The following is a 57671-nucleotide window of genomic DNA, read 5'->3' as shown; positions in this document are numbered from 1 at the left end:
GAACGCGGGGTGGGCCGTGACGTCCTCGACCTGCTCCCCGTTGAGATAGACGACTCGGGAGTCGCGCAGGCTCGCCAGATACTCGTCTCCGGTGTAGGGCCGCTGGTCGCGCCCGGTATCGGCGTTCTCGGCGGGTGGCTGCGTCGTAGTCATCAGTACTGCTCCTTAATAGTGTCTCGCTCGGTGCAGTTGCCAGCGCGCGGCTCGCCCGTGAACGGCCCGTTCCGGGAGGCTGAGTCCCGCAAGCGGCCCTTGACGGGCGTCCCGAGGCGAGCCTCGACCGCAGCCGGCTGCGGTCGAGGCTCAGAAGGTCGCGCTGAGGCATGCCAAGCGGTCGCCTGCCGTACCTGCCTTCCCCGCCGCGGTGCTGGTGTGATTCGCGTGCACGACGATGGCATTGGCCTCGTGCGGCCGGAAGGCCCAGTTCACCGTCGCGGACGCCGACGCGTTCCCCTGCCCGTCGGTCATGAAGTCCAGCCACACCTCGTTGGCGGCATTGGCATAAGCGGGATCCACGGACGGGCTGACCGGGTCTTTCTTGTTCTGGTAATGCGGGCCGCTGTCGGCCGGTTTCGCCCCGCATGCTTTGGTGTGCACATGCGCGCCGAACATATGGTTCGGGACCAGCCCCCGCACCTGGAGCGTCACCGTCGTTGTTCCATTGGCCGCGGCGGACGCGACCGAAGCTTCGGCGCCGACCGGAACCAGCGCCGGATTATAGGTGACCCCGGACGGCTGAGCTCCCGACGCAACCGGAGCGGCGAACTTCGCCGCGGCGAGCGGCGCGGCGGCGGCGCTGCTCGCAGTCGGGGTCGCCGGGGGCTCCGCCGAGCACGACGTCAGCAACGCGAGTACCAGTCCAGCACTGGCCGCGGCAGCGAACTTATTGCGCATTCTCTTCTCCGTAATCTGTCCAGCAGGCGAGGAAATCCGGCAGCTCGGTCTCGGAAGAACAGCCGATTCCCGCATCAGAGCAGGTCTCCGGCGGGGTGCCGAGGACGGCAGCGGACTGTCCGCGAAGGACCCCTTCCGGGACGTGGATTCCCGGAAGGAGCCCTTTACGGACGAGCCGCGCGGCAAAGGCAACCGCACCAAGCGAGATACCGGTTGAGCACTGCTCAACCGTCAAATCTGTAGTCAACTGTCGACCGGCGCAATTCTCACCGATGCCGCCTTGCCGGGAAGACGGCCGGATCCGACGGAGGCAGTTTCGGCCAACCACCCTGCCCTTGCGGCGTGGTCCCCGGCCCTCCCCGGGTCCGCGGTCGCAGCCGCTCCTCCATCATTGACATCTGCAGAAGCCACCGCCGGGCGAGATCCGGGTCCTGCGCGGCTTCCCCGAGCGAGTTCCGCGCCTGCCGTTCCCGGGGCAGTTCCGCTGCCCGCCGCGGGCAATTGAGGTCCGCCAGGACGCTGATCCGCGCGGTCGCCTGCGCACGCCGGACTTCGGAATACTCGGCGAGTGGAACATCCGTGCCCGAGCGGAGCGCTTCGTCCAGCGCCGTCGCGAGGAAGTGCGCGTCCCGAATTCCCTCATTCATGCCGAACCCGCCGACGGGATTGTGCACATGCGCGGCGTCCCCGGCCAGCAGCACCCGTCCGGACTGGAACCGGTCGGCCACACACTGCCGCGCGGTGTACACCGACGCGGTTCTGACCCCGAACGGCACCTCGAGGCCGAGGAACCGGGTTATCCGGGCCCGGACCGCCACGGGTGCCCGCACCGCGCGTTCGTCTTCCTCCGGGCCGAGCCGGAAAACCAACCGGACCCGGTCGGGCGAGCGTCCGAGGACTGCCCACTCCTCCGGATCGGACACGTACGCGACCGGTCCGGCGCCCGGCAGCAGCGCGTCCAGATCCAGTTCTATGCCGGAGAAGAGGAATCGGTCGGGATACGCGCGGCCGGCAAGCCGGATGCCTTGCGACTCTCGGACAACGCCGCCCACACCGTCTGCGCCCACGACGAAACGGCCGCGCAGCTCGCACCGACCGTCCGCGGTCCTCGCAGTGACCACCACGCTGTCTTCGTCCGCCTTGACTTCGTCTATGCGATGGCCGAACCGGAGAGAACCGCCCGACCGCAGCAACACGGGCTTCAGCAGCCGGGCAACTGTCTGCTGGGGACACTGCAACTGGAACGCACAATCGGTGTCGCCGGCGAGGAGCGCGAAAGGGAACTCGCCGATCAGTTCCCAGGTCCGCCGGTCCCAGTACTGCAGCCGGTCCACGACCTGACCGAGAGCCACCGCTTCGCCAAGAACGCCCCACTTGCTCAGCAGCTCCAGCGTCGGGGGATGAAAGGTGCTTGCCCGCTCCTCCTCGGCGAAGTCGGACCGAGCTTCGAGGACAATAGGCGCGTGCCCCTTCTCCGCCAGCGCGGCGCCCAGCGCCATCCCGGTCGGGCCGGCGCCGACCACGATCACTTCCGCGTCTAACTGTTTCATGCCCGGCTCGCTGCCGCAGTTCCGCGCAGCGGCCGCGGGTCTGCCCCGGTCATGCCGGATTCGCGACCAGCAAGCTGGTTTCAAACGGCAGCGGATGCGCCGACTCCAGCCGGAAGCCGCCGGCTTCGAGCAGGTCCGCGAACTCGCCCCGAGTCCGTTCGCGGCCTCCGGTCGCCGCCATCATCAGCAGGTCGAACGACGACGCCAGCGCGGGCCGGGCCTCGTCCGGGAGCTCGCGCTCCAGCACCAGCAGGACCGCGTCCGGCGGCGTCGCGTCGCGGCACACCCGGAGAATCCGCACGCAGTCTTCGTCCGGCCAGTCGTGCATGATCCGGGACAGGAGGTAGACGTCGCCGCCACCGGGCACCGCTTGGAAGAAGTCGCCGGCGACAGTGTCCAGCCGGTCGCCGATTTCCGTGCCGGCGAATCGTTTCCGGCAGGAGTCGACGACGTGGTCGCGGTCCAGCACGACACCGTGTGCGGCCGGTGCCGATCGCAGCACCGCCTCGATCAGCGAGCCGTTGCCGCCTCCGACGTCCACCACGCGCCGGGCCTCGGTGAAGTCAGCCGACCGCGCCAGCTGCTGGGCGATCAAGCCGGTGGTCGCTTCCATCGCCGTGTCGAACCGGCGGGCGCGTTCCGGGTCATGCGCCAGGTACTCGAATAACTCGGCGCCGAATTCCGAGCTGAACGCGGTCTTCCCGGTCCTGATCGTGCTCGAGAACCTGCCCCACGCGCGGTACAGTTCGTCGCCGAACATCAGCACCAGGTCCCGGAACGCACTGCCGGACCGAACGTGCGCCAGAACCGGGCTCGTGGCGAACTTGCCGTCCTCGATCGTCACGAAGCCGAGCCCGCCCAGGTACCGCAGCAGCCGCGCGACCGCGAACTCGGCGCACTCGACGGCTCGCGCGATCTCCGCGGCGGACGCCGGCGTTTCCGTCAGCACATCCGCGATTCCGGTCGTCACCAAGGCATAGACCGCTTGCGACTGCCAGTACGCGGCGGCCGCGCCGAGCAGCTTCCGATGGTCGGCGAGATCCGCAGCGGGTTCTGCGTCCGGTCGAATCGTGACTCCCACGGCACTGCCCTTTCCTGCGGCGGATCCGGCGAACGGCGGTACCAGCTAGACCGTTCGGCGGCGAACGTCACGCATTGTGCCGTGGCTCGGACGGCAAGATCCGAAACGGACGTACATCCGTGCAGAACGAAGTGACGTTCGGGCAGGGGCAGCCCGGCCCGCGCCGCACGCACCCCTTTCGTGGCGCGCACAGCGGCGGGACCGCCGAATGGCGGTCAGCGGCTACTCCCCTCCTTTCTGAACGTACTGTTCCACGATGACGGTGTCTTCGAGGATCAGATCGATGTCGTCGATCAAGGCATCCACATCGTCGGTCCGGTCCTTCGCTGAAGTCGCCGGGGCGTCGGACGGGGACGGCTGCTCGTCGTCCTCGTCGCGTTCGCGGTGAACGTGGCTCTGCGTCATGCCGTTTCCTCCACTGGTTCGGTCACTGAACATCGCCGCCTGGAGCACCGGGAACGAAATGCCCCGGATCGGCCGCGTCGACAAGCCCTTCGACGACTCCCGCGAGCCATGCCTGCAGCTTGCTCGCGGGTCCGGCACCCGCTTCCCCGGCCAGTGCGTGCGGCGCGGCGACGCCGAGCCGTACGACGACAGCGATGCGCAGGTCCTGCAGGGTCCAGATCCAAGCCATCCGGTCCGGTCCGTCTCGCACCTCGACCACGCCGCCGCGCTCGGGCAAGCTGTCGAGCAGCACCGAGGTCGACCTCCGGACCCGCAGGAGCCGGGACAACCGGCTCCCCGGAAGGCGTCCGGTGACCGCGTCGACGACCGGGTCGGCCCGGACTCCGGACAACGCCCGGTCGACGCGGTCGCGGTAGTCGGTCAGATGCCGGCGCAGCCAGCTGATCTGACGGGGGGTGAACACTGCGATGACGCGGTCGCCGCATCGGTCCCAGCTTATCATTCGCATCCTTGCCGTGCGTCAGGCACTGGACGGTGCCGTTGGGGAATATCGCGCCCGGCTTACGTTTCCGCGGTCAGCGCGCCGTTCATCTCGCTATTGGCGAGATGCTCCCGCAGCAGCTCCTCCCGCGCGTCGATGATCCGCCGGAAGATGTCCTCGGAGAAGATGACCATGATTGTCTCCTGCTCTTGCCGCGACGTCTGCTCCGTTGCCCTGCCCCACTTTCCGGCCCCGTTCTTCACGAAGCCTCTATCGCCTCGAGCACCCGCCTGATCAGCCGAAACGGGGTGCCTCGCCCCCGCGGTGCGGTCTTGCCCGCAATAGCCGAGCGCACCGGCGAGGGAAAACCCTGGCGGCCCGCCGAGATCCGCGCACCAGGATTGCCCGGCGGCGCGAGCGGGGGACACTGCCTGCGAGCGCCCGCCAGGAGGAGAACCGAAGGGGAATGCAGATGCGCTTCGCGGTCACGATTGTCGCGCCACCCGGCTTTCCGCACTGGCTGGTGTTCCAAGAAGCGGCCGAGGCCGTCAACGCCGGACTCAACAGGCTGGGGCACGAGAGCATCCTGACTCATGAGACCTGCATTCCCGGGCGACGGCACATCATTTTCGGCAGTAATCTGCTGCCCTGGCACCCGCGGCCGCTCGCCCCCGACGCGGTGCTCTACAACCTGGAGCAGATCTCGTCGGGAACCCCCTGGGTGAACGAGCCCATCCTCGCCCTCATGAGACGCCATCAAGTCTGGGACTACAGCATCAGGAACATCGCAGCCCTCCGCCGGCTCGGGGTGCACCGGATTTCCTTGGCCCCGATCGGTTACCTGTCCGATCACGAACGAATCCCGCCGGCCGCGACCGAGGACATCGACGTCCTGCTGCTCGGAACCTTCACCGAGCGGCGTCTCGAACCCATCCGCCGGCTACGCGAAATGGGTTTCAACGCGCAAGCGCACAAGTGGGTGTTCGGTGCGGAGCGCGACCAGTTGTACGCGCGCGCAAAAATAATCCTCAACATACACATGTTTCCCGCCCGAGTATTTGAAATAGTGCGCTGCTCCTATCTGATGACCAACCGCCAGTTCGTGATCTCCGAGCGCGGCGCCGATTCATCGATGGAATCCGTCTTCGAGAAAGGCGTCGTTTTCACCGACTACGACAAGATCGTGGAGACCTGCGTGGACTTCCTGGCCCGCGACGCCGACCGGGCGCGCCATGCCGCGACCGGCCAGGAACTCATGCGGATCCGCCCGATCGAAAACTGCCTTCGCCGTGCTGTCGCCGAACTCGTTCCCGAGCAGCTCGAAGCGTCGTGAACACCATCGCGCCCGGCTGGACGTCTGGAGCGCATCGCTCCAGAACCCACGACCGGTCGCGTCCAGGACCGTGGCGGCGGTGAACCGGCTCCGATGGCAGCTGCGTGGTTTAAGCACAGTCTCGGCGGCCGTTGCCGCCGACGGTCCAGAGGGGAGCCATCGTGCTGGTACCGGCAGCGACACGGGTCGACGCTGTACGAGTCCCCGACAACGCCAGCCTGGTCGCCGAGGCCGTCGCGATGGCCCGCTTGCTGCCCGAGCTTCGCGGCCGTGGGCGCGCAGCCGCAAACGATGTGCAACAGCTCCTGGCGACCCGGCCCGACGCATCGCCCGATTCTGAACTTGCCCGGCTGTTCGCGAACGCAGACCAGCTAAGACGCGTCACATCCACCGGTGCGGTAAGCGCTGCCGAACGCCGCGCAAAGGAAGAGGTTCGCGTCGCGCTCGCCGCGCTGCCTCGTGGCGCGCTGGCCGCTCGGGTCGCTGACAGGGCGGTTTCGGCAGCAGGTGCGGTCGCGCGATTGCGAGTGCTTGCCGACGCTCTGTCCGCTTCGAGACCAACGCGCTCCGCCTGGTTGAAATTCTCGCTCGACGCGGATACCGCGTCATGGATGCGCACCGCGGCGATCGTACGAGCCTCCGTGGCGGCGTTCGAGCAGCTCCGGCCCGAGTTGGACGCCGCTGTCGCCGCTTTGACCGCGCGCCTCGCCACAGCTGACGCAGGTGCCTCGAACGCGCTTCTGCGCGAACGGCTGGACAAGCTTGCCTCGGCGCGTGCGGCGCGCGCCGCACGGATCGCCGATCACCTCGCCGCCCGCCTGTCCCCGGCCGCGCCGCCGGTGCTGCTCGCGCGGCACCCGATCGAGCCGGAAACGATGGCCTGGCTTCGCTTGAAGACCGGGCGAGAACTGTACACAACGGAGTACGAAACGCGGATGGCGGTGTGGCTCGGCACCGATCCGTTCCGGCTTCGCGATCTCCCTCCCGCACCGGCCTTTCTGTCCGAAGTGGACCCGGCCGGACTGACGGCGAATCAGGTCGCGCCTTTTCTGCGCCGGATCAGCCTTGCCCGCCCGGCACCGGCCGCCGCGGAACTGGCCCCGGAGTCGCTCGCCCGGCAGCCGGGCGCGGTCAGCGTGGCGGTACGGACACCGGAAAGCCGGAGATGGGGGCAGCCGGTCGAGGACGGCCCGCCGATGCTGCCGGAACGGACCGAGATCCCGCGCGTCGTGCACGGCATCTGGCTGGGCAAGCCGATGCCGCCGGCCACCCGGTTCTGGGAAAACTACGCACGAGGCGCGCAGCGATACGCCGGCCGGCTCGATTTCGTTCTGTGGACCGACATTCCGCGTGCCCGTTTTGAGGCGGCGCGCGCAGCGCCGGCCGAGGACAACGCCGATCCCTACCCCTACGAACGGGCGCTGCTGCACTGGGCCGAGCACAACAACATCGCGCTGGTGAACGTCTTCGAGGTGTTCCACGCCGAGGCGCCGATGCGCCTGCACGCGCAGTACGTGCTGGAAATGGCCAAGCAGCTTCCGCGCGGGTACGCCGCGTGCAGCGACCATTTGCGGGTGGAGATCCAGCACCGGTTCGGCGGCGCCTACGTCGACGGCGACAACGCGTTCGTGCGGGACGAGGGAGAGGAACTCGCCGATCTGCCCGGTTTTCTCGATCAGGTGGCCGCCTCGACTGCCGGGTTCAGCCTGAACCCGGCGGAGAAACCCGGCTGGTGCAACAACGACGTGATCATCGGACCGGCCCGCCACCCAGCCTTCGCACTGTGGCTGGAGTGCACCCGGCTGAACTACTTCCGGACCGCGGCGAACCTTTTCGGCGGACCGGCCGAATTGGCGGAGAAGTTCGTCGGCGAGAGCCGGCAAGGACTCCGCTACGTGACCGCGTCCCGCACCGGCCGGGTCCATCACACGGTGCTGCGGCTGCTCGGAATCCGCAGCGAGGCCCTGCCGGTCACCCGCACCGCGATCGCACCCGGCAGCGAGGTGAGCTGGCTGCCGCCGGACTCCGGCGAGCCCGCCGAGGTGCGCGACCGGACCGACGAGGAAGTCTTGTCCGTGCTCGCCCGGTGTGCGACGTTCCTGCAGTGGCAGTTGATCGCCCGCACCGGAGACCTGTATCTGGCCGCGGCCGAACCGGTGATCCGGGGTCTGCCCGACCCGGACGCCGGGTGGGCGGCGGTGCTGTCCGTGCTGACCAGGATGGACGGAGTGACCGGCGGATCGGCCGCTTCGGCGGTCCGTTCCGTCACCGACTTCCGTCGCAACGACGACCGCTCGTTGTCCCAGACCGACCTCCCGCCGGAGGCCTCTGCCTTGCTCGACGGCGCCGGGCACGACGGAAACTGGCTGGGCACCGGGACCAGTACGGCCGGCGAGCCGGTCTGGTTGCTGGACGAACGGGTTGCCCAGGCGGTATTTCGCGAGCCGCACACGCCCGCACCGCAGTCGTTCGCCGATGTCGCGGTCGATCCGCTCGGCACCCCGGTCGGATTGCGCCTGCGCTCGCCCGGTTCCAGCGCGAGCCGGTTCGCGGTCCCGGTCCACGGGGTGGCACCGGGCGAGATATGGATCCGGATCGTCCAGCACGCGGACACGCCGATGAACCTGCGGGCCGAGTCGGTCGCCGGTCTGCTCGCCGAGCTCGGTGCACCCGGCGCACCGGCGGTGTTGCTGGTCAATCGCCGAACCGACCTGGAACAGTTCAGCGCAGAGCTGGCGGACCTGCTGGGCCGGCCGGTCCGCCGGGTCGAGACGAGGACGGCGATTCCCGGCGAACGGATGACGGAGTGCATGCCGTTCCCGGACTATCTGCGGCTGCGCGATTCCATGCGATGACGCACGGCTGCCGCACGAGCGATCGCGGCAGCCGGCGTACTTCAGCGTTTCCCATCGCGGGCAGCCTTTCGCGCGCCTGAGCTCGCCGCACGCCTCGTCCCCGCCGATCAGCCGAGCAGTCCGCCGATCAGCCCGTCGATGTCGAGCCAGGCGGTCTCTTCGCCCAACGGCACCAGGTCGTACGTTTCCGACAAGAACCCGGCGAGATCGGTGGTGTCGCAGTCGAACTCCCGTCGGCCTTGGCCGGTCGGGAGATCGAGCACCGTCCAGTCCGGGTCCGCCGACGGACGGACCCGGACCTCCCCAGCCCCGGCCGGCAGGAAAAGGCCGACCGAGAGAAGCTCCCTGCCGAATCGCTGCTGGGCCACGTCGATCCCGAAAGACACCGTGACCGCGTAGGGATCTCGGCTGTCGTAGGTCAGAGCGGCGTCCACCTCGCTCGATCCGAACAGGCGCCCGGCAACGCGGGCCGATGCCCGCCCTCGGCACACCGCGTGCCGCACCGCCGCCCGCGGCGCGCCTGCCGGGTCGTTCGTGTTTCGGTGCATTTCTGCTCCTTGCCGTCGCTGATGCTCTCCGGTTCTCACGTTCCGGCGCTGCCAGGGCGGTTCAACCAGGGCGTACGGCGAGGACGAAGCCGCCGGCGGTCCTGCCCTTTCGCTCCTCCGCCGCACCCGCGCGGCCCGCTGGCCGGCCAAAAAATAGCTTACCGGTCCGGCCGCCATTTATTTCATTTCCCGAGCACTCCCGGGCATTGCCGCTGTCCGATTACCTCCAGCTTCGGCAAATCGATCTTCCGGCCGACCGCACCGACGCAATCCACGATCCGCTGCGTTACGCCGCAGACCGCTTCGCGAACTGCCGCCGGCAACCTGGTACGGCACGATCGAAAAGGCAATTTCCGCAGGCCAAGAACCCAGAACCGGCATCCCGGCCGCACCGGGGCAGCACCCCGGCCGGCTGCTTTCCCGGCCGGCAACGGCACGGAAATTCGTTCACCTGGAGCGAAAAACGCTCGGCGAACTCAATGAACACAACGGTGACGCCGGTCATACTGCGCCGCATATTGACCGGAATTCCCCCCGCCGAACTGGAGGCAACGGTGCCGACACTGACCCCCGAGAACGCGACAGCGGTCGCGCCCAAGCGCGACCGCACGCGTTACCTGTACCTGGCCGTGATCGCCGCCGTCGTGCTCGGCGTCGCGGTCGGCCTGCTCTGGCCGTCCGTCGGCAAGAGCCTCGCCCCGCTGGGCACCGGCTTCGTCAACCTGATCAAGATGATGATCTCGCCGATCATCTTCTGCACCATCGTGCTGGGCATCGGCTCGGTCGCGAAAGCGGCGAAGGTCGGCAAGGTCGGCATCACCGCGCTGGTCTACTTCATCGTGATGTCGACGTTCGCGCTCGCGATCGGGCTCGTCGTCGGCAACCTGCTGCACCCGGGCACCGGCCTGCACCTCAACGCCAAAGATGTGGCCAGCGCGCACAAACAGGCGGCCGGCGGGACGGGCACCACCGACTTCCTGCTGAGCGTCATCCCGAAGACCTTCGTGTCCGCGTTCACCGAGGGCCAAGTGCTGCAGACCCTGCTGGTCGCCCTGCTGTGCGGGTTCGCACTGCAGAAGCTCGGCACCCGCGGCGCTCCCCTTCTCCGCGGGATCGGACGCATCCAGACTCTCGTCTTCCGCGTTCTCGCCATGATCATGTGGGCCGCCCCGGTCGGTGCGTTCGGCGCGATCGCCGCGGTGGTGGGCGCGACCGGCTGGGGCGCGCTGCGCAGCCTGCTGGTGATCATGCTCGGGTTCTACCTGACGTGCCTCGTGTTCGTGTTCGGCGTCCTCGGCGCGGTGCTGTGGCTCGGCGCGCGGGTCAACATCTTCAGCCTGCTGCGCTATCTCGGCCGCGAATTCCTGCTGATCCTCTCGACGTCCTCCTCGGAATCCGCACTGCCGCGGCTGATCGCGAAGATGGAGCACCTCGGCGTCAGCAAGCCGGTCGTCGGCATCACGGTGCCCACCGGGTACTCGTTCAACCTCGACGGCACCGCGATCTACCTGACGATGGCGACCATGTTCATCGCCACCGCGCAGGACCAGCCGCTCGCGCTCGGCGAGCAGATCACCTTGCTGCTGTTCATGATCATCGCCTCGAAGGGCGCGGCGGGCGTCAGCGGCGCCGGCATCGCGACCCTGGCCAGCGGCCTGCAGTCGCACCGGCCGGAACTCGTCGACGGCGTCGGCTTCATCCTCGGCATCGACCGGTTCATGTCGGAAGCCCGCGCACTGACGAACTTCGCCGGCAACGCGGTCGCGACCGTCCTCATCGGATCGTGGATGAAGGAATTCGACCGGGAGCGCTCGCAGCAGGTGTTCGCCGGCAACGCCCCGTTCGACGAAACCACCCTGCTCGACGACGAGGCCGCGCAGGCCAAGCCCGCACCCCGGATCCCCGCCCAGGTCTGACCCCCAGTTCGCACCCGCATCCCCGGGTACGAACTGCTTCCGCCTCGCGGCTGTGCACCCTCCGTGCACAGCCGCGAGGCATTTTCGCGGCGACAGCCGCTCAACTGGCCCGATGCTTCAGGCACGGCAACAGCACGTCGTCGACCAGGATCGTCGCGGTCTTCCGGTCGAGAGTTCCGCCGCGGGTGACGATGCGGCGGAAGACGAACGAGGGAACGACGTCGACGAGCACGTCGATCGGCACCGCCGGCTCGATTTCGCCGCGCTCGATCCAGCGGTCGAGCACTGATCGCAGCGCAGCGACCGGCGGACGGCCGATCGCGGCGGCAGCCGCCTCGCGCAGTTCGGAATCCCGCGACGCCTCGCTGAGAAGGTTGGCGAGCAGAAGCGCCGCGCGTTCGTCTCCGCTGACGTAGTGCTGCACCCAGGCGAGCAGATCCCCCCGGAGCGTGCCGACGTCCGGGACGCTCACCTCCTCTTGGAGCGCCCGGACCGCCGCGACGACCAGAGCCGCCTTGCTCGGCCAGCGCCGGTACACCGCCGCCTTCCCGGTGCCTGCCCGGCGGGCGACTTCCTCGACGGTCGCGCCGGCCAGGCCCCGGCGCACGACGACGTCCGCGGTCGCGTCCAGGATCGCCTGTTCGAGCGCGGGGTCCCGCGGCCGGCCGGCCGGCGCAGCGCTGATCGAAGCGGTGGATTTCATGATCGCCAGCTTACCGGACTCTTCGGTCTCGTATATTCCGAGACCATGTGGTACCGTTTTTTTCGAGACCAGCCAGTATCGAAACCAGGGCATCCGCCCGGACCGCAAGGAGATCCGTCATGTCGAACCACCCGCTGCAGCGCACCTCCGCCCCGGCACTCGGCCGCCGGCGATTCGGGCTCACCGCCGGGGTGCTGGCCGCCATCACGGTGGCCAGTGTCGCCGCCAACTCCCTGATCGCGCTGGCCGCGCACGCGCTGGGCGCGAACGCCGGCTTTACCCCGCTTTCCCTGCCCCAGTACGGCGGGCTTACGGTCGCGGGCGTTCTCCTCGGCTGGCTCGGCTGGCGCATTCTGCAGCGCCGGGGAGTGAGTCAGCACACGGTGCTGGCCGTCGTCGTCCCGCTGGCGACCGCCTTCTCGATGATTCCCGACCTGCTCCTGCTCGCGCTGCGGTTCATCCCCGGCGCGAACCCGATCGGCGTGGTGGCACTGATGGTGATGCACGTGAGCGTGGCGGCCCACGCGGTGCCCGGATTCCGGTTCCTCACCAGCAGGCTGGAGCGCGGCCGGAACGCCGCGAACACCGCGCCGGTGCCCGCGGTGGCCTGACCTGCCGCACGGATCACTGCCGCCGAGGGATCGATGACTACCTCGAGAATCGTCTTGCGCGAGACAGCCGAGTCGGCAGTCGTCGCCTTGGTAGAACGGCTCGAACTGGGCGAACCGGAGGCGAGCCCGCCGTGGGTCGACGCGCCGCAACCGCCTTCCGCCGTTCCGGTCCGCACCGCCGAGCAAGCACGGGCGCTGCCCGCGGCCATCGACCGAGTGCGGAGCTGGCGAGGCGACGCCGGCTTTCGCGGCGCGGTCGTGCTGGTCAGCCGGAACTTCAACCGCATCACCGTCTACAGCAACTTCGATTCCGGCACCGCGTCGGGCGATCGACCGGCGCCGCGCGTGCTCGATGCGATGTCCGCACAGGGAATCGAGGCGCGAACGCTGGACCGCCGCTACTACGACCTGGTCTGGCGGGTCGGCCATGCCGAGACCTCCACAGTCACCGCCGATCCGCCGACGTTGATCCACTTCGGACTGTTCACGGTTTTCGACGCGAGCGCGGAAACGTTGCTGGACAAGGTCAAAGCCAGCGCACCCAGGTCGCTTGCGACACCCGGACTGCGGACGGTCAATTTCCACCGCAGTCACGACCAGGCCCGAGTGCTCAATTTCGGAACGTGGTCCACGCTCGAACACCATCAAGCGCTGCTGAACCAGCCGGGATTCGCGACCGGCCAGAAGTACTGGCATGGCCTGGCGGCGTTCCAAGCCGACTACTTCGACGTCGCAGACGTGGTCGAAGACCCGCGGTCCGGGCAGCAGCAGAGGAACGACATTGTCGCGTGACGCCGGGACGGCCGCGATCAGCGCGGAGTCCGGTGCCGCCGGGGACGCCTGGCGGCCGGCGCAGTCGCCCCGGCGCTGTCGCGACATGACCGCAAGGCCGCGACAGCCGGTGCTCGCCTGATCCGACGGCACCTCACCTGGAACCGTACGGCGAGCCGCCGCGCACAATCACCAGATATTGTCCAGCGGCGCGATCAGCAGCCGCTGGCGCTGTCCCCGGCCGCCGATGGTGACGACTACACCGCGTTCGTCTTCGGCCTTCCCGCACAGTTATCCGCGCACCTGCTCCAGCAAGCCCAGGCTCTGCTGCGGCGCCTGCGTATCGACGAACCCGTCACCTGGGAACCCCCGTTCGACTGGATCGACACAATCGCCTGGCCCGGCCCCTCCCCCGACACGGTTCGGCCAGAACGACTCTGGGCCTTGGTCGCAGCAGGGCTGCCCCGCAGCACCATCGCCGCCCGATTGCACACGACACCCGAACACATCCACCTATCCGCACTACGTCACCCTCAGCCGTGGACACGGCGACGCCGTCACGACGCAGGCCCGGAAATCCCTGACGCGGCCCTACCCAGCGCGAACGAATTGCGCGCCTACGCCGAACAAGGACTCCGCCCCGGCCAGATCGGACAACTTACCGGCTGCCGACACCAACACATCAGCAAGCTCCTGGCCAGCAACCGAATCGGGCCACCGGGGCCCCGCGAGGTCCTCCGCACCCTCGACCCGCTCTGGCTACGCGACCAATACGAGCACAACCACCGCTCATTCGCCGACATCGCCACCGAGCTCGGCATCCCGGCATCGGACCTTGCTCGACACGCGCGTAAACTCGGACTCGCGATTCGCCACGGCGTCACCGCCCACAAGCACATCCTCGACGACTACGGCGGACCCAACGCGTTCTCCACCACAATCTGGACCGCCTTCGCCACCCGCGGAGCCGAACAACGCGTCAAACGGCTCCTCGCCATCCCAGGACACCCCGGTATCAACCAGGCCGCAAAACACCTCGACGTCAGAAAAGCCGTCCTCGCCAGCCAAATCGACCAACTCGAACACGCAGTCGGTGCCATGCTCCTGGAGACCACACCTGATGGCATTGGCCTGACTGCCGCCGGCGAGAAGTTCAGCCACGACATCCTCCCGATCTTGGCCATGCTTGACCAACAACGGCAACCGCCTCGTGATAACACAGGAATCAGCGGAACCGTCGATGAGTCGTCACGGAATGAAAACGACCCTTCATAACATCACCATCGGGCCAGCGCGAAATTCACCTACGGACGGCTCGCGAACCGCTGCAACGCGGCGTGCAGGTTTAGCCCGGATCTTTCGTGCGGGACTGTTCCAAGATCGGTGTTTCCGGCCCGACACGCCGGGCTGAGGTCCGGCGGGATGGGCACTGTGAGTGATGACATCGGACCTTGTGAGTGCACGCAAGAGCGAGTCCAAGCCGGCGCGGGAGCTGTCGCCGGAGCAGGCCGCCGCGGCGGCGATGGTGGCTGAGGCGAAGGCGCGAGGGTTGGCGTTGACCGGCCCGGGCGGCCTGCTGAAGCTGTTCACCAAGAATGTGCTGGAAACCGCGCTGAACGAGGAGATGACCGAGCACCTCGGGCATGAAAAGAACCAGGTCGAGCCGGGGCGAGAGTCGGCGAATGTCCGGAATGGCACTCGGCCTAAAACGGTGGTTTCGGATTCTGCGGGCGAGGTTGACATCAACGTGCCGAGGGATCGGGAAAGCACGTTCGAGCCGCAGATCGTGAAGAAGCGGCAACGTCGGCTTGCCGAGGTGGATGAGATCGTGTTGTCGTTGTGTGCGAAGGGAATGACGACCGGGGACATTTCGGCGCATTTTGCCGAGCTCTACGGATCTTCGGTCAGCAAAGAGACGATCTCGCGGATCACCGACAAGGTCGTGGCCGAGATGCAGGACTGGGCCGGCCGGCCGCTCGACGCGGTTTACGCGGCCGTGTTCATCGACGCGATCTACGTCAAGGTCCGTGACGGCCAGGTCTCCAACCGTCCGGTCTACGCCGCCATCGGCGTGACCGTCGACGGCCGCAAGGACGTCCTGGGCCTGTGGATGGGCGTCGGCGGCGAGGGCGCGAAGTTCTGGATGAGCGTCCTGATCGACCTGAAGAACCGCGGCGTCCGCGACGTGTTCTTCCTCGTCTGCGACGGTCTCAAAGGACTTCCGGAGGCCGTCGCGAACGTATGGCCGCACGCCATTGTTCAGAACTGCATCGTTCACCTGATCCGCAACACATTTCGCCTGGCGGCACGGCAGCACTGGAATGCGATCAAGCGCGATCTCAAACCCGTCTACACCGCACCCAATGCCGACGCGGCGCTCGCCGCACTGGACGAACTCGACGATAAATGGGGCAAGAAATACGGTGCCATGATACGACTCTGGCGCAATGCGCGGGAAGAGTTCGTGCCGTTCCTCGACTACGACGTCGAAATTCGACGCATGATCTGCTCGACGAACGCGATCGAATCGCTGAACGCCCGCTACCGGCGGGCGATCCGCGCACGTGGGCACTTCCCGACCGAGCAGGCAGCCATGAAGTGCCTGTATCTTGTGACCCGCAGCCTGGACCCGACCGGGGCCGGCCGCGCCCGATGGACGATGCGCTGTAAGTCCGTGATCAACGCGTTCGCCATCACGTTCGGTGACCGTTGGCCGGGAGCCGAAACCTACTAACCAAACCGCCGGAAACACCGATTACGGGATAGACCCCGTTTCTGTATTGCCCGGTCAGGCTGTCGGTTAGCTAGCCGCGCAGCGGGCGACGACGTGTTGCAACTGAGTCAGGGGGTGCTCGAGGTCTGGCTCGAGTTTTTTTTGGATTTCGATGATGAAGATCCAGTAGAGGTTGCGGACGAGGGCGGGGTTGGCGGTGGCGGCGAGGTGTTGGGCCGTGGTGTGGTCGTTGTGGAGGGCGTGGTGGAGTGAGACGAGCATCTTGCCTGCCGCTTGTTCGCTGGCGGCTTCGGCGCGGGACATCATGACGTAAGCGAGGTCTGTGAGTTCTGCGACCAGGGGCCGTTGATGTTCTTGGTCGTTTGTAAGGCTTGCGAGGTATTCGTAAAGGTCGTCGAGGCGGGCTCGGTGGCGAGTTTCGTTGAGATAGCGGAAGGCGAGTTCGCCATGTCCTTTCGCGAAGAGCCTGAGCAGGACGGTACCGACGATGATTTGATCGTCGCTGATGGCGTGGTGGTGGAGTGCGGGCAGCAGGACGGCGATTTCCGCCAGTATTGCTTCGGGGTGGTCGTGAAGGACTTGCCGTGCAGCGGTGAAGTCTGGTTTGCGCTGGTCGCGAGTGCGGAGAGCGTCGAACGGGTCGTGAGGGAGCGCTGTGAAGAACGTGATCGCTGCAGCGTGTATGGCTGGTCGGCTGATCGCCGTGTCGTCGATGGAGAAGAGTTCTGCCGGGGTGGGGAGGAGGATGGCGAGGACGGTTTCGAGTTCATGGTAGGTGTCGAGTACTGCTTGGAGGCCGGGCTCTTCCGGGGCGGTCAGGAGTGATTTCATCCGGGTGCCGAGTCGGTCCCAGATGCGGGGCAGGGTTTGCGGCCGGTTGGTCGCAGATTGACGGTCGACGTCCGTCTGGCGGATTGCTTGGTCGTGCTGCTGGTGCCAGGTCAGGGCGCGCAACGCAATCACTCGGATACGTCGGTGTTCAGTGTCGTTCGGCGCGGTGCTGGGCGGGATGCTGCCGGGGGCATCCGGAGAGGATGGGGCGGCGTGCCTGATTATCGGACTGCGCGCCGATGCCGGCTTCGGCAAACGTATTCCACCCGGGAAATGCCTTGCTTGAGAGCGCTCCGGGATCACCGGATCGAGTTCGGTACCGAAGTGTTTCCTTTGTGCGGAATTGCTTGGCGATAGGGCATCGGCGGCAGAGCCTTCCCCAGATCTGGGGTGCGGCGATGTACGACCGCTCGATTTTGTCCATGGGTTTTCGCCTGGCCGGAGGATAAGACTGGCCAGGTGGTCGGCCAGCTGGGTTTCCGTCAAGGCGAGCAAGGAGATCCCCGCCCGTCCGGCGTGGCAGTGAAGGTTCTCATACAGGTCGGGGACGCGATCCACATTGACGTCAGCGGCATTTTCGGCTGTCCCGCCAGCGTCGAGGATAGAATTCTTCACGACCCGAACCAGTTCTTCAGCAGGAATGAACGAGCCGTTGACCTGGATCTCTACCAGTGAACTCGGGGACAATCCCGGGTCCGACACGGCCGGTGCCGGCGTGTTGCGCTGCTGCGGGTCCAGCGCCGCGAAAGCGGTATTCATGCTCCGCATGATTTCAGGATCGCTATCGTACGTACCGCCTGATTCAGCCAGGGTCTCAAGTGCTTCCTGACCGACGTCAGCGGCAGCTAATTCGACCTCGATTGTCTTTGTTGCCGGCTCTTCATCGGAGACCGGAATAAGACGAACACGAAACAAGATATTGTGAATATCGACTGACAGATTGTATTGATTCGCTATCCGGGAAGCTTCCTTTTCCATTACTTTCCGCAGCCAATCAACTGCATCCAGGGCCGCCCGGGCGGTTCCGATCCCCGGCTGAGCATCGTCCGCAAGTCGGGGTGGCATCGTGGTAGCGACTGTGACCACTGCGGGCGGCGCCCCACGTAGATTCCGCCAGATGCTTGCCCGGGCAGCAGAGACAGCCAGCCGTGCAGCTTGAATTGCGAGCTTACCGAGGTCTTGTTGTTCGATGCCGTCGACGAATTGCACAGGGGCTATACGCTCCGCGGCCAGTTCATTCAAGGAAATAGGGTGCGGCGTTGCTTCACCGGCTTTAAGCGTGCGAGAGAATACGCCACCGTTCCGCACGGACAATGCACCGGTAGTCGAGTTATATTCAGTGGTATCAGTTGCGGCAAATATCTCAATGTTGGAGCCGGATAAATCTCGGAGCCGCTGCTCGAAAACAGCTGCCGCAGAATCCAGTTCTTGACCGTTGGCGTTGGCATGACATGTTAAACTTATTCGATAAGGCGACTTGCCTTGAAGGAGATCCTCACCTATCAGACGGGCACTTCTGGAGCCGCTCTCGATAAATCGATCACCTAGCTCCAAGGTTCCAGTAGCGACTGAAAATTGAAACTCTCCCGGTTCGCCATGGAAGAAGAAATGAGGGGGGAGTGGGTCAAGTCCCGCCCAGGGCGCAAGGTAAGCTCGCCACTTACCGTTTACCTTTCGCAAGTAGAAGCGCGGAACGGCGGAGTTCTGAAGTCTTCTATAGGCGTTGTAGATCAAATAGTCAAGCGGCTTGCTGGGGTATATCCAAGCGCGGGGCTGGCCGTCTGGGTCAAGTACCCGTTGCGAGAAGATTTTCGCCTTAGTCAGTGCCGGTTCGGGCATAATGTCGGGCACGCCGCCTCGGAGCGTAATTCCAGAGGAAGCGAAGGAGGCGGGTCCGGGCGCATAAATGAGTTTGCGAAGGTGACCGCCGTCGACGAGTTTGTCTCTGATTGGCTTGGGGTCGGGCGCACTGCCATTCAGGGGCAGAAGCATGATTGGTTGTCGGTCGTAGTCGAGGTCGGCGGCGTCGTCGGCGGCGTCGAGGATTGCGCGGAACCCCGGCTTGTCGGCTCTCAGGATGGCAAGTAGTCCGAGATGGTGCTGCAGGAGGCGTCCAAGTTCATGCGGCGTGCCACGCCCGGGTGCGAAATCTGTGAGAAGGTATTCAAAGTCGCCGTCGATCGTGGAGACGACGATGAATGCGGGCATTCTCGTTGCATTGCCACCCCAGAGCGAGTCGAACGGGACGGCGGTCCCGTCGACGGTTGCCTGGTAGGCGTGGGGTGTGTCGGGGTCGAAATTCCGGAACCACTCCTCCGCGTATTCGCGCTGTCGCGTGTCGCCGGGATGGCGGATGAACAGGCCAAGGGGGATTCCGTTCCGGCCCGTGAGGACGGTGGTGAGGATGGCACCGGAATGGAGCCGCGACATGTCGATGAACTGGTCTGGAGCCAGGGCGATTCCGTTGTCGCGGAACGACACGGTGCCGTTGACTGCGGAGACTGGGGGGAAGAGCCCTTTCTGCTGCAGTGCGCCGGCAAAGGAGGTCTCCAGCCCGCCTTCGTGATTCCAGACGCCAGTCCGGTTAGTGATGATCAGGACTGGCCGGCCGTAGCGGGCGGCGTCCCCGACGATATCGAGCCAGAGCTTGCCCAGCTGGTCGCCAGTGTATTCGATTGCCTGCCAGCTGTGATCCGCGGCGAGCACTGCGTAGGTCGGGTCCGGTGTGCGGACGACGACGACCAAGGGCGGTTTCCCACTGCCGAGGTGCTCCTGCAACTGGTGGATGTGTCGGTCCAGGTCTTGTGCCAGCTGGGCCGTCTCCCGCTCAACCTCCTCGATTGACTGGGCGGGATTGATCTGACCGAATACGGTCACTGACCCGTGCACGATATACTGGATCTGGCGCGGTGTCGGATCAGTGCCGGGAACCCATTCCAGTTTGTGCAGCGTCCTGCATACCTCGTCCTCAGGTGGGATCGGATCAGGGAGCGCGGTGACCACGTAGCCCCAGAATGGGCTGAGCTCTTGGATGCGCCCGAGCAGCCGGCCACCGAGCGCTGCAGCTCCGCGGGCGAGGCCGCCCGGCTGCAGCACCGCGATCACAAGGCCTGGTCGCCGCGGGAGCCTGGTAGCCAGGAAAGGAACCAGCTCGGCGTGGAAAAGATCGCCGAGTTCCTCCGGCGAGGCCGGTACGACGAGAGTCTCGTGCATCGGAATCAGAAACTTTCCGCGCCCGTCTATTTCCACACCGTCGAAGGTGAGAAGAAAATTCGGGACACGGCCTGAGGTAATTCCGGGAACCGCCGGTGGGTGCAGGCCTCGGGCGAGGGATAACATCAAACCGGGAAGTTTCTCATAAATGTTAACAGGAGCAGTTTCCCGGAATACTTCGCTTAGGAAGTGAACTTCGGGGCGGTCCGCGGCATTGCGATGGAGTCCCATCCCTACGAGGTCGCCGGCTGATTCGTACACTTCGAATGGTGCGTCTCCAGGCTCGAGTTTCGAGACGGTCAGGTATTTCCCATTGCCGGAAGGAATGGTCCGCGTCCCAGGGTGGATCGTGAGGGCCTGGACCAGACGGTATGGTCCTATTCCACGCAGGGCATCGGCGAACTCTTCGGCAAATGGATCGTCCTGCCTGGACTGTCCCGGTTGGCCGGGCCGATCGATGAGGAGTCGGATGGGGATGTTCTCGTCGGTTCCATGCTGCCTGTATTCAAGGGTGCTGCAGATGCGGTCGGCGACGTCTGTCGGGTTCAGCCATTGCCAGTCGATGAGGTAGTGCCCGTCTTCCCCCGTGACGCCGATATAGAGCGGGAGGGGGCCGTCGCCTGCCGGGAGGCTGTCGTAGAGACGGTCCCACTCATCGTGTGTTCTGTCGTCGGGACGGCCAGACGAGAAGCTGATAATTCCCCGTCCGGCAGAGCCCTTCCCGGGGTAGTACCGAGCACCGCTTGTACCGGGCAGGGCGAGGTGCGCGGTAACGGTGGCGGTATTGCCGAGCGCGGAGTTGCCGGAATGGACAATGATTTCCGGGTTGTTCTCGTCCTGGAGGAAGTCTTGCAGCTGCCCGGCTACTTTCCAGGCTGCGGCGGTCGGACCAAGGAGGACCGCCCGGGGCGCGGGCAGGCCAGCGGCGTCCTGGCTCTCCCGGGCGCTGGCGAACGCGTTGCCGAACGCGTCAATCCTGACAGCTGTTTCGCCGACCAACGCCCGAAGCTGGGGGTCGATCTCGAAAATCGCCGTGCCTTGTGGAAGATGGGGACCGGGCACGATGTCGATGTGGGCACGGACCGCCTCGCCCGGGTCGTCTTCGACGGTGATGCCAGGTGGGACGGTGCCACCGGCGGCGGCGAATTCGGCAATGCGCCGCCGCAGTGCCTCGGCAAGACGGCTGGCCTGCACGCGCGGGCCCGCGAGCCGCAGGATTGCATGAGGAGCAGTCGATCCAGCTGCACGTGCTGCGAGCCACGTCACCAGGCGCTGGTTAGCGCTATTGACTACTTGACCTCGCGCATCGGCCTTGAACCTTATCTCGATGTGCTGGCGGTCTTCGGCGCTCGTGGCGGGGGACGGCATCTGGACCGGCTCGGTCAATTGTCTACCTTCCAGCGGCTGTCTCGGTACGGCGTCCTTCTTGCTCGCCGATCGCCCTGCGCTCCTCGACTTTCGACGATACCTGCGAACGGACAGAGCTTGCAGCCGGAGACAACAGCTTAGGGAACACTGGCTAATGTTTCTTCCCAAAGTTATTTCCGGAACGCAGGCAGAGTGCCTGCCGGGCGCGGCCGGCCGCTAGCCCGGATCTTTCGTGTGTTTGACGGCCTGGCTTGATCGGGTTCGGGTTGGTTTTTCGTCTGGCTTTTTGGTCGGTGGGTGTGGTTGGTGGCCCGTTCAGCGGGTGGGCTGCCGGGTTCCACGGGCCCGGGCGGGTGTCCTTCGTTTGGTTGCCGGGGCGGGTTTCTGCTGGTCAGCCGGGGTGTAAGCGGGCCAGGGCGTGGGTGATCAACTCGGTGAAGGGCCAGCGGGTGGCGAAGCTGAGCCGGGTGTGTCGGGCGTGGCGGGCCAGGCGGGCGGCGGCGGAGAACAGGCGTAGCCGCAGCCGTTTTGGGTTCCCAGCGGCGCGCGTCGTGGTCGTGCAGGGCCAGCATCTGCAGCCAGCTGGCGAGTTCGGTGGCGAGACAGACGATGGCGAGCCAGATCCGGTTGGCGTCGAAGCTGTGCGGGGGCAGGTTGCGCAGCCCGGTGTCTTTGGCGACCCGGATGCGGTCTTCGCAGCGGGCGCGGCGTCGGTGCCGCAGTTCGAGATCCGGCAGCTGGCCGCGGGAGGCGTTGGTGGCGAACGCGGTCAGCCGCAGCCCATCGCGGTCGGTGAACCGCAGTTGCGCGCCGGGATGCGGGCGTTCCTTGCGCATGATCACCCGCGTGCCGGGTGGTCAGGAAGACAGGTCGAGCAGCCCGGTCAGCTCGGCCGCCCATGCTCCGTCCCGGACCCGGCCGCCGGCGTCATAGGCGGGTGTCCATACCTGATCAGGGATCTTCTCGACCGCGGCGGCGGTGACCGCGGTGAGAGCGAATCCGACCGAGTATTGCAGTCGACGGTTGTGGCAGTACCGCACGAACTCGTGCGTGCCGCCACCGGAATCGGTGCGCACCAGCACTTTCCGCCCCACCCGATAGCCTGGTCTCCAGGGCAGTTGATCGAGCGCGGCGGCCAGGACCTGCTGGTGATCGGCGGCGGTGTTGCTGCCGGCGTTGCCGGGCCGCAGCAGGATCGCCAACGGCTCGCCGGTCCCGTCGCTGCCATGGTCGGCCCAGGCGCCCAGCGGATGAAACCCGTAGCCCTGCTTGAAGTTCGGTGCCGCGCCTTCCTTGTCCGAGTGCGCGGTCACCAGCGTCGCGTCCAGATCGATGATCAACGGATCCGCGGCGTCGATGCCGTGATCGGGTGCGCGGTCACCGGCCCGTTCCCACGCCACGGCGCGGGCTGCGGCCCGGGCGGACTCGATGGCCGCCAACGCTATCGGTGCGTCCCGCGCGAGCGTCGTGATCATCCGGGACACGGTCGGGTCCGAGGCCACCCGGCCGAACACTCGTGGTTCGGCCCGCAGCACGCCGATGTCGGCCAGGCAATCCCCGCCCACCGCGACCGCGATCGCCAGGTCCAGCACGATCTTGCCGGGATCGTGCTCCGCCAATGGTTTCCGCCATCGCGCCAACGCCTGCGACAACCCGCGGCCCAGCCCCACCGTTTCCACAGCGCGCAGCAACAGCACCGCCCCGGCCTGCGACACGATCCCGCTTCCGGTGCCACCGGCCGACAACGACGGATAGAAACCAGTAGACTTCGACACCAGAAAGGTGCTCCTCGAACTCGCACGAACATGACCCTCAGCAAGTCATATTCCTGCAGCTCAGAGCACCTTTCTCCCTACGCGACACAACGCGATCGCCTCACCACCGCGAAAGCCCCGGGCTAGGCGTACCCGGCCATGCTGATCACCTCGTCGCGGCAGTGGCAGCCGCCAGCCCGGGAACCCGCCAATCCGCGGGACAGTAGCGGCTTCCCGGAAACCCTTGTCAATCAAGCCGGCTGCGAGCGACGGCGCGCCGCCCGAGCAGGACTCGCGCCGGCTGCCGGACGTCCTCGACCGTCGGGAAGACACCGGTCAGCCTGCTGATCAGCTCCACGTCGTCCAGGAGGTTGGCCTCGTCGGCGTCGAACTCCTCGATGTCCTTGATGCCCATCGCGGCCAGCGCGTCGGTCAGCAGCTCCGGCGCAGACCCCTCGGCCTCACTCGCGCGGAAATCGCTGAAGGTGACAAGATTCTCACCGTCCCGGCTCACCAGAAACCGGTGGTCGGCATCCACACTGCAGTACGACGAGACCGCGAACGTGCCGCGCGACAGGCCCGGCCGGCCGACGGCCTCGTGGCCGTTCTCCTCGACAAGCAGGGTGTGCGGGCCGATCGCGAACGCGGCCACCGGCAGATCGCCGGTCTCCTCGGAACAGATCTGCCGCAGCCTCTCCCACCTCGCGGTCGTGATCTGGTCGTCCGTCGCCCCGAATCGACGCAACACCTCGTCGGGCTCGGTGTCCTGAACTACTGTCAAGCAGTAAGCCTCCAGATCGAGCCCCTGATACAGCCACTTGGGACGGTCGTCGAGCTCTTCGGCGACCGTCGGCGTGGAGGGCAGGTTTCCCGGGTGGCCTACGCCCTCCACCCACACGATGTCGTCGTTCTCGTCGATCAGCACCAGCCTCAGGTTGGGCCTGCCAAGGTGCTCGACTTTCCGCCAGGTCAGCCAGGTGCCGGGTTGTTCGAGCGCGGGCAACTCGTCCGGTTGCACGATCGCGTGCCCGTTCAGGTGCCGGTCATGGAGCGCAGCAGGCGACCCGAACGAACGGAACGCGGTGCGCTTACCGTCGGCCGTCCTGATCACCCGACTGCCGTAGATCTCGGCGACCGGTGCCCTGTCACCGAGCACAACAAGATCGATCCGGCCGGTCCTCAGGCCATAGACGGGCAGCAGCTCGTCGTACAGCACCGCGTCTCCATCGTCGGTCACGCAGAGGCGCTCGCACGAGCGGACGTTCAGATCGCTGCGCCACACGAGCACGCCGTCCTCGAACACGGAAAGGGCTCCGGTCGGCTCCAGCCGGAGCCGACCGGGCGCGCCCGCAGCCCAGGTGACAGTGCCATCCGCGCTCGCAATCACCGCGTGCCCATCCGCGTCATAGCGGAGCGACCACAAACCGGACGTCGAGGTCACCGGCCCGGCGAGCGTTTCGCCTCGACGCAAGGCAATGGACATGATCCGGGCTCCGCTCAGGCGAATTACACAATCGAGAACAACCTACCGACCGGTCACCAACTTTCGGGACAAAATCGGGACCAATCAGCGCATGATCCTGCCCGTTCGGCCATGAGACGGAAGGCTCACTTGAGAAGACCACCGAGTGTCCCTGTTGCGAACCAGTCCCGAGGCTGGACTCAAGTAGGCCCACAAGCCGAGCACTGATGCCCTCATGACAATGCAGACTTCGGCGAGCAGCAGACCTGCGGCCCCCCTGGCATGCTCGCGAGAACAGAGGCACCCGCCAGCATCGCGCTGGAGCAATGCTGGTCGGCCGAGTAAACGACGTCCGCTTGAGACTGGCCTCTGATGAAATCGCCCTGAGACGACCGAAACACCACTGGTAAACCAAGATCGACATGTCGCGGACAGTGAGAACCTACCCAGGTCCTGCGGATCGCCGGGCAGGCCGCGCAGCCTGATGTCCTGCCGATAGGCGCCGAGCAGTTCCAGCACTTCCTCCGGACCCAGGTCACGCACGACGTGCCCCAAGTGATGCGGGTCCAGGTTCGCCAGCGCGCCGATCCAGGCCGGGCGGCCGTCTTCGAGGGAATCCGGCGGGAAATACGGAAGGGAAATCATAGCCTCCACGGCTTTCGCATCCGGATGGTCGACTTTGGCCGCGGACAATGCCCGCCATCCCGCCCAGCACCCGGCAAGCAGTGCACAGTGGCCGCGCACTGAGGACAATTGGGCAGCGCGAAGAGCCGGGCAGGCGATGCTCGAAAGGGCACGAAGCCGTCCGGTTTTCGCATCTGCGCCACGGATTGCCGGGCGTCCGCTCGGCGTTCGATCCAGGCCGATTCGACGGATTTCCGCAGCGAGCAAGGTCGCGAAATCGTCGTGCCGATTCTCCGCCGGAAGCAGCTCGACCGGATCTACGAAGCCGCAGCGCTGCTCGACGGCTTCCCGGCGAGTACACACAGGACAAGCCAGCCCGGACGAATCCCGGCTGGCTTGTCCTGTGCCGCGCGGCCCGCGCGCCGCAGTCTCCCGCGACGCGGGTCACCCCTGGGGCAGGTGGACCACGTCTCCCACGTAGATCCGGTTCGGATCCGCGATCCGGTCCCGGTTGGCGTTGTAGAGGACCTGCCAAGTGGTGCCGTGGGCGGCGGCGATCCCGGACAACGTGTCGCCGGCCAAGACCCGGTAGCCGTCCCGGTCGACACCGGCCCGGATGACGCCGCCAGCGGCCGGGGCGGCTTTCGGAGCGCGGGACTGCGCCCGCTCCGGGGCGGGGCGGGTGACGGGCGCCGTGGCCCGACCGGTTTTGCCCTGCCAGCAACTCCGGGAGGCCGCCCAGGGGCTGAGACCGGACCGCGCGTACGCGTTCTGCGCGACCGCGTACTGCTCGGCCACGGTCGCGTCCTTGGCCCGGGGCGCGTATTTCAGGCCACCGTACGCGGCCCAGCTGCTATCGAGGAACTGAAACAGCCCCGAGGCGGTGGAATTCGGGTTCTGCGCGGCCGGGTTGCCGCCCGACTCGCAACGGATGATCGCGGACCAATCCGGCCCGCCCGTCGCCGCGAAAGCGGCCGGCGCGAGAGCATACGCACTCGCCGCCGCGGCGCCTCCGCCGACGAGAAGGGAAACCAATGCCTTCTTGAATTCGATCATGACGTTCTCCGCTTTCCTTTGAATCGGGTGTTTATTGATATGTACGGAATTCGGCGACCGCTCGGTTCACGCGGAGCGGTTACCCGTGAAATTCGCGTAGCCGGGCGCAATCCCACGGGACCATCGACATGCCGAACCGACACCGAAATCAGGTTTCCGCCATCGAATCGCGGAAATGATGTGCGCTGTTCACCGTCAGGCGTGACCGGTGGCCGACGGCCCACGATCGGAATTCTTTTCACCGCGGACGGCATCGGCTGAACGGCATCCCGGTCGCACAGACGCTGACGTTCCCGTCCCTTCCGATCTGTCCGATCCTCGACGCGCCGTCTTCACGAACGCTCAATCTCCGTCGACAGGCTCGTGACCTGTGCAAACCGGCGCCGCGGCCGGCACGCCACGTCTTTGCGCGCCGGACAGCCGATCCGCTCCCGCGGGGTCTTGGCGAAGGTTTTCCCGGCCGTTTCACGCTGCGCCGGATCAGCTCTTGACCCGCACCGGCCGAGGCCCGACCCTCAAGACGGTGCCCGCGGCAACGCGGGACGCGTGACTCAGCGAGGGCGAGATGGCCGACGAAACTGCGGATGAAGCCGAAGAAAGATACTTTGTGCTGGTAGATCCCGACTGGCAGCGGCTGACGGACGACGAGCTGCCGCCGCTCGAGTCCGTCATCGGTCTCTGGCCCCTTGACGACGAAGGAAGGCCGGGGAAGTTCGAACCCAACCCGGACTATTCCCCGTCGGATCCCCGTTCCCCCTCGGATCCGCTCGCTGCGGTGCTGCGAGCGGTCGGGCAGGAGCAGGCTTCGGCCGAGCACCTGCAGCTGGTCATGCGAAGCGTGCCGGTCGACGTCGCGACAGAACCGGACGGCCAGCCGGTCGTCGCGGAGTCGCCGGACGGAATCCCCTGTCTGCTGGCGTGCACCAGCGAGCCGTATCGGCCCCGCCTGCCCGGGGCGAAATGGCGCCAGGTCGACCTGCGCGGCTTGACCGAACTGCTGGACGACGACCTCGATGTGTTGTTCAACATCGATGGCCCGGCTGCCGTCCGGCTGCACGGCAGCTTCGTCCGCGCAACACTCGCGATGGACGAAGAGCAGCTCCGGGAGGCCAGCGGCTACGTCGTGCGACACGCCGCCCAGCTGCCGGACATGCGGCGGGAGGACGCCGAGCCGGACGTGAACGACGAACCGGGCCAAGGACAATCCGAAGCGGCACAAGCCGGCGGCGCCCCGTCTGCCGAATGACTCGCCGAGCCGCGTCCCCAAGCGACATCCGCGGAAGCATCACCGGGCCTGGTGGCATCGACCGACCGCCGACAAGGACACACTCGGCAGAGAGGCAGGTCTCGTCGCACGCGCTGGCACCGACGTTCGACCCCCGGCTGCGGTTGCCCGCAGCGAACGAGCGGCACGGTGGACGAGCAGCGATTCGGGGGTGTTCCCCGGCACAGCCGGCAAGCGACGGTACGTTGCCAGCCCCGGACCCGAGCGGCAGACCCTGTTCGACAAGCTCGCCCCGGCACGGAGCACCGCCGGTCGTGGTCGACCGGCCAGCCACGATCGGCGCGGCCGGTCGCAGTCGCCGGCTGGCTGGCCCGGCCGCCTGCCTGCCTGCCGTGACCGGCAAGCGCCGCGACGCGGGCTTCGACCCCGGCCACGCGAAATCGTCCCCCGGCACGCGTCCGCCCGTCGCCCGCGCAGCCCGGTCGCTGCCGCACACCCTGCGCCAGGTCGACTTCGGCGACGACGTTCCGGCTGAATTGGACATGCTGGCCGGGTTCGACGACCGCTGCCGAAGCGATCCTGGCCGGCAACCGCATCCGCGGCCTGTTCACCGGCATCCGCGCCGCGCTCGAACGCGCCGCTGGACCGCGCGCCGCCACGCGGCGGTACTGCGCACCCTCTCGCTGGGGTCCTGGCTTGACCACTGTCGAACAAGCCGAAGCTGATCAAGATCTCTTCTCGGCTCGGCCGCGTTTGTCAGTTCGTGTCCCGCGGACGCCTGGCGACACCTGGGGCCGGCGGACTTGGAATCCGTCACCACGGGCTTCCAGGCCCTCAGCCCGTTGCCCGTGCGCCGCCCGCTCGTGCGGCGACACCCGGGCATCGTCAGGAGAACCGCCGGGCTGACAACAATTTCTCATTCTGCCCGACGCTGGGCCATCGAACGTGCATTTCCTGGATCGCCCGGCCGTCTGGCCGCCTGGCCCGCCACGGTTGCCGGCCCGGCCCGCATGATCAGGATTCAACGGCATACGCTAACGACGGCCGCAGCTCCCGATGGCGGTCCACAGGGCGGATTTGCTCGCGTCGTCGATGTCGTAGACCCGCTCGGCCAGCTCAACCACCGCAACCACCGCGGTAAACCAACCGGTCTTGTTTTCGCCCAGCAGCAGCTTCGGATTCGCCGCGCCCATCTTCTCCGCCGCCGCGCCGAAGCTCCCCGCCAGTATGTCCCCCACCGCGTGGATCATCCACCCCGCGGACTTCTCCGTCCCGTGCTGAGACAGCACCAGCAGGTCCGCCAGTCCCGCCAGCTCCGCCACTCGCGGATACCCGCCGTCCGCCGCCACTCGCGCAAGGTACCGGTAGATCCGGCCCAGCCGGGTCCCGTAGGTCTCCTGCCCGAGAAAACCGAACCCTTCCGGACCGTGGCCCGCCCTCGCCAACCGCAGCAACGCCGCCGCCGCGGCTCCCCGGTCGCCGCGCGGCGCGAACCCCGCGGGGTCGAAGAGCAACAACTCCGGACGCCGCGCCAGGACCTCCTGCGCCGCAGTGAAATCCTGAGCCACCGGCAAAATGGTCCGCAGCGCGGAAAACGGGTCGTCCGGCAACGCCCGGACGAACTCCTCCACCGCGTCGACCACCCCCAGCACCTCCGCCAGCGGCGGCACCGCTGCCCCGCTCTCCCGCACTTGCCAGTACCGCAATGCCACCAGTTCCAGCGACACCCGATCAGGAGACTGCTCGAACCGGGCCAGCGCCTCCCCGAGCTCCGCCCGTCGCGGTGCCCCGGCGAGGTCCGCGCCCGAATACCAGGCCGACGCGCGGTCCGCGGCCACGCCGAACGGCCGGGCCGCCGGCCCCTTGCCCTTTCCCGGAACCCACAAGCTCTGCCGCCACGCCGACGGTGCCAAGCCGGCTCTCGGCACGCCCTCCCCGAACACCAGCGCTCCCGCATCCCGCCACGCCACCCCGGCCTCTTCCGCCGCCCCCGCCACCCCCGCATGCAACCCGGCGGCTTCCGCGACCATTTCCGCGTCCGGCACGTTCGGCAACGCCTTCAACCACCCCGCGAATGCCGCCGCCCGCTCGACCAGCGCCGCACCCGCGGCGGTCCCGCCGACTTCCTCCCGCAACGCCTCCAGCTCCGCGTCCCTGCCCTTGTACCATTCCCGCCACCGAGCCACTGTCGCCCGCAGATCCCACGCCGGCCGAACAGTCCTCCCGCCAGCAACCGCCAGGCGCGACAGCTGATCGCCGCTGACCGGCGACTCCTCTCCGCCCTGGTGCGCGGATTCGCCGGTCCCCAGCGGGTCCAGCCCGGGCGCCCCGGCAGCCGGTCCCGCGACGGTATTCGCCGCCCGCGCGTCACTGCGGGCACCTGCGTCCGCGATCGCCGTCTGGACCTGCGACCCTGCCGGGGCCGCGGACCCGGCAGGGTCGCGCTCGCCGAGGCCCTCAGCTTGATCGGGCGTCGCGACCTGGTCCCGAACCGCTCCCGGCACGACTCGCGCGACCGACGGTACTGTGCGCGCCCGGCCGTCCGCACCCACCACGACCGCATGGACATCGCCCACGTCGCCGAGGGCCTCGACCGAAAACGGCACGCGCCGCCCGGTCTTGTCCGGCGTCACCCACTGCCCGTCGCCTTGGCCGAACAGCACCAGCGCGCGACCGGCGCCCGGCGAACGCCCATAGGCGAACACCACCACCGCGGACCCGCGGGCTCCTTGCGCCCCCGACGCGCGCATCGCATCCCGCACCGCCTCGACGCCCTGCCCGAGGTACGCCGGAGCATTGTGGAACACCTTGGCCTCAGCCACGACTTCGGCGGGGAAGCGGCCCGCATACCAGTCGAGCGCGGCCGCCGCGCCCTCGGTCCGGTCGAAGTGCTTCCGAAACTCAGGATGCATCCCCGATCGCTGATCGCGCGCCTCCCCGCCCTCCTTGATTTCCGCGGCAGCCGGTTCCGCCACGACCGGTCCGGCGGATTCCGGCTCCGGCGAAAGTGCCGGCGGATCCGGGTAGCCGGGCGCGCGCGGCCCCACGTCCGGGTACATCGGCGGTTGCTCTTCGAACTCGTCCTGGGGTGGTTGGCGGGCCGGATCCGGCGGATTGAGGTGAACCACGTCCAGCGAGGCGAGATCGGGCAGATCGCCCGTGGCGCCCGGCTGCACTGGCGTGCGGTCCGCGGTGCTCCAGGCGATGCGCGACCCGTCCTGACTTTCGTTCGCGTACAGCAGTTCGAGCCCGCCGGCCGGATCCGTGTCGAACCCCCGATCCAGCATGGGCAGCTTGCTCAGCACCACCTCGTTCTCGCTGTGGTAGATCCTCTCGACCCGCAGCGCCACCCGCGCTGGCGTGTTGACCAGGAAAATCCTTGGCTCTCCGCGGCCGTCCAGGTCCGAGTTGACCACATTCCACCCGGAACTCAGCCTCACCGCCGTTTCCTCACCGGCCAGCTGCACCTCCCGGTGATCGGCCAGAAACGCGGATGCTCCCGCGCCCGCACGCCTGATCCTCTCGAGAATGTCGATCAGCGCCCTATTCCCGGTGCTTTCCAGATACAGAATATTGGGCTCCTGACCGGCATGGACGGCCAAGTCCGGCAGCGACGCGTGGAAATAGAACGCCGCGTTGGCGCCCGTGACACCTTGCCCGACCCACTTCAGACGCTCCCTGGCCATCAGCCTGCGGTGCTCGTCAACGATCAGCCTGCGGTGCTCGGCCTCGGCATCCACTGGCGCCGGCCGGGCGCGTCGGCCGAACAGCCAGACCCCGCGCTCCCGCCACCTCTGCCGCCGTCCGGCGCCTCCGGCGCCGGTCGTCCCGGAAACCCGGGCCCCGCCCTCGCCCTGGCCCAGAAGCGACGCGGAGGTGCGAACCTCGACCGTCGCCCGAGGGCGAAGGCCTTCCCGGGTGCTCCTCGGCGGCGATTCGCCCCTGCCGTGCGCGTGCGTCGCCACGGTGAACGAGTCCTCCGCCGGGAGGACCTTCGGGTCGACCCCGATCCCGAGGTACTCGGCGCGCCGTGCTCGAAAAGCCTCGGTCAGCGCCCCGACCAGGACATTCGCCCGTTCCTGGCCGGCTTCCTCGCCCCGGACGAGGGATCGGCTGTAGCCATGCACGATGAACGCCGGCGGCTCGCCGGTCCGCAGCCTCTCGTCGAACGCCCACGCCCCCAGGCGTCTCACCTGAGCGTCCGCCTCGTCGTCGAGGATGCGGCGGTACTCCTCCTTCCAGAACGGCACCTGCAGAGCCTCCGCGGGCGGCGCCGCCTGAAGGCCCAGGTCTTCCGCCATCCGGTTGATCATGGCGATCGCCCGGGGCACCTGCCCTGGCAGCGGATTTTCACCCAGCGCTGCCCTGGCCATCTGCTCGGCGGACACGGAATCGGGCCCGGCGCCCAGCTGTGCGTCGCCGTAGGCATGCTGCACCAGTTCGGTCAGCAGCGCCGTCTGCGGCTCTTCGAGTTCGCTCCGCTCCGCCGCGGCCCGGATGCGTTCCGCCGTCCACGATGTGGTGCCCAGGATATCCGACAGGTCCTCGGCGTACCGGGCCTGAGCGTCCGGCGAAGCCCCGGCACGCGCCACGATCGCCGCCACGCCCGCGCTCAGGTCCGGCCGTCCCAGCGCCGCGCCGGCCTGGTCGAGGAGAACCGTCGTGTGCGCCCGCTCGACGATCTCCCGCGTCCGGTCCGCGGCCAGCGGGTCCGCCGCCGGCCGGGAAGGCTCCGCAGCCAGCGGCCGCTTGATGTCGGTCGACGGCAACGAGCCTTGCCGGACTCCCAGCAGATCGGCCACCTCGCTGGCGTACCGGACGGCCGCGTCCCGGCCTTCCGCGATGAAGACCCGGGCGATCGTACGGACGACGGAGTGTTTGACGTTGGCCGCGCCGAGCAGGGCGCCGCCGAGCAGGTCGGCGACCCTGCCGAGCAGGAAGTCGTCGAAGGCGGCCTCTGCGATGCTCGCGGGCGTGGCCGCCTCGACGCGCATTCCCTCGGCGACCGATGCGGAACCCGGCTGTCCCCCGTTCCCTGCGCTGTTCCGCCGCGCCGCCGGATCCGTGTCACGCCTGCCGGCCTCGTCGTCCCGCACGGTCGACGCACGCGCATCCGCATCCGGCGACTGCCGCGGAACGATTGTCGGGTCCGTATCCGACTCGGCGATCCCCTGACGGGGAGCCTGCCGGGCGTCGTGCCCAGCCGGTGTCCGGCTGCCGTTGCGGCCCGCGGGATCCGGCGTGCCCGTCTGCTCCGGCGAGTTCGACTCCCGACGAACGCCGTCCAGCATCGGCTCCGCCGGCAAACCTTCGCCGATCCAGTCCAGCATTGCAGCCAGTTCGTTCGCGCTCTCGCGCTGCCCGTCCGGCAGCCCCAGCCGGCGGGCGGCCTCGCCAAGACTGCGCACCCACGACGCCAGCGCGGCGAACCTGTCCCGCACGCCCTCCGGCGGCCGCGCCCCGCCGTGCCCCGGATAAGCTGTCCGCGCCAAGCCGAAACCCGCTGCCGCTTCGTCCCACGACAACGTCACGTCGCGACCGAGCAGATCCGCGCCGGTCTCGGCCGGATCGCCCGCCCCGGCACGAACAGAGGCCTTTCCCGGCAGCGCTTCCGTCGCTTCCCGGACTTGGACCTGCAAACTCTCCAGCCGTGCTCGGACTTGCGCCGCCCTGGTCTCGCCGCTCTCGACGGTCGCATCGGACCAGTCGCTCCATCGACCGAGCCACGATCCGGCGTTCGGCGCCGGTCCCGGTTCGGCCGGCCCCCTCGACCGCGAAGAACCCACTCCGAACCTGCCGGCACCACCTCGCGCGGACTCCGCCGTCTCCGGGACTCCGGTCCCCGCCGAACGAGACACCGCCTCGCCGAGCCGGTTGGGCTGCGCGGTCGACGGCCCGGGCACCGCCGGCGCAGGCACAGGCGCCAGCCGCCGCAGCGGCAACATCATCCTCTCCAGGGCAGCAAGCTCGTCGGTGTCGTTTCCCGGGTAGGGCAGGGCTTCCACCTTTCTGATGGCCTCTTCGCCGACATCGTCTTCCTCGTTCAGCCAGACCGTGATTTGCACGCCTCGGGCGAACCCGTCTGCCTCGCCAAACTCCGCTGCGAGTTTTATCTGGATGTCCTCCGCACTGAGCACCAAGCCGCGCGGCCGCAGCCTCTTGGCCACTGCCTCGATTTCCTCGAGCAGCGCATGCTTCGCGTTCTTCGCACGCTCCTTCGCCGACCGAAACGCAACGAAGCGGCCGCCCTCTTCGCTCATTGCGTATCCCGTGATCGTCGCCACGGGCTCCGCGAACCCCCACTGCCTGCGCAACCAGGTCGTGAGGTAAAGGCTCTCGGCAAGACCCGCAAGTTCGGCAAGTTTGGCAAGTTCGGCCGCAGCAGTTTTCTCTTGATGCCCCATGCTGACCGACACCGGCGCGATCCGGCTCGCGGCCATGTTCCTCAGGAGAATCGGAGGAGGCGGTCGCTCACCTGGTTCGAGCACTGGTTCAAGCAGTCCGCCCAATCTTATGACACCAGTTATATTATTAACGTAGACGACAACTTTCGCCGCGTAAATATCAGCCACGCTGGCAGTGATCTTTCCCCACTTCTCTTTGAACCCTCCGGCGGGAGTGCGAAGCGATCCGCTTTGGCCAGAATTCGAAGCACAGGACAGCAGAAGGACTCCGGCGACCGCATTCGGCGAATCCAGATATCGCCGCGACCAAGCCACCGCATCTGCCGCACGCTCGCCGTCGACCTCCACCACGTCACCGAGCATCGAATCATCCGAGGCAAGCGCAGAAATAAAACCATTTTCCGTCGCATGCCAATCTACCACAAATGGCGGCGGCTGGTCGATCGGCCACGGGACGAGCACTGCCGAAGAGACCCCCGTGTCGCCCCTCTTACTGGTGTCGAAAAAGTACGTGCGCATCGGGAAAGTCTCATGCCGCGTCGGCTGTGTCCTTTCGATCGAGTCCTGATTATCGGCGAGGAAGACCTCACCGTAGAGTCCATAGGATTTGTGGATCAGCGGGGCAGACGCAAATTCGGCGGCAGCTGGCCGCAACTCCTCCTGGACAGAAATGAGGTCATCCGGGACGGAAAACCGGCCGTTCGCCTTCAGCGCAACCGGACCGTTCGCGTAGTAGAATGTTCGAGCGTAGCCACCGCCCATCATTTTCCGCGCAATATCCGGCAGCCCAAAAATCATACCGCGGAGACTCACAAAAAAGAGACCCTGCCGAAGACCGCGTTCTCTTTCTTTTCCTAGAATTTCTCGCACGTTCCGATCATTGCGCAGCACGCGTCCGATATCCGGCGCGTCCGCTTTCTGATTCTTCCCGTCCCGACGCTGCACTTCATACTTGCCTGCCCGCGAGTTGAGGACCACCAGCAGCGGCGTGTCCTCGCCCCAGTCAGCATCCTTCAGACCGGTCACTGTCTCATATCGATGGAACGCATTCCAGTCAACCTTCGCAACCCACCTCGACATCTCACCGAAATCGGCCTCGTCACCCGGATAATGCACGAAGACGACTCTCGGAACGCCGTTCGGATCCGCTATGACACTGATCCGGATATCTCCTGACCGCAACTGCCCGGACCCCCCGGTCAGCTCGCTGCCCAGAGGCAGCCGCACCCCTCCCTTGCCGGTCCGCAGCGTCGCGTCCGGGCCGAACACCGGCGGAAACAGCCCGTGTTCGTGCAAGACCGTCTCGAAATCGAACCGGAGCCACCCGATCCGGTCCTGAGCGCCAGCCCGGTCCGCCGCGAGCACGACTTCCGGAGCAGCCTCCAGCATCTGCCGGAAACCATCGTGCGCAAGCATGAACTCAGCCAGCTGCCGTCCGTCGAATTCAACTCCCGCCCCGTTCGTGGACAACAAACTCACCGCCCTCCCGTCCAGCGAATCCGCGGACAGGACCAAGGCCCCTCCCCTCTTCCTCGACAGCTCAGCCGCACTCTCCAAGAACTCCGCAGACACCTGCATTTTCCGACTCGGAAACACCGCCACCGAATCGCCGACAACAAAGCTGATTTGCTTCGCCGACGGAGCCCTCCCCGGACTGATCACCGCCCCTTCGGGAAGATTCAGGACGGCGTACTCTCCGAAGCGGAACGGCCCGGCGTACTCGAAACTCCACCAAGGTCCCGAGACTGAGCGCACTCCGTCCATCAACCGGGAACTGACCGTGCCGGCAGAGGGATCCTGCTGGTCAGCCACCCAGATAAGCACAGCCAGCGACGGCCGGTCAACACCGGAAACCTGCTGGAATACCGTATTCCCGGCCAGTAGCGAACCGACTTTTTCCGGCTCCAGCGGAACGTAAAATTGTCCCGCCACCCGAATTACGATGAACCCGTTTTCGGCATACCCGACAACCGGGACAACTCCCTTTTTTCGCATCCCCCGCCGCACCGGCAACCACCCCGGGTCCACATCCCGGAAGCGAATTTCTCCGTTAACCGCGAGATATTTTTCCTGGACCGCCTGCAGGCTGTGTTCCGGCAGCGGGTCAAATTTCTTCTTCACCTTTCCGGCGAATTCCGCCACGTCCAACAGGATTCCGACACTGCGGCCGTGCTGATCTTTCAGCGGCTCTACATCGAAATCGTCCGGACGAATCTCGGACACCCGCAGGACATCCTCCGACGCCCGTGGCCCGGAGCCGTCGTCCACCAGTCCCGTCAGCACCACCTGCCGGTAGTCCCCGTTGCCCCGCAACTCCTCCGCGAACTCCGCCGCCACCCGTGCCGGCACCCCTGAAACCAACACCACCTTCACCCCGGCATCGGCCCCGTGCTGCAGGTACATCGGCGAGATCTTCACCAATCGGGCCAGCTCCCGCGGTCCGATCTCAGCTCCGCCCACCAGGAACTTTTCGCCTTGATGCTCCGCATAGACGTAGAATTCCGGTATCACCCACGATTCAGGCCGTGCTGCCTTTGCGTGGACCTCGTTCCAGAAACTCGCATCCGAATACGCCGCTCCGTCGAAACTCACCCCCGCCGAACCGTACGGCCCCGGCCGGTGGCCAGTGCTGTGCGACAGCAGCGAACCAGTACGGGCTGCCGAGGGCCGTTCGCCACGGCGGTTCGCGAACCCGTCCGGCCCCACTGCCGGCTGACGCGGCGCGGTCATCGCGGGTCGCTTCCCGCGATGACCGCCCCGGCGTTCCGCTCCGCGAGATGCCCCGTCGCCGACGACAGCCGCACGACAGTCCGCGCGTGCAAAAGCTCAACGCGGACGGACGCCTCCCGCGCCGCACCGACCAGATCTCCCCCGATGTCCGGTTCTTCCTGCGCGACAGGCCGCGATTCGGCACCGGCTGTGCGCCGCCGAGCGCAGACGACATCGCACGCAGTACCCGTCCCGCGTTTCCCGCAGAACCAGACGCGCGCGGCAGCGCCGCGTGAACCCGGGTCACCGACCCAGTGATCGGCCCCGAGCTCGAACGGCCGGACGAGGCGTGCTGCCGGCTGGCTCGAAACGGTGGCGGACACTGCGGTGCGCTCCGGACCAGCCGGGCGTTTCGCAGCCAGAGCCGGTGTCGCACCAGGCCGAACGCCAGCGCCGACGAGAACCCGCTCGCCCTCGCCGGGGGAATCGGCGCGCCGAATACTCCGGAGTCCGCCGGGCGCCAGGCACAGCCCTGATTCCGGCGCACGGCCGGCTTCGATCGGTCGTGTCCCGGTTTGGAGCGGACCTGCTAGCGTCGGCCCGACCGCCGCATCGGCTCGGGCCGCGCCGCCGACCGGGCCGTAAGGTTTAGCGCTGGCCGTAGCGAAAGCCCGGCCGCCTGCTGCCGTGAAGGCAGGGCTGGCAGGCATCCGCGACCGCATGTCCCCCGCCTGTCCAACCGAGCCTGGCCGCCAGGCCGTCCTAACCGCCAAGCCGCGCTGCCCGAACCGGAACGGGCCTCGCACGCAGGACGAGGCGATCCTGCCGGACCCTCTCGTCCGCAACCGTCCGCCCGCGACTCCGCACGCACTGATGCCACCGCGTGCGAACCCGTCCGGCCCGAAACCGGTCGCCGCCAAGACCAAGCCGGCGCACCGCCGAACAAGCGCACTTGCCCCTGCGCACCCGCCACTGGACATCGCGCCAGGCCGGCCGCACGATCCGGCAGTTTTCCGCCCGCGCCCGGCACCGCTCCGCGTCCCCTCGCCAAACCGGAGCTGAACTCCGCCTCGCCCGTGGCACGACGGTGCCACGTCGGGCACGAAATCCGCCGCGCACGCCCGACACGGTCCTGCCCCGCACTGCCGAATCCGCCTGCCGCCGAGACCGTCTCCCGCACGCGCACAGCAGCCCTCGGCGACCGGCCGCACCGGCCGCACGGGCCGCAGCCGGGACTTGGACCTGGACGCCGAACCGGTCTTCATAGGCTAACCACGGTGAGCCCAACTGCCGGGGTTCATTCCGCCCATCCGCCTGAGGCAGCGTGCACTGCCGAGCTGCCCCTCGGCAATCAGCACGCAGGAGCGAACGCGCCCAGCGACAACCCCACAACCCGCACGCCATAGCCGGCACGGCGACTGAATCACCGGCGACGAACTCGGGCGGCGGTTCTTGGTGCACCGGCAGACAGCGCGATCACTGGCCCGGCGGCGGCACCCGGGGGTAAGGCTTCGCCCGAGGAAGCGTTTTGAGCACGCAGAACGCAGACTGGCAGAAGACAAACCCGAGTGTGTCGCTGTCTTTCGGCGGACCGGCGCAAACAGCGCTTCTTCCCGGGTTGATACCGGGTTGGCACGAGCCCATCGGCCGAGGCAAGTTCGGCCGCCGCGGCCGAACGATCCAGGCTCCGCTTCGGCCAGCAGCTCCGCGGCCGGGTGGCCCCGTTCCGGATGGCCTCAGACGAGGGTCCGCCAGAGCGGGCATCGCGGTCGGCGGCGAACAGCACCGACGGTGCCAGCCCCGCTCCGGCTGCCATCGCGAGCTTCTTGCGCATTGTTTCTCCGCAATCTGTCCGGCCGCCACCGGAACGGCGCTCGATCAGAAGGTCGGCCGATTCCCGAATAAACGCTGGTCGGCCTCGAATGGTTGCGACATGATCCTCGCCGACGCCGGCCGGGCCGAAAGGGCGCCGCGGCCAGCACAGGCGCCTTCGGCCAACGAAGGCCCCGGCGGCTTCGGTCCGTACCCACCGGCTCCGGCGGTCAGCCGGTCCTCCTGGATCGCCCCGGGTTGGCTGGAGGCTCTGATGCCCGGAAGGGCGAGGAGTTGTGGCACCACCGCGGAGGTACTCGCCTGAGCTGCGCGAACGTGCGGTCCGGATGGTCTTTGAGCTACGCGGGCAAGGCGAGCGGACGGGTGTGAACGCTCGGGCGGCAGACCGGCTCGGCGTGCACCGGGAGGCGTTGCGGACCCGGGAGCGGCAAGCCCCGTCGATAGCGGGAAACGAACCGGCACGTCCACACGTGATACTCCGCGGATCGCTGAGCCGGAGCGGGAGAATCGCGACCTGCGCCGAGCGAACGAGATCCCGAAGGCACCGTCGGCGTTTTCCGCCCGGGAACTCGACCCGACACCGCCGCGCCAGTCGAGTTCATCGATACCCGACGGGACCAGTCCGGCGTCGAGCCGGTCCGTGCCGTGCCCGAGGTGCCGCCGTCGACGTATCCGGCGGCGAAGAAACGGGAGTCGACGCCGTCGGCCCGCGCGGTCCGGGACGAATAGCCGACAAAGGAGACTCCGCAGGAGTGGCGCGAGCCGGACCGTGGCCGGTACGGGGCACGGAAGGCACGGGGCCAGCCCTGTCGGAAGGTGGCGCGGTGCGCGGTCGAGCGTGCTGATGCGCGAGCCAGGCATCAGCGGGGTGACCGCGGCCCGTAAACGGCCACGGACCGCCATCCCGGGTACGGACAGGCCAAGTGACCTGCTGGAACGTGACTTCACCGCAGACCCGCCGGACCAGCGGCGGGTCGCCGGCATCACCTGCGTCGCGACCGCGGCCGGCTGGGCGTACACCGCGTTCGTCCAGGACCCGCACTCCCGCCGGATCGTCGGCTGGCGGGTCGCTGACCGTCCGGGCGCCGACCTCGCACCCGACGCCCTGGAATGGCGATCCGGGCACGCGGAGGCAGCACAGAAGGCAACATTGACGGTTTTGTCCATCATTCCGGCAGAGGCGTTCAATATACGTCCATTCGCTACGCCGAACGGCTCGACCAAGTCGGCGCGGCACGTTCGGAGACCGGGAGAACGCAACGGACGTGACATTAACCACCATGGAATGGGTTGCTTGGCACAACACGGAACGGCTACATTCTTTCCGCGGGAACATTCCTCCGGCCGGGTACGAGCGGACGTTCCACGCCACGGCCGCTGACGCCGGAGCAGCGGTCCAGAACCAGCCCGACCGGCCTCCGACCATCGCCGGGGCGCTCCACCCTGCGCGATGAGGTGCCACCATTCGCGGTGTCCGCGCGCGGAGCTGCGTGTTTCCGGGTAAAGGGTCATGCCCAAATGGACGCTTCGAAGATCGTGTCCCGAGCGTAGAGTCAGCGCAATGACCGGACCGGGCTGGTGCGGTGCCGGGCATCGGATCGGCGAAAGGCACCCATTACCAACGATCAACCACCACCTTCGATATGCCGGTCGCCGGTGCAAACGCCCTCGGTTCCCGCTGCCGGTTGACGACGACGTCGAGCGATTTCCGGTTAACCTTATGAAGAAATTCGGAGGTGCGCGACGATCGGCCAGCGGCGCACCGGCCGATCGTCGCTTCGGCGAGCTGACGGACCTCGGTCGAGCAGATCGCCGCTGCGGTGGCAATACGTGTTCCGAGCAGTGGCGCCGTCATGGTTCCGTCGGCTGGCCTGAGTTCTCGGAGCCGGTCCGGCGATGCTGTCCGCACGGCAGGACGGGATGCGAAGCCGCATTCTGCTCGGAAAGGTTGCCCAGATGATCCAGCTGACTGACTGGGAACGTGGCCGCAGTGCATCGCCGCAGCAGAAGCCAAACCCCGCGCCGATCCGGGACGAGGTGCGCGGTCGCCGGGGTGCTGGCAGGTGAGCGAGCCCAGCGCCGTCCCCCGGCGCGCCGGGGGACGGCCGGAACCGGCGGATACAGGCGAAAGCGCCGGCCCCTCCCGAACCGAGGGGCACCCGCTGCCGCGGTACCTGTTCGAGAGTCAGGGCTTGGGCGCGGCCGTGCCGCTCGGGTCAGTGACAGGCGTGCCGGAGCTCATCGCCGAAGTGAAGAGGTCGGTGCCGGACGGATCGGCGGCCGAGTTCGACGAACTGCGGCGCGCCCTGCAAGTGAAGACCGCGACCTTCCTTGGCAAGGGCCAGATCCTGCGGCTCGGCGGCGGTCGCCTCGTCAGTGCCAGGATCGACTGGTCGCGAGCGCGGCACGTCGAAACCGAACCCGAGGCGAGTTCCGCAGCGGCAGAACGGCAGCACGCCTCCGCCGTCAGCTTGTCGATCAACCGGGCTCCCGCCTCGCAGTGGTCTGTTTTCGCTCCGGCGGTGCCCGGAATCTATGTCCTCGGTTCGCTGAAGGTCCCGACTGCTTCGGCGGTTTCGCGCAGCACGACGTACGCCTCTGCCCAGACCGAGCAGATTGTCGTCTCGCTGCCTGCCGGCTCCCCGAAGGACACGCCGAGCACGGGGGAGTACGGGGGCATGCGCTCGGTGCGCGTGCCATTCCGCTTCGTGTTCTCCCCACTCGGGAAGGACGGCGCGCCGACGCAGCCGCGGGTGCATGCCGCGACGGAGATTTGGGTCGACTTGGCGGTGCCGGTCGGCCTGCATCGGGAAGGCCGCCCGGTTCAGATGCCGGTCGAGCTGCCCGCATCGGTGGTCGAGTTTCCCTATCTGCGTGACGACGCGATTGCTTGGCATCGTGGCAAGCGCCTGCGCGGCGGAAGCGACCTGGCCGCGCAAGCGGCGGCGTTGCTCGGCGAGCTCGACGCGGATTCGTATCGAGTGCTGCACGATTTCCTCGGCGCGGACAACATCAAGGAGCGGTTGCCGGAGATGGCGGTCACGCCTGAGCAGGCCAAGGCGGGTGCGGGTTGGGTGTCGTCGCCCGCGCTGCTGCCGGCAGGCAATCCGGCCACGCGGCTGCTGTGGCGCAAAGACCAGCGCGTGGCGATGCGCATGATCGCCCGCCAGGTGGCCTTCGACCAGACAATTGCCGGGGCCGCGTTCCAGAAGCAGGCTTCGAGTTCGGCCGCCGCGGAAAGTTCCGGCACAACAGGGCACGACGGAGACATTTCGATCTCCGCCGGCCCGGGCGCCGACATCGGCATTGCCTCGATCGCGGGCGGTCCCCGCGTCGGAGCCGGCGCCGGCCGCAGCCGAACCCAAACGCACGGCCGCACGACGGAAGCGCGCGCCACGCGAACCTACACCGGCCAGCTCACCCGGTACCAAGTGGTCTACCACCGCGAGATCCGCATACCTGGGGACTCGCCGGTCATCATTCGCGACGCGGTCGAGGCGTATCACTGGGCGGCTGCCGCCGACGCACAAGAAGCGGGCATCACCGCTGAGGCGACCGGACCGATCGCGCGGGACGCCGTGGTGGCCGCCGCGGTGAAAACGGCCTTGCGGGCCGGCGAGGTCAGCGAGCTGCTCGCCAAGGTCATGCTGGACTCTGCCGCAGAGCTGCCCGGTCATCACCGGTGGAAATGGCGGAACACGAAGTTCGTGGCCCGGCCCGGCGATCCGGTGCCGGCCGGCGGCTCCTCCAAGGCGGAGAGACGGAGGTTGGCCAGACGGGACGAGATCCGCGACGGAGTCTCAGCGGCAGCCCTGACCCGGCGGGCGCCGGAGATGGTCGCGCACCGGCCGCTGATTGTGGATCTAGAACCCGAACCGGGCCGTGGACACGACTACCACGCTTGGTTCGAGGTCAGCGCGAGCCTGGAAGGCGACCTGGAGGACCTCGGTCCGGCAGACGGGCCGGTCACCGGTGAATCGCTGTCGGACAAGGAAGGCGTCTCCTACCGGCACGACACGTCGTGGTTATCGTCCGGCGGAGTGATCATCCGTGCATACACGGCGTTGGGTGCGGGCATGGGCCTGCTGACCGGCGGGCAAAAGCTCTCTTACCGCAGGGCCAAGGGATTCGAGTCCGGGCATTCGCGCACCGTGTCGAGGGGTGGCGTCCGTGGCACGGAAGTCGACGAATCCGGCAATGTCCGGCCGGAGCCGCTGCACCGGTACCGAGCCAGGATCGCCCTCGCCGTATCGGGAAAGCATTGGTCGCGACCCAATGAGCTGGTGCGCGGCGTCACGATGGGACTCACTGACAAACGCGTCCCCGACCTGCACGATCTGGTGATCGTCGACGAAAAGGCGGACGCCGACGGCCGCGAACGCGGCACGGTGACCGTGGATGTGGTTCTCGAACTGCCGGCCTCGCACGGCCAGCTCCAGGAAACGGTCGAGCCGCGGAACGAGGTCGAACTGGAAAACGTTTCGATCAACCGGATGCCGGAGTTCGGCCAAGAGCTGTCCCAGAAGCTCGACGGTCTCAAGATCAACCGCATCTACGGGCTGGAGCACGTCCGCGCGGCGGTGGCCGAATTGCTCGCGGAGGCATCCGCGGACCCGGTCTGGAAGTTCCAGGACCGCGAAAATTCCAAGCTGATCGAGATGGTCCTCTCCGAGGACGCGGTGCGCCACGACCCGCGCGCGTTCACGCGCAAGACCAGGCTGACCGGGTTTCGGTGGAAGGCCGCGCGCCGCGACGCCGTGGCGGCAGTGAGCGTGTCATTTCTTCTGCGCGATCCGAAGCCCTACGAAGATCCGGAGCCCAAGGAAACCGAATGGCTGCAGCCGGTGCAAACGTTTGCCGGGGAAACGACGACAGGCACCGAGAAGGGCGGCACTTGGACGGTCGACGGGTTCGCCGAGCCCACCGCTCTCTTGCTGAGCGGAAACGCGGACGTCACCGGGGGGCTTACCACCCACAAAATGGGCGCGATTACCTCCGAATGGAAATTCTGGGCCACGAGCTGGGGGCGCCAGGCCGGTCGCCGGACGGTTGTTTCCACCGAAGCGTCGCTGTCGTCTGCGCCGCGGCAGGCTCGCCGCACCACAGCCACGGTCGAGGTCACCATCGTGGTGGAGACCCGCACAGAGGGAAACTGGGATCGCTGGGCCCTGTTCAAAGCGAAGCCGGTCAGGCGCGCGGCCAGACGGTTTGAGCTTTCGCGTCCAGCTGATTTGCTGGCGCTTCCTGAGCAGCTCGACGCGATCCGCCGCATCCAGGCCGAGGTGGACGCCCAGCGCGCAGCCGAGACGGCGGGCCCGCCGCCACAGCTGCCGGAAGCGTCTGCCGAACCCGCGAACAGCGATCTCAGCCCGGTGCCCGCGGGGCACGCGGTGGGCGGTCCGAGATGGGCTGATGGGTCTTTCGAACCCGTCGACTTGACCAGCCGGGACCTCATCGAGACTTTGCACCGGCAGCTGGTGCAGACTCTCGGCAAGAAGAAGGCCGATGGGCTGCTGCCGGACTCCCCGCTGGAGACCGGGCACGACAACGTCCGTGCTATCGAAACCTACCTGTCGCGGTACAAGCCCGCCTCGATCAGCGACGCGCACAACGGCGGCACGGGTGTCCCGTTGCGTCTCCAGGACCGGTTCACCGGGGAGACCTACGAACTGCGCGTCGGGGCCGAGCCGATCGGTGAGCCCGTACTCGACGGGATCAAGCACGCCGAGCTGACCAAGACCAGCATCAGCTGGCATCTCCGGAATTTCGCGGACAAGATCACCCGGGTGCTGCTGGAGGCCGTCACCATGGCGATCCCGCTCGCCCGGTTCCAAAGCGAGGACGCGGTCGCCGCCGACAAGGCCAGTCCTGGCGAGCACGGGGCACCATACGGCCAGCTCGGGTTCGGCTTGGGCCATGTCGTGGAGTGGCTCAAACAGGCAAGGGAGAAGACGAAATCCCGGCTGACCACGCACCGGCATCAAGAGGTGGTCCGGGGTGCGCTGGCTCAGCACCACGTCGAAACCTTGTTCGACGTCAGGATCGAGCGCCACGGCGAACGCGTCGCCGCTGTGCCGGTCACCCGGAATATCACAATGCTCACGCCGGTCGAAGACACCGCGGTTCGTCGCCCCGGCACGCTGGCGGAGGGCAAAGCTACCAAGCGCTCGGCTCTCTCCGCCGAGGAGAATTCTCTCGCCTGGTGGCGATCCGTCCCCGCCCCCCTGCCGGCCGATCCCGCGAAGTTCCGGGTGCTCGATTTTCACGGCCGAGTGGACGACCTGGTAAAAGCGGCAGAACAGCTGATCGTAGACTCCGGCGGCGAGGTAGACGCGAAAACCCGCAGAATGCTGCGCGACGGGCTCTCGCCGAGCCGGGTGGCCGGGTTCCTGGACAAGCGCGGACCGGAAGGCTTACCCCTCGATCTGCCGGCGGGACTCGGGCTGGAGCTCAGCGTGCATTCGAAGCTGTCTGGGCGCGGCACGCTCGAGGGCGTCAGCGCCCGGATCGAACTGGACGGCTTGACGGCTTCGACGGAGACTTGGAAGACGACGATCGAGACCAGCAACGAGCAGTCCGTGCGCGTGGTGCCGATCCTCGCCGGAGGGCTGCCGCAGCCGTCGGATTCGGCGGAATATCCGAATCGGAAACCAATGGGCGGATTCGGCATCTACGGGCTCCCCGCGGAGACCCTCGGCAGGCGGGGCGGCCAGCACGAGCAGGAAGGTACGGAGCAGGTAAGCGGCGGAGCGGCGCCGGTTGCGGGCGAACAGGCCGAGCAAACAGGAATAACCAGTGTCTGGTCGCATGGCGCCGGGTTCCGGATCGTCGCCAAGCCGGTTTCCCGAGCCGGATTCAAACGCACCGCTGTCGTGGATGTCGATTTCGCGCAGGGATATGTGGTCCGTCGCGCAGATCGGTCCCAGGACCTGCCGGCGGAGCTGGTGCGCGCAGCCAAAGAATTCGCGGCGCGGGACAAGGAATGGACTGCCGCCCGACAACGGGCCGCCAGGGAGAACGCGGACCCGGCCAGCTTGGCCGCGGTGATCGACACTGAGGTGAATCCCGGGCCCGCGAAACAGGCCGAGCAGGCCGCGGCGGCTGCCTATTGGCAGTCCAAACAGGACTACGAGGAACAGTTACCAGCCGGCCGGCACCACCCGGGCCGGCAAGAACGCGGGCCAGCCACGGTAGCTGTGAGGACGGCGGCCAAGCCGTCTCCGCGCGTCGGGAAGCCGCTGGAGCCGCGTGCACCGGACGAGCCTGCTCAGGTGCGCCGCGGTCTCGACCCGAATCGCACGTCTGCGGACTGGACCTCCGATGGGGCCCTGTGGGAAATTGCCGATGGGGTCTCGAAGGTTGCCCGGGCGCTCCCGCACGATCCGTTCTCCGCGTTGCGCACGCGAGGACCCGAGCCGCCTGATCTCGCCGGGGTTGAACTTGCGCTGGCCAGTTTGCCCGGGCCGGGATCGCCAATTGGTCCGGACACACTGCGGGCGTTGGGCAGGCAAACGGTCCCGAACGCCCGGATGTCGGCAGCCGTCGCGTTGTCCGGTCTTTTTCTGAGCGGTCGCGGTGATTTCGGCCCGCAGTATCTCCGGATGACGAATTACCGGAAGCGGCTGGAATACGTCTACGCCACATTGGCATCGCTGGCCGACGGGGAGGGAGAGCGTGCGCTTGCCTTGGTGGTACCGCACGTGGCGGGCCTCATGCACGCGAAAATCGGCGGCGAGCGGGCGGCCGCCTGGATGTTCCGATCCGTGCAGTACCTGTGGAGAGGCTGGCAGGAAGCCGACCCCGCCGCGCAGTCAGCCTGGTACGACGCCGCGGTTGCCCTAGCGCGATCCGCCAACCCCTTCCTTTTGAGCGGTCCGGGACTCAAGTGGTACGAGTTCCTCGAGCACAGGTTCGCCGGCGTGCCCGGCCTTGAGGACCCGGTGCGGGCGGTGCGGTCTGCCCTGTCCACCTGTCAATTCACGTGATCGGGCTGGCGCTGTCCGATCTGCCGGCTCAACCTCTCCCCGGCGCGGTCGGCGCGCCGCGGATCGCGCGTTCGACCGACGGCGAGGAGCATGGAGCGGGCATGAACAAGGCACTCAATGCGTCGCTTGCGGATAGTCCGGAAGCTACGCTGCAACGGCAGCGGCTCGTCAGCGGCTGCCCGCGGAGGGGCGAAGCCGATGCGGCTGGCGTGTTGTGCCGAGGCTGAACGACAAGGAGTCGATCAAGGACCGAAGCGGCAGCGCTCTGGCGGGCAACGGGTGCCTGCCGGTAGCCGACCGGCCGCGGTGCGGCGGAGACAGGGCCTGCCTTGTCCATGTTGAGGGTTGACTGCGATGTCGTCGTGCATGGTTTGCGGCGGGCTCCTCGGGCACAGTGTCCTGCTTTTTTGCCCTGGGCTTCTGCCGTCGAGCGCGTATGCGTCGTGGACTGGTACCTTCGAACAGGTTTAGCTGTCGGCCAGGCGATGCCGCCAAACGACTGATTTCGATTCCGAATGGCATCCAGCTGCGTCAGGTCGTGCCGGTGATCCGGTTTCGATCGGTCAATGCCGCACGTTTCTTCCCTGGCCAGGGCAATCCCGGATAAATAGTTGTGAAACGCCTGGAGGCCGCTGCAGATGAGCATTCACCTCGTCGCGGACCGCGGCTGCGTGACGTGGCACGGTCCGCACCGGCCGGTTGTCGCTTCATTGACGATCCGGAACTCGACTAGGGAACCCGCGCATCTGGTCGAGGTTTACAGCCCGGATTACGACGACGTGTGGCTGGGCTCCGCCGCGTCGTGCTGGGGAGGAGACGAGTCCGGCCGCCGAGGGTTCTCGATTCGGCCGGGGTTGCTCGTGCCACCGGACAGCGAAATCACGCTGGGACCGGAGAGCACGCCGATCATGGCCTATTCGCCGCGTCTGCCGCTGCAGCTCGAAGATCCCGTCCGCTTCGCCCTCCGGTTTTCTTCGGAGACTACGCTGATCGCCCGATTGCCGTTGGCCCGGAGCAGTTCGTGAACTTGAACGGGCGGATCGCCGGGTGCGGTGGCCGTTTCTCCCGGAGCGGCGTCATGGTGGTCCGGGCATCGCCTGCGCCACCGGGCTGGGGCCGGATTGCCGGTCCGCGGGCACCCGGGCCGCGGTGACCGGCAGCGCGCCGACGAGGGCGGCGAGTTCCGTGACGACGGTGTCCAGGCTTGTTGGACCCCAGATCAGGCAGCCGTTGGCCTGCCGTGATCTCGTGGTGGCGGGGGCGGGGGGCGGGGCAGCTGTGCCAGTCGACGATGCGGTCGGCGGGTGAGCGGATCGACGGGAAGCGCACGGTGCTGGGGAAGGGGCCGGATATCGCGGTTTGGAGGGCGGCGCGGCAGGGTCGGCGACCCGGATGCGGCGCCAGGAACCAGCCTTGAGATTCTCCGGGAGCTTCTCGAGAGCCTCCCGCCGCACGCCGGGCGTCAGGTTGGCCCGCCGCTCGTCGCGCAACTGCCGGATCCGGTGCCGCTTCCCCGACCGGGCCCGAGAGACAGCACAATTCGAGGCCCGCCAGCCGCTCGTCTGCCACTCCGGGCAAGGCGGCGAGGCGGGCCGGCGGATCGGTCCGCGTCGCAATTCCCCTTGAACGCCACGACGTCCGGGTGCTTCCGGATTGGCGGCGGGGTCTGCACGGGAGCCGGACAGCACACCTGTGAGCGGAGGAGCCGGCGGATTTCCGCGGAGTGCCCGCCGACGGCACGTACCCGGTCGCGCGGGGGAAGGCAACGGCAGTCCGGCCGCTTCGAAATCTTCCGCGGTCTCGAGACGGCCGCCGGTGGCCGTTCCCGTGGCCGCGAGCTCGCGCGCCAGCCGGGCCGGACGGGAGCAACCGTTGTCCAGCACCAGGTTCCCCACTTGAATCGACGATGCCGCCGCGAGCGCGACCAGCGTCGAGATCAGGGCCGTCGTGGGTGCCGCCGCCGGAATCGGCACTTTTCGGCCAACCTGATACCCCGGTTTCGGCTCGACGGAAGTTGACCGAGAGCGGCGGCCCGTACCGGCTTGTGATCGGCTGCCGTATTGCTGCCGGCAACATCGCCGCCACTGGTTCGCCGGTCCCTTGGGCGCCGTGGTCGGCCCACGCGCCCAACGGGTGAAACCCGTACCCTGCTTGAAATTCGGCGCGGCGCGCTCCATTTCCCAGCGCGCCGTCACCAACGTCGCATCCAGGTCGATGACGAGCGTATCACCAGCGTCCATACTGTAATCAGGCGCGGTCGCCGACGCGTTCCCGTTACAGCGCGGCCAGTTCTTGATCTGCGGGGTTTTGTGGGTGGCGTAGCTGTCCGGCACCAGATGCAGGTCCAGCTCTTTCGGGACTGCGGCGTCGATGAGTTTGAGGAACCGCAGGAATTCCTGGTGGCGATGCCAGCGATAGTGTTGCGCGATCACTGCTCCGCTGGAGACGTCGAAGGCGGCGAACAGGCTTGTGGTGCCGTGGCGCACGTAGTCGTGTGTCATCCGCGCCGGAGCGGTCGGCATGATCGGGAGGGTCGGCGCCGTCCGGTCGATCGCCCGCATCTGCGTTTTCTCGTCGACCGCGAGCACCAGGGCGTTGTTCGGCGGAGCCATGTACAAGCCGACGACGTCCCGGACCTTGTCCACGAATTGCGGCGCGGTCGGCAGTTTCCAGGTTTCGACAGCGTGCGTGCGGTTTCAGCCCGAACGCCCGCCAGATCCGGGAGACCGCCGACAGCGACATTCCCGTCCGGGGGGCCGTGTCATGACAACCGTGTAAGCCACGGATGGACCAGGATCGGGTCGCTGACGGCGTCCCAGGAAGGCTTCATCTGTGACTGAGAACACATCTGAACGAGCCGCGCATTCCACGGCCGGCGAGGCGCTCGCCCGTGCGTTGCCGCCGGACATGCTTGACGCCTTGGTGAAAGACGCGTACGCGAACGGCGGGGCGCTGGGTGCGCAAGAACTGCTGAACCAGATGACCAAAGCGGTGCTCGAACGGGCGCTGGACGCCGAAATGACCCATCATCTCGGCTATGAGAAAGGAGACCCCGCCGGAAACGGTTCCGGGAATTCCCGGAACGGCAAATCCTCGAAGACCGTGTCCACCTCGAACGGGCCGGTCGAGCTGGCGGTGCCGCGCGACCGGAACGGTTCGTTCGAACCGGCGATCGTGCCGAAACGCGCACGCAGGCTGGGCAATGTCGACGAAGCGATCCTGTCGCTGTATTCGCGCGGCATGACCACCCGGGACATCGAATCCCATGTGCGTGAAGTATATGGCGTGGACGTGTCGCGGGAATTGATCTCCAATGTGACCGAAGTGGTGACAGACGAGATCGCGTTGTGGCAGTCCCGGCCCCTGGACGAGATGTACCCGATTCTCTACGTCGACGGCCTGCGGCTGAGGGTCAAGGACAAGGGCGTGGTCACGTCCAAGGTCGCCTACCTGGCCGTCGGTGTGGACGTGGAAGGCCGCAAACACGCCCTCGGGCTCTGGATCGCCGACACCGAAGCGGCGAAGTTCTGGGCCAAGGTGGTCGCCGACCTGCGCAACCGCGGCGTGAAAGACATCCTGATCGCCTGCTGCGACGGCCTGACCGGCCTGCCCGACGCGATCCGCGGCGCGTTTCCCGACACCGTGGTCCAAACCTGCGTCGTGCACGTGATCCGCAACGCCATGCGCTTCGTTTCCTACGGCGACCGCAGGAAAGTCACGGCGAAAATGCGCGAGATCTACACCGCGCCGACACTCGAGGCGGCCGAGATCGCCCTCGCGGATTTCAACAAAGAGTTCGGCAGGCAATACCCGGCCGCCGTTCAGGTGTGGCGGCGCGCCTGGAACGACTTCACCCCTTTTCTTGAGGCCAGCGCAGGCCGGGAACGCTCATCACGGGCAGGTTCCGAACGCTGTCACCAAATGATCATACTGGTGGCGATCTGACGCCGGTCGATTGCTGACCAACCGGTATATAACGGTCGCCCACTCGAGATACCTTTGAGAATTTAACCGCATCCTGGCTTCGGCTATCAGATCGGCGCCGCGACGAGCGCGCCATCCATTCTGAATATCCATAGCCAGTTTGACCATTTTGGCGAAAACTTTCTCCGCCCAGTACGCCGACTCCGAAGCCAGCCTTGCCAAGCCTGGGATCTCGCTGGCGGCGAGAGAACGGGCCTTGCCGTCGACGAGCGCAATCGCCATTAAACGGCTCATTATCACGTCTGCCCTTCTCCTGTGATCAGGCTCGGAGAGATAGTCGAAGCCGATGGGGTGATAACCCCGACCGGCCAGAACGAGCAACGCGATTGCCGCATTCGTCCGCGAGTCGACAACTTCGGGTTTAAAGGCGGCCGATAAAGACCGTGCAACAAGCGGCGTCAGCTTTGAAGGGCTCTTCAGCCAATTCGCGGCGTTGGCGAAGTCCGGTGCCCCTTGGGGGAACCTGTGCAGCGCGGCAAGGGGGCTTTCCGGAAGACGCGAAGCGAATTCATTCACCGCGTCGATAGATTCTCGCGGCCAGCCGGCCCCGAGAATCGCCGTGCCCCGCCTTAAATGGCGGCCGACCGGAACGTCGCCGAACGCACGGGCTGAGTGTCCGACCTCCAGGGCATGACCGGCAGGTGGATGCGGCCCCGGTTCGGTGCCGGGCGACTCTGCGTGGACCGGTCGATTGACCAGGTCAGATGGCACCTTCGACCGGGCGCGCGGCACCATTCGCACGCCGGCGCGGATCCCGGATCGCGCGTCAGCTCGCCGCACCGAAATCAGGTCCCGACCACGGCTCATCTCCTCGTGCTCGGCCGGTGCCGGGCGCCCCTTCGCGACCGTCGGACCGGTATAGCTGGACTCAGGAGGCTCGGTGACAGGCTCGCCGGACAGCTCCACCGAGACGCGCACCATGTCCCCTGTGCCGGATTCCGCGGCTTCGCTCACCCGGATCTGGACTGCGTCCAGGTCGAACGTCCACCCCAGCGAGGACATGACCGCGTGTTCCGACGCCAGCCCGGCCCGGAACTCGCGCTCGACGCGGGCCGCCCATGCCCCGCCGCTGATCGTCACCTGGGGAAGCGGGCGATCGCGGGCCAGTGCCCGGCGGCCCGCGGCGATCCTGGCCGTGGCCTGCGCGCTCTGTCGCACCGCGACCAGTTGCTCGCTGGCCAGCGTCTCGCGGCCAGGCTCGACCTCGAGCTGCACCTCGACGACACGGCTGGCAGCGAAGTCCTCGTATGGGACCACGGGCTGCTCGCCGTGCGGCAGCCCGACCTCGCCGAATATGCCCTCGCGCTGCACTCGCAGAGCGCCGCGGCGGTACATCAGTTCCACCACGTTCGTCGCAGCGGTGGCCCCGGGCACCGGCCGCCGCGGCAGATCGAGATTCCATGCGCGCACGATCGATTCAGCGGCGCTCGGCCCGCCGAGCAGGCCGGGCGCGTTCAAGTAACAGACGTTGAAGCGCAGTCGTGGGGTCCGGATCGGGTGCGACTCCTGGAAGATCGTGCTTCCGTAGAGTACCGCGGCAGCCGCGTGCCCGGTCAGCGTCACGTAGTCGCCGCGGGCGTGCGCCACCCCGGTCCGGAGGGCAGCGATCATCCCGAACGGCAGTCCGTGGCTGTAGATCTGCCACGACTCGTCGTCGTTCGGCGCGACCAGCGCGACGTCGTGCTGACTCCCGTCCGGCGCGATCAACTGGGTGAAGTAGCGACGCTGGCTGTCTGGATCCGTCGTGACGCTGATGAGAGCGTCTCGCGGTGCGTCGAAATCCTCGGACGGCAAGATCTGGCCGGTGTGTTTCCCATCCTTGCCGAGTGCGGGATAGGCGATGACATCGCCGGCGGCCGGGTCGGGTGGCGGCACGGACACGAACCGCGCGATTGCGGTGTGCAGGGTGCCGTCCGGGTGAAACTCGACCGGTGCGTCGGGGATGTGGACCGTACGCGAGTACCCGCCGGAGGCAAATCCGCTGACGAAGTCCTGTCTGCCCACCACCGGGCCGTCGACCGTAGCCAGCACGATTGACGGCTCCTGGCCGCGCACGAGGTCGCCGCCTGCCACGCCACGGCCGAGCAGATAGCGCAGGATTCGGTCATAGGCCAGGACGTCGACCAACGCCCGCGAACTCAAGTCGAGCACCCGGCCCCGGCTCGTCCCGAGATAGCCGGTCGGTGAGCGTCGGGCCAGGACGATGACCGGCGGCTTCGACGAGCCGTGCCACGGTGCCCGGACAGTCCCCGCGGGCACCGTGATCGTGCCCGGGGCGTCGGATGTCGCGGCGAGTGCCCACTTCTGCAACGCGGAGACCAGTTCGGCATCGCCAGGCGAGCGGACCAGCAGTAGCCGCGGAGTGCCAGCGGCGGCATAGATCGGCAACAGATCGAGGTCGCCGGCTCGCGGCCGGGACACGAGGGCGAAGTCGGACGGCTGGTCGCGATGCCATCGCAGGCCGCCGTCGCCGGTCGGCGAGTGCACGTCCGGGAACAGGCCGGCCTCGTGTAGCGCCGAGGCGAAGTCGAAGCCGAAGCCTCCGAACTGGTTGCGCGCCGCGCCGTGCGGTGTCAGGACCACGACCGGCCGGTCCGGGGCGGCGGCCAGCAGACCGATGAACTCAGGCAATTGTGCGAACCCGGTGCCTAGCCAGTAGCCGTTCTCCTCGGTGCGGAAGCCCGTCGTGTGGGACACAGTCGTGCTGCTGCCGGTGCCGGGCGCCAGTACGAACACCGGGTCCGCGTCGCCCCACTCCGGGCTGGTGACGCCGCCCTCGCGGACGAGACGGGCGAACCGCTCCATCTCCGTCCGCGACCATTCGCCGTCCTGAGCGGGCAGGCCGAAGACCGAGCCGGAATGGAACAGGTCCACAGCCTTGAACAGGGTCGGCTGGTGGTGGAAGCCGTACGGGTGCGGGACGACCAGGACGCCACGCTGCAACTCGACCCGTCCCGAGTAGCTGTTGCTCTCCCAGCTGCCGCCGCTCAGCCTCATCAGCTCGGCCAGGAACCGCCCGGTGCGCTAGTGGCCGGGCGCGTTTTCGAGGGTAACGACATTCAATGCCGGGCGGACCAGCGCGTCGATCGCCTCACGGAAGCCCGGGTCCTCGAACACGACGGCGGCGAGCCGCTCCGGGCTCATCTCAACCGGGAGCGCGCCCGGGATGCCGACCAGGAAGCCGTCGGCCGCCGAAGCGTCGAGGTAGAGCCAGACCGGACGGGTCCGCCCGTCGTCGAGCCGCCATTGCGCCGGGATCGCGGCTTCGTGCACGACTTGGCCGTCTGGGCCGGTGGAGGAGATGCCGAACACGCGCTCGGAGTGCGTCGTCAGGGACCTCGCACGGATCTCGGGCAACCGAGAGGCAGCGAAGCTGAATCCGTGTGCGAAGCCATCCGCGGTGCGCAACGGCACCCCGCGTACGTCGTCTGACCGGAGAACGGACACAAGTTCGAAGTCACGGGCCTCGGGCTGGGCGAGGATGTCCAGGCTGGACAGCGGCACAATCGCGGCCTCGATGTGCCGATACGGGCCCGCGCGCCGCATCGAAACGGAGAACTCCGCGACCAGCTGCCAGACCTCGTCCGGGTCGCCTTGGTAGACCACGACGACGCGGACCTTCGTGAACGGGTCGGTCGCCACGAACCCGCCACTGCGCAGGATCGCATCGGCGGCTTCGCGGGCGTCGATCACGTCACTGTCGCCGACGACGAACGCGCCGCCGACGACTTCCAAGTAAACGTAGAGCGGCCCTTCCCGGTCTGATGGCGAGCTAGATCCCGTGTGCTCAGTAGAGCTGTGACCCGCGTACATCCGCGTCGGCCACCCGTTCGCGTGCGCGTCGGCGGACACTAGCGCGAGCCCACCGGGTGTGTCTGCAGTGGGAGGATAGTGCACGGGTTCGGGCGGGATCGGCGGCGGACGTTGTCCTATCGGGTCACGATCCCCTGACCCACTCGTCCGTCCGGCCGGACGGACGAGGCGCTCTTTCGCGCTCGCCTGTTCCTCAGCCGGCCACACGCCAACCTCCGCACGTGTCTGCAACGTCGGGTGCGTATACAGCGGATCGTTCAGACCGAAGACCGGGCGGCGGTCCACAGTGGTCGCCCGCAGGCAGACGGCGTTGCCGGGTGTCGTCAGCACAGCACCGCCGAACTCCGCCACCCCAAACCAGAAGCAGGCCTGCCGACCGGAGCCCGCCAGGCTCGGCGCGAGCGGGACGCCCGGCCGTCGCGAGGTGACCAGGGTGTTGGCGCCGAACAGGGTTCCGTCCGGTTCCGGGGCGAGCTGCGCATGGATCTTGGCCCGATCGGGCGCGGGGTGGTTGCCTGTGAGCCGGGGGGAGGGACGGTTGACGGCCAGCGCCGCCGCCGTCTAGGCGCTCAGCCGTCACCGGTCCGGGATGACCTTCCGGGTGAGCACCGGCGCTACGGGCAGACGCAGCTCGGCAGCTGTGAACTTCTGCACTGTGCGGGCCCCTGCGGTCGCCGCAGTCGCGCCGCTTGCATGAGGCGGTTCGGTCCTGGCCCAGCAGCACCATGGCGTGTAGCTCGATGGCGATGAACTCGGCCCGCGAGCCCGCGATCCGCCTGCATACCAGGTCGCCCGGCGTGCAACCGAAAACCCGGTCGGACTCCGCCAGGGTTTCCGGCGGCGCAGGCCCGATGCTGCGCTCGGACGCGTCGGCGGCTGCCAGGTCGAGATGCACCAGCGCCGTCAGACCGTCGACGCTGGTGAGGGTCTTTTTGTTGATGGCCGCCGCGACGCAGGCGGAGAGGAATGATTGCTCTTCGTGGCCGGTTGCGGCGAACAGCGATTCGATGAGCGCCCGCAGATTGCCCTGCAGCGCGGGGACGGCGGGCACGGCGAACTCCGCGGTACGGCTTATCCAGCCGTAATTGCACAAGACATGCGGAGCCACGCCTCTGACGAAAATTATGTCTGGATACCTGCCGTCGTGCCGGAACAATGGTTCGCTCGACCGCAGCCACACGGGATCCCGTTCGTCCAGTTTGCGAGCAGGAACCGACCGAAGCGCGACGGTGTCCAGTTCATCCTGGTCAACGCCGACCGGAGCGGACGCATTTCCCGCCTCGGATCGGGCCGGTTCGGCGGTCGAATCCGCGCCAGCGCCACCGTCGCTACGATCATCTGAGGAAACTGGAGCTGCGTGTACAGAGCCAGCAAACGACACGTCAACGGGGTCCGAGTCCTTCTGATTCCCCGCACCGGATACGGTAACGGCAACAGAACTCGCCCGATCCTCCGGGCCGGTGTCAACCGGCCCGGACAGGCGCAACGGACGGCGCGCCCTGACCGCACGGTCCCACAATTCGATCGTCTTCCGCCCGTTCCAGCCACAATTTCGCACCGCTTCAGAGATCCGCGTCACCAGCAACGCCGTGCCAGCACGCACGTCGGCCCGAAATGCCAACGAAAACGTCCCCGGCAGCTTCCTCCACAGCTGTGAACTCCGCATCCCTCTCCGCTGGCAAGGCGCCACCTCCGCGAACCTGCTCGGGAACTCCCCCGCCCGACCCGGTTCGGTCGCGCAGCAATACGCTGAGTGACCGTATGTGCACGTGCCTCCGATTTCCGCGAGCGCCGAGGGAATGCCTGTCATGACCCATCCACGTCGGCCGAACACCGGCAGGTTCACGAGGCAGGCAACAGCGCGCTCCGGATTTTGCCGCTCATGCTCGCAGCTGACCTAGATTTTCGCTGGTCGGCATACCGTTCCCCTCTTGGTCAGACTGGTGTGAGACACCCCGTGTGAGTGGGGGTTTCTGGCCGAGGGTGGGATCGGAGATCCTGGTGCACGTGTCCACGCCATCCGAGAAGCAGTCCCGGGGTTCGTCCGGCGACGATCAGCCCGGCCCCGCGCCGCGTCCGTCACGGCGGGCGTTCACCGCGGAGTACAAGCTCGCCGTGGTCGCCGAGTACGAGAACGCCCCGAATGGGGAGAAGGGCGCGATCCTGCGCCGGGAAGGCTTGTACTCTTCTCATATCATCGAATGGACACGAGCCCGCGACGCGGGATCCCTGGACGGTGAAGCAGCCGATTCGGGGACACCGGCGAAACGGGCGAAGAAGTCGGCCGAGCAGATCGAGTTGGAGAAACTCCGCCGGCAGAACCAGAAACTGACCTCTGATTTGACGAAAACCCGGATGGCGCTCGACATCATGGGAAAAGCACACGCGCTCTTGGAAGAACTCTCCGAGAGCACGGACAACGATCAGCCGCCGAGGACGTCCTGACCGCGTTCACCGAACTGCGCGCGGCGGAGGTTTCGGTGACGAAATCGTGCGCGCTGACCGGGATATCGAGGGCGACGCACTATCGGCACGTCAACCCGAAAGGGCCGGTGCACGGTCCGCGGCCGCCCCGCGCGCCGCCGCCGCGGGCCCTGGACGCCGCCGAGCGGGACCTGGTGCTGGAGTTGCTGAGCGGCCCGGCCTACCGGGACCTGGCGATCCCGCAGGTCTGGGCCAGGGAACTGGACGAAGGCCGGTACTGGTGTTCGGTCTCCACGATGTACCGGATCGCCCGCGCGGCCGGCCAGGTCCGGGAACGCCGCCGGCTGGCCGCCCACCCCGCCCGGGTCCGGCCCGAACTGGTCGCCCGCGGCCCGAATGAGGTGTGGTCGTGGGATATCACCGCACTGAAAGGACCGTCGAAAGGAATTTGGTACAAATGCTACGTCATCCTCGACATCTACTCTCGCTATGTCACCGGCTGGTTGGTCGCCGCCGCGGAGGACGCGGTCGTGGCGAAAGATCTCCTCGACGACGCCATGAACCGCAACGGCAGTCAGCCGCACACCATCCACGCCGACCGCGATGGTGTCGAAACCGGTGTCGGAACTCCTCGTCGATCTCCGTGTCATCCGGTCCCACTCCCGTCCCCGCACCTCGAATGACAACCCGTATTCGGAGGCCCAGTTCAAAACCCTGAAATATATGCCCGACTTCCCTGAACGATTCGGGTCACTGGAAGATGCCCGCGCGTTCTGCGACGGCTTCTTCATGGCCTACAACCACGAGCACCGGCATTCGGGGATCGGGATGCACACTCCCGCGTCCGTGCACTTCGGCACCGCCGAGCAGATCCGCACCCAGCGTCAGGCCACGCTCAACCAGGCCTACGCCGAGCACCCCGAACGCTTCACGCGCCGCCCACGCCCGCCCAAGCTGCCCGATGCGGCCTGGATCAACCAGCCCGCCGACCAGGCAAAACCAGCACCACCTAAGAGCGTGTCTCACTTGGATGGCGGTTGAGGTGCGAGCATGATCATGACTTGTGATGGACGAGTTGTCGCGACGATTGGTGCCCGACGAGTT

The 57671-nt window shown here is 67.3% G+C and carries 30 protein-coding genes and 3 pseudogenes (1 of these 33 running past the window's edge); 16 read left to right on the top strand and 17 right to left on the bottom strand.

Annotated elements, in window-relative coordinates:
• The 6 genes from ACZ7SW_RS38685 to ACZ7SW_RS38660 all read right to left on the bottom strand — a co-directional run.
• Positions 1–153, bottom strand: partial view of a 4-hydroxyphenylacetate 3-hydroxylase family protein gene (locus ACZ7SW_RS38685; RefSeq protein ID WP_470235327.1) — the 5' portion only. It extends 1425 nt beyond the left edge of the window; 153 of the gene's 1578 nt are visible here — the first part of the coding sequence; the start codon lies at positions 151–153; its stop codon lies beyond the left edge, outside the window.
• Positions 154–303: 150 nt separating this feature from the next.
• Entirely contained in the window at positions 304–894 is a 591-nt protein-coding gene (locus ACZ7SW_RS38680; protein WP_470235326.1) for a superoxide dismutase family protein, read from the bottom strand.
• 266 nt (positions 895–1160) lie between these two features.
• Positions 1161–2444: an FAD-dependent oxidoreductase gene (locus tag ACZ7SW_RS38675; RefSeq protein WP_470235325.1), complete on the bottom strand. Its 1284-nt coding sequence runs from the start codon at positions 2442–2444 to the stop codon at positions 1161–1163.
• Between the two features lie 49 nt (positions 2445–2493).
• Entirely contained in the window at positions 2494–3525 is a 1032-nt protein-coding gene (locus ACZ7SW_RS38670; RefSeq protein ID WP_470235324.1) for a methyltransferase, read from the bottom strand.
• A 222-nt stretch (positions 3526–3747) separates the two neighbouring features.
• Positions 3748–3930, bottom strand: coding sequence for a ubiquitin-like protein Pup (locus ACZ7SW_RS38665; protein ID WP_470235323.1), 183 nt, complete (start codon positions 3928–3930; stop codon positions 3748–3750).
• A gap of 22 nt (positions 3931–3952) precedes the next feature.
• Positions 3953–4432: a DUF2017 family protein gene (locus ACZ7SW_RS38660; protein ID WP_470235322.1), complete on the bottom strand. Its 480-nt coding sequence runs from the start codon at positions 4430–4432 to the stop codon at positions 3953–3955.
• 445 nt (positions 4433–4877) lie between these two features.
• On the opposite strand from ACZ7SW_RS38660, the gene ACZ7SW_RS38655 reads away from it, so the two are divergent.
• Positions 4878–5744, top strand: coding sequence for a glycosyltransferase family protein (locus ACZ7SW_RS38655; protein ID WP_470235321.1), 867 nt, complete (start codon positions 4878–4880; stop codon positions 5742–5744).
• Positions 5745–6355: 611 nt separating this feature from the next.
• A complete protein-coding gene (locus ACZ7SW_RS38650) occupies positions 6356–8599 on the top strand; it encodes a glycosyltransferase family 32 protein (RefSeq protein ID WP_470235320.1) in 2244 nt (747 codons plus the stop codon).
• A gap of 107 nt (positions 8600–8706) precedes the next feature.
• Here the strand turns inward: ACZ7SW_RS38650 and ACZ7SW_RS38645 are convergent, their stop codons facing one another.
• Positions 8707–9147, bottom strand: coding sequence for an SsgA family sporulation/cell division regulator (locus ACZ7SW_RS38645; protein ID WP_470235319.1), 441 nt, complete (start codon positions 9145–9147; stop codon positions 8707–8709).
• A 554-nt stretch (positions 9148–9701) separates the two neighbouring features.
• Between ACZ7SW_RS38645 and ACZ7SW_RS38640 the strand changes: the two genes are divergently transcribed.
• Entirely contained in the window at positions 9702–11063 is a 1362-nt protein-coding gene (locus ACZ7SW_RS38640; protein ID WP_470235318.1) for a cation:dicarboxylate symporter family transporter, read from the top strand.
• A 100-nt stretch (positions 11064–11163) separates the two neighbouring features.
• Here ACZ7SW_RS38640 and ACZ7SW_RS38635 read toward each other — a convergent pair whose 3' ends face one another.
• The gene (locus tag ACZ7SW_RS38635) at positions 11164–11766 is read right to left on the bottom strand and encodes a TetR/AcrR family transcriptional regulator (RefSeq protein WP_470235317.1); all 603 of its coding nucleotides are present in this window, start codon (positions 11764–11766) and stop codon (positions 11164–11166) included.
• Positions 11767–11885: 119 nt separating this feature from the next.
• Here ACZ7SW_RS38635 and ACZ7SW_RS38630 point away from each other — a divergent pair, with 119 nt between their 5' ends.
• From ACZ7SW_RS38630 to ACZ7SW_RS38615, 4 genes are all read left to right on the top strand, one after another.
• On the top strand, positions 11886–12377 hold the full coding sequence (locus ACZ7SW_RS38630; protein ID WP_470235316.1) for a DUF6069 family protein: 492 nt from the start codon (positions 11886–11888) through the stop codon (positions 12375–12377).
• A gap of 33 nt (positions 12378–12410) precedes the next feature.
• Complete coding sequence (locus ACZ7SW_RS38625) at positions 12411–13169, top strand: hypothetical protein (protein ID WP_470235315.1); 759 nt, start codon at positions 12411–12413, stop codon at positions 13167–13169.
• Positions 13170–13757: 588 nt separating this feature from the next.
• Positions 13758–14423, top strand: a complete 666-nt coding sequence (locus ACZ7SW_RS38620; RefSeq protein WP_470235314.1) for a helix-turn-helix domain-containing protein — start codon at positions 13758–13760, stop codon at positions 14421–14423.
• 163 nt (positions 14424–14586) lie between these two features.
• Positions 14587–15882: an IS256 family transposase gene (locus ACZ7SW_RS38615; RefSeq protein ID WP_470235313.1), complete on the top strand. Its 1296-nt coding sequence runs from the start codon at positions 14587–14589 to the stop codon at positions 15880–15882.
• Between the two features lie 66 nt (positions 15883–15948).
• Here ACZ7SW_RS38615 and ACZ7SW_RS38610 read toward each other — a convergent pair whose 3' ends face one another.
• From ACZ7SW_RS38610 to ACZ7SW_RS38595, 4 genes and pseudogenes are all read right to left on the bottom strand, one after another.
• On the bottom strand, positions 15949–21312 hold the full coding sequence (locus ACZ7SW_RS38610) for a hypothetical protein (RefSeq protein ID WP_470235312.1): 5364 nt from the start codon (positions 21310–21312) through the stop codon (positions 15949–15951).
• 373 nt (positions 21313–21685) lie between these two features.
• Positions 21686–23069: pseudogene (locus ACZ7SW_RS38605) on the bottom strand (IS1380 family transposase).
• Positions 23070–23295: 226 nt separating this feature from the next.
• Positions 23296–24531, bottom strand: coding sequence for a DUF6461 domain-containing protein (locus tag ACZ7SW_RS38600; RefSeq protein WP_470235311.1), 1236 nt, complete (start codon positions 24529–24531; stop codon positions 23296–23298).
• Positions 24532–25578: 1047 nt separating this feature from the next.
• On the bottom strand, positions 25579–26190 hold the full coding sequence (locus tag ACZ7SW_RS38595; protein ID WP_470235310.1) for a transglycosylase family protein: 612 nt from the start codon (positions 26188–26190) through the stop codon (positions 25579–25581).
• A gap of 607 nt (positions 26191–26797) precedes the next feature.
• On the opposite strand from ACZ7SW_RS38595, the gene ACZ7SW_RS38590 reads away from it, so the two are divergent.
• Together ACZ7SW_RS38590 and ACZ7SW_RS38585 are read left to right on the top strand one after the other, a co-directional pair.
• Complete coding sequence (locus ACZ7SW_RS38590; protein ID WP_470235309.1) at positions 26798–27436, top strand: type VII secretion system-associated protein; 639 nt, start codon at positions 26798–26800, stop codon at positions 27434–27436.
• 293 nt (positions 27437–27729) lie between these two features.
• Positions 27730–28140, top strand: a complete 411-nt coding sequence (locus ACZ7SW_RS38585; protein ID WP_470235308.1) for a hypothetical protein — start codon at positions 27730–27732, stop codon at positions 28138–28140.
• A gap of 309 nt (positions 28141–28449) precedes the next feature.
• On the opposite strand, the gene ACZ7SW_RS38580 is transcribed toward ACZ7SW_RS38585, so the two are convergent.
• Entirely contained in the window at positions 28450–36411 is a 7962-nt protein-coding gene (locus tag ACZ7SW_RS38580; RefSeq protein WP_470235307.1) for a hypothetical protein, read from the bottom strand.
• A gap of 3565 nt (positions 36412–39976) precedes the next feature.
• A complete protein-coding gene (locus tag ACZ7SW_RS38575; protein ID WP_470235306.1) occupies positions 39977–40216 on the bottom strand; it encodes a hypothetical protein in 240 nt (79 codons plus the stop codon).
• A 373-nt stretch (positions 40217–40589) separates the two neighbouring features.
• Between ACZ7SW_RS38575 and ACZ7SW_RS38570 the strand changes: the two genes are divergently transcribed.
• Together ACZ7SW_RS38570 and ACZ7SW_RS38565 are read left to right on the top strand one after the other, a co-directional pair.
• The gene (locus ACZ7SW_RS38570; RefSeq protein WP_470235305.1) at positions 40590–46346 is read left to right on the top strand and encodes a hypothetical protein; all 5757 of its coding nucleotides are present in this window, start codon (positions 40590–40592) and stop codon (positions 46344–46346) included.
• Between the two features lie 638 nt (positions 46347–46984).
• A complete protein-coding gene (locus ACZ7SW_RS38565) occupies positions 46985–47371 on the top strand; it encodes a hypothetical protein (protein WP_470235304.1) in 387 nt (128 codons plus the stop codon).
• A 983-nt stretch (positions 47372–48354) separates the two neighbouring features.
• Here the strand turns inward: ACZ7SW_RS38565 and ACZ7SW_RS38560 are convergent.
• Positions 48355–48613 (bottom strand): annotated as a pseudogene (locus ACZ7SW_RS38560) (IS1380 family transposase); the annotation flags it as partial.
• Between the two features lie 640 nt (positions 48614–49253).
• Here ACZ7SW_RS38560 and ACZ7SW_RS38555 point away from each other — a divergent pair.
• A pseudogene (locus ACZ7SW_RS38555) lies at positions 49254–50213 on the top strand (IS256 family transposase); the annotation flags it as partial.
• 24 nt (positions 50214–50237) lie between these two features.
• Here the strand turns inward: ACZ7SW_RS38555 and ACZ7SW_RS38550 are convergent.
• Together ACZ7SW_RS38550 and ACZ7SW_RS38545 are read right to left on the bottom strand one after the other, a co-directional pair.
• Entirely contained in the window at positions 50238–53327 is a 3090-nt protein-coding gene (locus ACZ7SW_RS38550; RefSeq protein ID WP_470235303.1) for a hypothetical protein, read from the bottom strand.
• Positions 53328–53354: 27 nt separating this feature from the next.
• Positions 53355–54065: a hypothetical protein gene (locus ACZ7SW_RS38545; RefSeq protein WP_470235302.1), complete on the bottom strand. Its 711-nt coding sequence runs from the start codon at positions 54063–54065 to the stop codon at positions 53355–53357.
• A 1048-nt stretch (positions 54066–55113) separates the two neighbouring features.
• Between ACZ7SW_RS38545 and ACZ7SW_RS38540 the strand changes: the two genes are divergently transcribed.
• The 4 genes from ACZ7SW_RS38540 (at position 55114) to ACZ7SW_RS38525 (ending at position 57608) form a co-directional block, all read left to right on the top strand.
• A complete protein-coding gene (locus ACZ7SW_RS38540; protein WP_470235301.1) occupies positions 55114–55485 on the top strand; it encodes a hypothetical protein in 372 nt (123 codons plus the stop codon).
• 665 nt (positions 55486–56150) lie between these two features.
• Positions 56151–56588: a transposase gene (locus tag ACZ7SW_RS38535; RefSeq protein ID WP_470235300.1), complete on the top strand. Its 438-nt coding sequence runs from the start codon at positions 56151–56153 to the stop codon at positions 56586–56588.
• Between the two features lie 35 nt (positions 56589–56623).
• Positions 56624–57250, top strand: coding sequence for a DDE-type integrase/transposase/recombinase (locus ACZ7SW_RS38530; protein ID WP_470235299.1), 627 nt, complete (start codon positions 56624–56626; stop codon positions 57248–57250).
• A complete protein-coding gene (locus tag ACZ7SW_RS38525; RefSeq protein WP_470235298.1) occupies positions 57171–57608 on the top strand; it encodes an integrase core domain-containing protein in 438 nt (145 codons plus the stop codon). The genes ACZ7SW_RS38530 and ACZ7SW_RS38525 overlap by 80 nt, the downstream gene beginning before the upstream one ends.
• Positions 57609–57671: the final 63 nt, after the last annotated feature.

It is taken from the genome of Amycolatopsis sp. NPDC114484 (genome assembly GCF_055633755.1).
Note: the sequence above shows the minus strand (reverse complement) of the source record. Positions and strands in the feature narration are given on the sequence as shown.

What these genes read in the sequence shown, in the direction of transcription:
- ACZ7SW_RS38680 (WP_470235326.1), bottom strand. Translation starts at nt 894, where the DNA reads ATGCGCAATAAGTTCGCTGCCGCGGCCAGTGCTGGACTGGTACTCGCG.
- ACZ7SW_RS38675 (WP_470235325.1), bottom strand. Translation starts at nt 2,444, where the DNA reads ATGAAACAGTTAGACGCGGAAGTGATCGTGGTCGGCGCCGGCCCGACC.
- ACZ7SW_RS38665 (WP_470235323.1), bottom strand. Translation starts at nt 3,930, where the DNA reads ATGACGCAGAGCCACGTTCACCGCGAACGCGACGAGGACGACGAGCAG.
- ACZ7SW_RS38660 (WP_470235322.1), bottom strand. Translation starts at nt 4,432, where the DNA reads ATGATAAGCTGGGACCGATGCGGCGACCGCGTCATCGCAGTGTTCACC.
- ACZ7SW_RS38655 (WP_470235321.1), top strand. Translation starts at nt 4,878, where the DNA reads ATGCAGATGCGCTTCGCGGTCACGATTGTCGCGCCACCCGGCTTTCCG.
- ACZ7SW_RS38650 (WP_470235320.1), top strand. Translation starts at nt 6,356, where the DNA reads ATGCGCACCGCGGCGATCGTACGAGCCTCCGTGGCGGCGTTCGAGCAG.
- ACZ7SW_RS38645 (WP_470235319.1), bottom strand. Translation starts at nt 9,147, where the DNA reads ATGCACCGAAACACGAACGACCCGGCAGGCGCGCCGCGGGCGGCGGTG.
- ACZ7SW_RS38635 (WP_470235317.1), bottom strand. Translation starts at nt 11,766, where the DNA reads ATGAAATCCACCGCTTCGATCAGCGCTGCGCCGGCCGGCCGGCCGCGG.
- ACZ7SW_RS38630 (WP_470235316.1), top strand. Translation starts at nt 11,886, where the DNA reads ATGTCGAACCACCCGCTGCAGCGCACCTCCGCCCCGGCACTCGGCCGC.
- ACZ7SW_RS38625 (WP_470235315.1), top strand. Translation starts at nt 12,411, where the DNA reads ATGACTACCTCGAGAATCGTCTTGCGCGAGACAGCCGAGTCGGCAGTC.
- ACZ7SW_RS38615 (WP_470235313.1), top strand. Translation starts at nt 14,587, where the DNA reads ATGACATCGGACCTTGTGAGTGCACGCAAGAGCGAGTCCAAGCCGGCG.
- ACZ7SW_RS38600 (WP_470235311.1), bottom strand. Translation starts at nt 24,531, where the DNA reads ATGTCCATTGCCTTGCGTCGAGGCGAAACGCTCGCCGGGCCGGTGACC.
- ACZ7SW_RS38595 (WP_470235310.1), bottom strand. Translation starts at nt 26,190, where the DNA reads ATGATCGAATTCAAGAAGGCATTGGTTTCCCTTCTCGTCGGCGGAGGC.
- ACZ7SW_RS38575 (WP_470235306.1), bottom strand. Translation starts at nt 40,216, where the DNA reads ATGACGGCGCCACTGCTCGGAACACGTATTGCCACCGCAGCGGCGATC.
- ACZ7SW_RS38565 (WP_470235304.1), top strand. Translation starts at nt 46,985, where the DNA reads ATGAGCATTCACCTCGTCGCGGACCGCGGCTGCGTGACGTGGCACGGT.
- ACZ7SW_RS38550 (WP_470235303.1), bottom strand. Translation starts at nt 53,327, where the DNA reads ATGAGGCTGAGCGGCGGCAGCTGGGAGAGCAACAGCTACTCGGGACGG.
- ACZ7SW_RS38525 (WP_470235298.1), top strand. Translation starts at nt 57,171, where the DNA reads ATGGTGTCGAAACCGGTGTCGGAACTCCTCGTCGATCTCCGTGTCATC.